Raw genomic sequence first — 55681 nt, forward strand, 5'->3', positions numbered from 1 at the left:
TCCCTATGTCCGAGACAGTCTCATACGGCTTCCAGGAAGTCGACCCCGAGGAGAAGACGCGGCGCGTCGGATCGGTCTTCGCGCGCGTCGCCGCGCGCTACGACCTGATGAACGACCTGATGTCGGGCGGGCTGCATCGGTTGTGGAAAGACGATTTCGTCCGCGCCGTGAACCCGCGCGCCGGCGAGCATATCCTCGACATGGCGGGCGGCACCGGCGACATCGCTTTCCGCATGGCGAAGCGCGGCGCACAGGTGACGGTGGCCGACATCAACCCGGCAATGCTGGACGTGGGCAAGGAGCGCGCAAGGAAACGCGGCATCGAAGGCCTCGAATGGTCGGAACAGAACGCCGAGGTGCTGAGCTTCGATGGCGCCAGCTTCGACGCCTACACGATCGCCTTCGGCATCCGGAATGTCACCGACATCCCGGCCGCACTCCGCGAGGCGTACCGCGTGCTGAAATTCGGCGGGCGCTTCTTCTGCCTCGAATTCTCGCGCTGCGAATGGCCTGTATTCGCCGACGTTTACGATCGCTATTCGATGAATGTGGTCCCCAAGATCGGCAAGGCGGTGGCGCGCGATGAGGAGGCCTATCAGTACCTCGTCGAATCGATCCGCCGTTTCCCGGATATGTCCACATTCAAGTCGATGATCGCCGAGGCCGGCTTCGCGCAGACCACGGCGCGCCCCATTCTCGGCGGCGTCGTCGCCATGCACAGCGGCTGGAAGATTTGACCGCCGGCTTCGTCCATGCCTTTCGGATGCTGCGCTGGGGCCGAACGCTCGCGCGGCACGGTGCGCTGCGCGAGATCGAGATCGCCCCGCAAACGCCGCCGCTGCTGCGCCGGATCGCAAAGCTCGCCCGGTTCGGAACGGGGGCGCCCAAAACGCCGCACTATGCCGACGCTTTTCAGGCGCTCGGCCCCGCCGCGATCAAGCTCGGACAGGCGCTCGCCACGCGCCCCGATCTCGTCGGGCCGGATGCCGCGAAGGACCTGACCCGGCTGCAGGACAACCTGCCACCCGCACCGTTCGCCGCCGTGAAGGCCTCGATCGAGGAAGCGTTCGGCGTTCCGCTCGAATCGCTCTATTCGCGTTTCGACGAAGTGCCCGTCGGCTCCGCGTCGGTGGCGCAGGTGCATCGCGCCGTCACCACCGACGGGCGCGCCGTCGCGGTAAAAGTGCTGAAGCCCGGCATCGAGGCGGATTTCGCGCGCGCGATCGAGACCTACGAATGGGCTGCCGTCCGCGCCGAAACGATCGGCGGCGAGCTCGCCCGCCTGCGCCCGCGCGCCACGATCGCCTACTTCCGCCGCTGGGTGGAGCGCGAGCTGAACCTCCGCATGGAGGCCGCGTCCGCGTCCGAACTCGCCGCCGCGCTCACCCCCGAAACCGGCTTCGTCGTGCCCGAGGTGGACTGGGCGCGCACCAGTCGCCGCGTGCTCACCATCGCGTGGATCGACGGGGTGAAGCTCACCGATCTGGCCGCCGTCGACGCGGCAGGCATCGACCGCAAGCTGCTTTCGCAGACGCTCGTCCGCAGCTTCCTGCGGCAGGCGATCGGCCACGGCTTCTTCCATGCGGACCTGCATCAGGGCAACATGTTCGCGCTGCCCGACGGGCGGCTCGCCGTCGTTGATTTCGGCATCATGGGCCGCATCAACCGGCAGGCGCGGCTCTGGCTCGCCGAGATCCTGCACGGGCTGCTCACGGGCAACTACGCGCGCGTCGCCGAGATTCATTTCGAAGCGCAATACGTGCCGCCGCACCACGACATGGCCGAGTTCGAAACCGCGCTGCGCTCGATCGGAGAGCCGATCCGCGGCCTTCCGGTGAAGGACATTTCGATCGGCAACATGCTCGACGGGCTGTTCGCGGTCACCCGCCAGTTCGACATGGTGACGCAGCCCCACCTTCTGCTGCTCCAGAAGACCATGGTGATGGTGGAGGGCGTGGCGCTGGCGCTCGATCCCGACGTCAACATGTGGGAAATCTCCGGGCCGTTCGTCGGCGACTGGATGCGGGACGAGCTTGGGCCCGAAGCGGTCATCGCCGACCGGCTGGTGGAGGGCGCCCGGGCGCTCGCCGGGCTGCCGGACCTCTTGCGACGGCTGGAGGCGACGGTGCCGAACCCAGGTGCCGCGCCGCCGCTGCCACCGCTCGCGCCGCTGCCGATACGACGGGAAACGTCGCGCACGGCATGGCTGCTGCTCGGCGCCGGCATCGGCGTGGGCCTTGGCTGGCTGGCGATGACGCTTTAGGGTCCGGCGCGTGGGCAAACGCATCCTTCTTATCCTCTCGGGCGGCATCGCCGCCTACAAGGCTCTGGAACTCGTCCGGCTGCTCCGGAAAGACGGTATCGGCGTGCGCGCGGTGCTCACGCAGGCCGCGCAGCAGTTCGTAACGCCGCTCAGCCTCGGCACGCTTACCGAGGACAATGTTTACACCGATCTCTTCGACCTGAAGGACGAGCGCGAGATCGGCCACATCCAGCTTTCGCGTCAGGCCGACCTTGTCGTCGTCGCACCCGCGACGGCCAACATTCTCGCGAAGATGGCGGGCGGCATCGCCGACGACCTCGCGACGACGCTGCTCCTTGCGACCGACAAGCCGGTGCTCGCCGCGCCCGCGATGAACGTCCGCATGTGGCTGCACCCCGCGACGCAGCGCAACATCGCGCAGCTCCGCGCCGACGGCGTCACCATCATGGAGCCGGACGAAGGCGACATGGCCTGCGGTGAGTACGGCCCCGGCCGTTTGCCCGAACCCGAAGCGATCCTGGCGTCGATCCGCGCCATGCTCGCAGCGCCGCTCAGCGAGGCACAGGGCGCCACCGCGCGCTTTGGCCAGAACCCGCCCCCACTCACGGGAAAGCGCATACTCGTCACCGCCGGGCCGACGCACGAACCGATCGACCCTGTGCGCTACATCGCCAACCGCTCATCGGGCAAACAGGGCTTCGCGATCGCAGGCGCGCTCGCAGCACTGGGAGCGGACGTAACGCTCGTGGCCGGCCCCGTGACGCTCGCGACGCCGCCCGGCGTGCGCCGCGTGAACGTGGAAACCGCGCGCGAGATGGCCGCAGCGGTCGAGACAGCGCTTCCCGCCGACGCTGCCGTGATGGTCGCCGCCGTCGCCGACTGGCGCGCGGAAGCGACGGATCAGAAGATCAAGAAGGACAAGGGCGGCCTCGAAGCGCTCCCGCTCGTCGAGAATCCGGACATTCTCGCGGGCCTTTCGAAATCGCCGAAGCGCCCCGGCCTCGTCATCGGCTTCGCAGCCGAGACCGAAGCAGTCGTCGCGCACGCCAAGGCCAAGCTCGCGCGCAAGGGCTGCGACTGGATCGTCGCCAACGACGTTTCCGGCGACGTGATGGGGGGCAGCCGCAACCGCATCCACATCGTGCGCGCGGACGGCGTCGAGGATTGGCCGGACATGGAAAAGGATGCCGTCGCCCGGCGCCTCGCACAAAGGATCGCAGATGAACTCACCGATTGAAATCCGCCTGAAGCGCCTCCCCCACGGCGAAGGCCTGCCCATCCCCGCGCTCGCGACGCGCGGTGCGGCGGGCATGGATGTGGTGGCCGCCGAAGACGTCATCATCCCCCCGGGCGGCCGCCATGCCGTCGCCACCGGTTTCGCCTTCGCGATCCCCGAGGGCTATGAGGTGCAGGTGCGCCCGCGCTCCGGCCTTGCGCTCAAGAACGGCATCACCTGCCTCAACACGCCCGGCACGATCGACGCGGACTATCGCGGCGAGGTGAAGGTGATCCTCGCCAATCTCGGCGGCGAGCCCTTCGCCGTGAAGCGCGGCGAGCGCATCGCGCAGCTTGTCGCGGCGCCGGTGCAGCAGGCGCACTTCGCCGAAGTCGAAGACCTCGACGAGACGGCACGCGGCGCCGGGGGCTTCGGTTCAACGGGCCGGTGAGCCTTACCGACCAACAACTCGAACGCTACGCCCGCCACATCATCCTGAAAGAGATCGGCGGGGCCGGTCAGGCGAAGCTGCTCGCCGCGCGTGTCGCCATCGTCGGCGCGGGCGGACTCGGCAGCCCCTGCATCCAGTATCTCGCGGCTGCGGGCATCGGGCACCTCACGGTCATCGACGACGATGCCGTCGACCTCTCGAACCTCCAGCGCCAGGTCTTGCACGGCACCGACGACTTGGGCCGCGCCAAGACGGAAAGCGCGGCGGACGCCGTCGCCCGCCTCAACCCCGACGCAGCCGTCACGCAGCACCGCGTCCGTCTTGATGCGTCAAACGCAGCGACGCTCCTGGCCGGACACGACGTGATCGCCGACGGCTCCGACAGCTTCGAAACCCGCCGCGCCGTCGCCGATGCCGCACTCGCGCTGCGCATCCCGCTCGTCGCCGCCGCCGTCGGTCCCTTCGAAGGGCAGATCGCCACCTATCGCGGCTGGGAAGCGGACAAGCCCTGCTGGCGCTGCTTCGTCGGCGACGCTGCGGACCGCGAGGGTGCGACCTGCGCCGAGGCGGGCGTGCTCGGGGCACTCACCGGCGTGATGGGCGCGATGCAGGCGCTGGAGGTGATCCGCGAGATCGTGCCCTTTGGCGATTCGCTTGCCGGGCGGGTTTTGCTGTATGATGCGCTTGGCGCCCGGATACGAACCGTGCGGCTGCCGAAGGACCCCCGATGCCCGTCATGCGGAAAAGCGTGAAACAGCAAGGCCTTGCGCTCATCTTTGCCGAGGCGAACCATGCGCGCCTGCATGGCGGGCTCAGCCTTGCACTCGCCGCCGCCGCGCTCGGCCGTCCGGTTCGGCTGTTCTTTCAGGGCGAAGCGGTCTGCGCGCTCCAGATCAAGCGGCACTGGGCGGGCGACAAGTCCTACAAGGCGGGCGGCTTGCCGCTGCTGTCCGATCTTCTCGATCAGGCGGTCGGCCTCGGCCTGCCGATGATGGCGTGCGAATCAGGCATCCACCTTTGCGGCCTTAGCGCGCCGAACCTGATCGCCGGCGTCGAAACCGGGGGCCTCGTCGCCTTCCTCGCCGATGCGCGCGCGGATGACCTGCTGTTCGTGTAAAACCGGGCTAATCTATCGTTTCGCCCTTGTAGACACCCCACAGATCGACCGCGAGCACATAGCCGTTGCGCCCGCCGAGCGAGAGGCGGCACCAGCCTTCGTCGCAGACCTGGATGTCGGCGACCACGCCCGGCTCCGCGCGCCACACCGGCGGGCTCGAAAACTCGGCGCGGGCATAGAGATTCGCAACCTTGCCGCGTACCATCGCCGTGCGCTTGCCCGAAAGCAGGTTCTTGTTCATCCAGCCCGTTTCGCCATCCGGATCGCGGATCTGCCGCCAGATGCCCCATTCGCGGATCACCTCCACGGGAAGCCCCTTGCGCTTGTAGGTCCATGTCACCGGGTAGGCCTCGCCCGGCCCCGCGCGCATGTTGGCTTCGCCAGAAGCAATGGAGACCCAGCGCGGCGTCGGCAGGCCTGAAAGTCCCTTGGTGGCGTCCGAATCCTGCGCCGCAGCGGGCGTTCCCGCAAAACCGGCGGCGAGCAGCAAGGCGATCATGCGTTTCATACCGCTATTGAATCGAAACCGCCCCGCCATGCAAGCACCTCGCTTGCGCTCTCGGCCTTGACGCGGGTGCGAGGCGATCCTAGCCACAGCACATGGAAGAACGCCCCCGCCGCCCGCGCGTCGTCGTCACGCGCCGTCTGCCGCAACCGGTCGAAGCGCGCATGAGCGAACTGTTCGATGTGGTTTTCAATACCGAAGACAAAGCGATGTCGCAGGGTGAGCTCGCCGCTGCGATGGCGGATTGCGACGTCTTCGTCCCCACCGTGACGGATACGATCGATGCGGAACTCCTCGCCGCCGCGCCGCCGCGGCTGAAGCTGATCGCGAACTACGGCACCGGCGTCAATCACATCGATCTTGTCGCAGCGCGCGCCAAGGGCATCATGGTCACAAACACGCCGGGCGTCCTCACCGACGATACCGCCGACCTCGCCATGTCGCTGATCCTGTCGGTGCCGCGTCGCCTCACCGAAGGCAGCCGCCAGCTCTATTCGGGCAAGTGGGACGGCTGGAAGCCGTGCGACGTGCACGGCCACCGCATCACCGGCAAGAAGCTCGGCATCATCGGCATGGGCCGCATCGGCCAGGCGATCGCGACACGCGCGCGCGCCTTCGGGCTTCGCATCCACTACCACAACCGCCGGCCTTTGGCGGACACGGTCGAAGGCATGCTCGGCGCGACCTACTGGGACGATCTCGACGCGATGATCGAGGCGGTGGACATCGTTTCCATAAACTGCCCGCTCACCGACGATACGCGACACCTCTTCAACGCACGGCGCATCGCGCTGCTCGGACCGGACGGCTATCTCGTCAACACCGCGCGCGGCGAAATCATCGACGAGGATGCACTGGCCGACGCGCTGGAAAAGGGCGTGATCGCAGGCGCGGGCCTCGATGTGTTCGAATACGAGCCGCGCATCAACCCGCGACTCATCCCGCTCAATAACGTCACGCTGCTGCCGCACATGGGCTCCGCCACGTTCGAGGGCCGGCAGGCGATGGGCGACAAGGTCGTCACCAACATCCGTGCCTGGGCCGATGGCCACCGCCCGCCCGATCAGGTGCTCGAAGGCTGGCTCTGATCGGGGGAACCCCCGCCCCCACACTGCGTTGATCCTCCGATGGGGCGTTATGTGGGAGACTTGTCATGCGTAAGTCTATGATTGTGCTCGCTTCGGGCGCGCTCCTTGCACTGGGCGCCTGTACCGGCAGCCGAACAGTGGACAGCGGCCTTGTCGGCGCGGGTGTCGGCGCCGCGGCGGGCGCGGTGGTCCCTGGCGTCAGCACGACCGAAGGCGCGGTGGCCGGCGGTGCAGCCGGCGCGATATACGGCGCAGTGACGGACGGCGACGCCAAGCGCGGCAGTAAGAAATACTGCCGCGACCGTTACCCCAGCGATTCACGTGAATACGATCGCTGTCGCCGCGATCGGTAGAACCTCGTGAGCTGTGCGATTCAGCAATCGCGCAGCTCACTCCAAAACTCAGTCGCCGGTCAGGATCCTGTCGACAAGCTGCTTCACCGTCGGAATGAAACCGTTCGAATAAAACGGGTCCGTCGAGAAGTGGTGCGCGCTGTGACCGGCGAACATGAGGTTATCCTCGGGCGGTGAGCCGTGCGCGATATCCTGAAGCGTCTTCTGGATGCAGAAGGAACGCGGATCGGCGAGCCGCCCGGTGCTGTTCTTGTCGAGGTGCTCGGCCCACGCGCTGAAGCGGCATTGCGAAAGGCAGCCCATGCAGTCTGCCTGATCCTTGCGCACGGTCTTCGCCATTTCGGGCGTTTCGAACACCAGCGTATCGTCGGGCGTTTTCAGGGCCTCGGTATAGCCTTGGGCGTGCCAGCCGCGCGCGTGCAGGAGGTCGTCGCGCGTGACGTAATAATGCTTGTTGCCCGGAACACCGACGTCGAGCAGGTGCGTGCGGTGGTCGTGCGGTTCGGTGGAAATGCCGATCTGACGCTCGGAGCGGTGGATGAGCTCTTCGAGGAACGGCGTCCTCACGGCCGACGAATAAAAGCCCGTCGGCGAAAACGCCTGCAGCAGGATGTCGCCTTCATTGAGCGTAGTGAGCTTGCGCTTCCACACGTCCGGGATCGGGCTTTCCTGCGTCAGCAGCGGCCGCGAGCCGAACTGGAAGGCGATCGTGCCGAGTTCCGGGTTGTCGATCCAGTTTTCCCACTCGCGCAGATACCAGACGCCGCCTGCCATCACGATCGGCACATCGTCGGAAATCCCGACCTCGCGCATCGTGTCGCGCAAGTCCTTGACACGCGGATAGGGATCTTGCGGGCGGAGCGGGTCTTCGGCGTTCGAAAGTCCGTTGTGTCCGCCGGCAAGCCACGGGTCTTCATAGACCACGGCGCCAAGCCATTCGGGCGCTTTGCTATAGGCGCGCTTCCAGAGCGCGCGGAAGGCACGCGCCGAGGAGATGATCGGATAATAATAGGTGCTGTGCCGCGCGGCGATCTCGCTCAGCTTGTAGGGCATACCCGCGCCGCAGGTGATACCGTCGACAAGCTCGCTCGCCTCTTCCAATATGCCTTCAAGGATGCGCTGCGCGCCGCCCATTTCCCAGAGGACATTGATGTTGATGCCGCCTTGGCCGCCCGCGATCTCGTGCGCGCGACGGACCTGCTCGACGCCGCCTGCGATGCCGTAGGCGACCAATTCTTCGTGGCGATCCCCGCGTGTGCGGCCGCGATAGATTTGCGGGATGATGTTGCCGAGCGCATCCGTGCTGTCGGCGTTCACCGCCGAGACGGTGCCAAGCCCGCCCGCCGCGGCCCACGCGCCCGACGATGCATGGTTGGTCGCCGAAACGCCCTTGCCGCCCTCAACGAGCGGAAGCAGTTCGCGCCCGCCCATGCGGATGGAATTCAAAAGCTTCATCGTACCTGTTGTCGTTTCTCAGCCCGCTTGCGCCCCTCCGGCGCGTCTCCCCTCACGAGCTATAAACCAACGGGAGCGCGATTGGGGGCCAAAAGTTGCCCAGCCGTCAAATAGACAGGGGGAACCGCCCGAAGACGGTTCCCCCCGGAATGTGTTCGTCAGTCGCGGTCGCCGGCGATGAAGTCCGGCAGACCGCCGCCCTCGCCTTCGCTCGACTCTTCACGACGGGGACGGTCGCCGCCCTCGCCGCGATCCCGGCGCGGGCCACGATCACGGTCACGGCCACCACCGCCGCCGCGTCCACGGTCGCCGCCACGGCCGCCGCGATCTCCACGATCGCCGCGGTCGCTGCGCTCACCGCGCGGGCGTTCCTCACGCGGCGGGCGCGTGTCGGGCAGTTCCTCGCCCGTCTCCTGGTTGACGAGGCGCATCGACAGGCGAACCTTGCCGCGGTCGTCGATGCCGAGCACCTTGACCTTCACCTCCTGGCCTTCGGTGAGCACCTCGGAAACCTTCGCGACGCGCTCTTCCTTGATCTCGGAGATGTGGACGAGGCCGTCCTTGGCGCCCATGAAGTTCACGAACGCGCCGAAATCGACCATCGACACGACCTTGCCGTTGTAGATCTTGCCCACTTCCGGCTCGGCGACGATGCCGATGATCCAGTTCTTGGCGGCTTCGATCTTGGCAATGTCCGAAGACGCGATCTTGATCGTGCCGTCGTCCTCGATGTCCACCTTGGCGCCCGTCTCTGCGACGATCTCGCGGATCACCTTACCGCCGGTGCCGATCACTTCGCGGATTTTGTCCTTCGGGATCGTCATCGTCTCGATGCGCGGCGCGTGCGCCGACATCTCGGTGCGGGTGCCGTCGAGCGCCTTGTTCATCTCATTCAGGATGTGCGCGCGGCCGGCCTTCGCCTGGCTGAGCGCCACCTTCATGATTTCCTCGGTGATGCCCGCGACCTTGATGTCCATCTGCAGCGAGGTGATGCCGAGCTCGGTGCCCGCCACCTTGAAGTCCATGTCGCCGAGGTGATCCTCGTCGCCGAGGATGTCCGAAATCACCGCGAAGTCCTTGCCTTCGAGGATGAGGCCCATGGCGATGCCCGAAACCGGACGCTTCAGCGGCACGCCGGCATCCATCAGGGCCAGCGATCCGCCGCACACCGTCGCCATCGACGACGAGCCGTTCGACTCGGTGATGTCGGCGATGACGCGCATCGTGTAGGGGAACTCTTCCTTCGCCGGCAGCACCGGGCGCAGCGCGCGCCACGCCAGCTTGCCGTGACCGACTTCGCGGCGGCCCGGCGCGCCGAAGCGCCCGACTTCACCGACCGAGTACGGCGGGAAGTTGTAGTGCAGCAGGAAGTTTTCGTGGCTGATGCCGTAGATCGCATCGATCATCTGCTCGTCGTCGGCGGTGCCGAGCGTCGTGGTGACGATCGCCTGCGTCTCGCCGCGCGTGAAGAGCGCGGAGCCGTGCGTGCGCGGCAGAACCTGCACTTCGGCCATGATCGGGCGCACGTCTTCCTTGCCGCGGCCATCGATACGGCGGCCGTCCTTCAGGATCGCGCCGCGAACGATGTCGGCTTCCAGCTTCTTGACGAGCTTGCCGAGCTTCAGCTTCTCAGCCGGCTCTGCGTCAGCGAAGGACTCCTTCGCCTTGGCGCGTGCGGCGTCGAGCGCGGCGACGCGCTCCTGCTTCACGGTCAGCTTGTAGGCGGCTTCGATGTCCTTGCCGACGAGCTTCTTGAGCGTCGCCTTCTTGGCGGCGGAATCGTCGTCGAGCTTCAGCTCCCACGGATCCTTCGCGGCCTTCTCGGCGAGGCGGATGATCGCGTCGATGACCTTCTTGCCGTTCTCGTGAACGAACATCACGGCGCCGAGCATGACTTCCTCGGAAAGCTCATGCGCTTCCGATTCCACCATCAGCACCGCGTCCTGCGTACCGGCGGCGACGAGGTCGAGCTTCGAGCCTTCGAGGTTGCGGCTGGGGTTCAGCACATATTCGCCGTCGACGTAGCCGACGCGGCCACCCGCGATGGGCCCCATGAACGGCACGCCCGAAAGCGTCAGCGCGGCCGACGCCGCGATAAGCGCCAGCACGTCCGGCTCATTCTCGCCGTCATAGCTCAGCACCTGACAGATCACGTTGATCTCGTTGTAGAAGCCTTCCGGGAACAGCGGACGGATCGGGCGGTCGATGAGGCGGCTGGTCAGCGTCTCATGCTCGGTCGGGCGACCTTCGCGCTTGAAGAACCCGCCGGGGATACGGCCCGCAGCCGAGAATTTTTCCTGATAGTGCACGGTCAGCGGGAAGAAATCCTGGCCTTCCTTCACCGACTTCGCAGCCGTCACGGCGCAGAGCACCACGGTTTCACCGAGCGTCGCGAACACCGCGCCGTCGGCCTGACGGGCAATGCGGCCCGTTTCCAGGGTCAGCGTCTTGCCGCCCCACTGCGTTTCAACTTTGTGGATATTGAACATGTGTTTTTCCGTTTCCTTCGCAGCCGGTCAAAAACGGGCCCTATGCCCGCCCGGCCTCCATCATCCGTCGCCGCGCTTGTCGCGGCCGACGGTTTGCGCACGGTGGCAGGCATTTTCGCGCCCGCCGTACCTTCAATACGAAACGGGCGCCGTGCGCGGCGCCCGAGACGAACCTTTTACTTGCGAAGCCCGAGCTTCCCGATGAGGTCGGTATACCGCCCCTCGTCCTTGCGCTTCAGGTAATCCAGCAGCGTGCGCCGCTTGTTCACCAGCATGAGCAGACCGCGCCGCGAGTGGTTGTCCTTGGCGTGAGTCTTGAAGTGCTCGGTGAGGTTGGCGATGCGCTCCGAAAGGATCGAGACCTGAACTTCGGGGCTGCCGGTGTCGCCTTCGGCGCGGGCATGTTCCTTGATCAGCGCTTCCTTGCGCTCGGCTGTAATCGACATCGTGACTCCTTCGTTCTAGAGGTTGAAGCCCCGCTCCACACGGACCGTCCCCGCTTCAACGCGGGCGAGCGCGACGGGCACCTCGCCCAGCATCGCGACCACAAGTCCGTCCGGTTCGGGACGTCCGGCGAGCGTCTGGCCCGATTTGAGCCGGGCCGCTTCGCCGGGGTTGACCGCCAGAGCCGGGATGTCGTCCAGCCCCGCGGTCAGCGGCAACAGTGCCGCTATAAGGCGCTGCTCCATAGCGAGTTCGCCGAGTTTGTCCAGCGATATCGCGCCTTCGAGGCCGAACGGCCCCGCCTTCGTGCGCCGCAGCATGATGACGTGGCCCACCGTGCCGAGTGCCTCCGCGATATCCCGCGCCAGGCTCCGCACATAGGTGCCCTTGGAGCAGGACACGGAGAACGTCGCCGTCTCGCCGTCCGCTTCTACCAGCCGCAGCGCATGTATCGTGACCGCGCGCGGCGGCAGCACAACGACCTCGCCGGCGCGCGCCCGCGCATAGGCCCGCTCGCCATCCACCTTCAGCGCCGAATACGCAGGTGGGCGCTGTTCTATGAGGCCCGTGAAGCGCGGCAGAACCGCCTCGATCGCGGCACGCGCCGGGCGTACGTCCGATGTCGCGACCACCCCGCCTTCAGCGTCATCGGTCTCCGTCGCGACGCCGAAGCGGACCGTGAAGTCGTAGGCCTTGTCGCCGTTGAGCATCCGGCCAGTGAGCTTGGTCGCCTCGCCGAGCGCGATCGGCAGCACGCCGGTTGCGAGCGGATCAAGCGTGCCGCCGTGGCCGATCTTCGGCTTGGGAAAGCCCGCCTGCCGCCACAGCCGCTTTATCGCGGCAACGCCCTGCGCCGAGGTCAGCCCCAGCGGCTTGTCGAGGATGATCCAGCCATTCACGCGGGCGGCTGTAGCGCCCCGCGCCCGACCTGTCAGTCTTCTTTGCGCTCGTCGGCCGTTTCGGCCTTCGCCTTCTTGCCCGGGTCTTCCGCCGTCACGAGGCTCTTCAGCTGACAGGTGCGACCCTCGACAAGGATTTGCCCGAACTTGTCGAGCGTGCCGGTGCCCTTGGTGATGAAGCCGATCTTGGTCGCGAAGCTCAGGCCCGTGCACGGTCCCATCGTCTCGGCATAGTACCAGCGGCCGGTCTGACCCTCGATATAGAGCGCATGGTCGTTTTCAGCGCGGAAGTTTCGGATGCCGGAGGTGTCGGCAAATGGAATGCGCGCCTCTTCGCCAAGCTTTGCGTGCGGCGCGGCCGCGCCCGCCGGAACGGCGGAAAGGAGCGCGGCGACGACGCCCGCTCCGACAGCATGGAAAATGGTCTTCATGCCCTGTCTCCTTCGCCCCGCTTTTCGCACCCGCCGACTGAACGACGACTGAGCGTCGAGGTCAGTTCCCGTTCAGGTGGCGAGACGCTCCAGGAAATGTTTCCGGCAAAGCGCGATATAGCGGTCGTTTCCGCCGATATCGGTCTGCGCACCCTCGCGCACCGGTGTTCCGTCGGCATCGACCCGCAGGTTCATCGTCGCCTTGCGCCCGCATTCGCACACCGACTTCAGCTCCACGAGCTTGTCGGCAATCGCGAGCAGCCGCGCGCTGCCTTCAAACAGTTCGCCGCGGAAATCGGTGCGGAGACCATAGGCGAGCACCGGAATGCCGAGCCGGTCGCACACCGCTGCGAGCTGATCGACCTGCTTGCGGCTGAGGAACTGCGCCTCATCGACCAGCACGCAGCCGATCGGCGCCGCGTCATGTTCGGCCGAAATGATGACGTCGAGATCGGTATCGTCCGAGAAGGGAATCGCCTCGGCCTCGAGCCCGATCCGCGAATTGATGCGCCCCCGCCCGCCGCGATCGTCGACCGCCGCCGTGAACAGCAACGTCCGCATCCCGCGCTCGACGTAGTTGAAGCTCGATTGCAGCAGCGTCGTCGATTTCCCCGCGTTCATCGAGGCGAAGTAGAAATACAGCTTCGCCATCAGCCGAGCGTTTCAACGGCAAGCGGCGACGTATCTCCGACAGCCTTTGCGAAGCGGCGATCGAACGTCTGGAATGCCGTGGCCCCGGCCGATGCGGCAAGATGGAGGAGGTCACCGAGATCGCCTTTCTCCGCGAACCGGCCAAGCGCCCAGCGAACGGCATCGGCTTCCGGCACGACGACGCCCGGCAAATCGATAAGGGTCGACAACGCATCGGCGATGTTCACGCGCGAAAGCCCATAGCGCGAGCTCAGCACCCAGCCTGTTTCGAGAAGTACGGTCAGCGGGATCATGGCCCCGGCCTTCAGCGCACGTTCCGCGGCCTCCGTCTGTGCCGGGGTGTCACGCATCAGCACGCGCACGAGAATATTCGTGTCGACCGCCTTCACCAGTCGCCGCGCGCGCCTCTTTCGGCCCACATCCGGCCGACCGCCTCGTCCATTTCCTCGATACTGATAGGCGGACCTTTATACGGCGGCACGCGAGACCGGAAATCCGCCAGAAGCTCATCAAAGCTCCGTCCCGATTTCTGCTGTACCGGCCGAAGCAGCACGCCGCCGTTCACCGTGATGACGTCGAGTTCCTGCCCTTCGGCGAGGCCGAGCTGGGTCCGCACGTCCTTTGGGATCACCACCTGTCCCTTGGCCGAAAGTCTGGTCCGCGCGTTCATATAGGTAAGATACGTCTTACCGCAGCACGCGTCAATCGTCGCCGAGGTCGCGTGCCACCTTGGGGTCGCGCAGCAGCGCGTCGATACGGCTGGCTTCCTCGTAGCTCTCATCGAGCCGAAACTTCAGCTCGGGCGTGTATTTGGTGGACATCGACCGCGCCACCTCGCCGCGCAGGAACTTCGCATTGCGGCGAAGCGCGGCAAGCACCTCGTCGTCGTCGCCGCCGAGCGCCTTCACGAAGGCGGTGGCGATGCGGAGGTCCGGCGAGACGCGCACTTCGCTCACCGAGACGATGTGCGTTTCGAGCACGGGATCGCGCACCTCACCGCGGCCGAGCACGCCGGCGAGCACATGGCGCACCTGCTCGCCGATCCGCAGCAGCCGGACCGATTTGCCCTCGGGGGTCTGCATCTGGCGCATAGGCGTTCCGCGCGAACGCCCTAAAGCGTCCGCTCGCGCTCCTCGACCTCGAACGTCTCGAGGAAGTCACCGGCCTTGATGTCCGTGGTGTTTTCCAGCGTGACACCGCATTCGAGGCCCGCACGCACTTCGGCGACATCGTCCTTGAAGCGGCGCAGCGAGGCGACGGCGCCATTGTAGATGATGACATCGTCGCGCATGACCCGGGCCTTGAGCGCCTTGCGAATGACACCTTCCAGAACGAGCAGACCGGCGGCCTTGCCGTGCTTGCCGGCCTGGAACACCTCGCGGATTTCGGCGCGGCCGACGACGTGTTCGATCTTCTCGGGGCCGAGTTGGCCGGCCATCGCCGCCTTCACATCGTCCACGAGATCGTAGATCACGTCGTAGTATTTGAGCGCAACGCCGCGCTGCTCGGCGATCTCGCGCGCCTTGGCGTTGGCGCGCACGCCAAAGCCAATGATCGGCGCGCCTGAAGCGCCTGCCAGCGTCACGTCGGATTCGGTGATGCCGCCGACGCCCGAATGCAGCACACGGGCCTTGATGTCGTCGGTGGAGATCTTGTTCACCGCCGCCACGATCGCCTCGACCGAGCCCTGCACGTCGCCCTTGACGATGAGCGGGTATTCAAGCGCCTGCTTTTCCTTGAGCGCCGAGAACATCGTTTCGAGGTTCGCAGGCGCCTGCGTCGTGCGCTTGCGCTGCACAACCGAAGCGCGATACGCCGCGATCTCGCGGGCGCGCGCCTCGTTTTCCACGACCGCGAACACATCGCCCGCCATCGGCGTACCGGAAAGACCGAGCACCTCGACGGGCTTCGACGGGCCGGCTTCCTTCACCTGCACGCCGCGATCGTCGACAAGCGCGCGCACCTTGCCCCACTCGGCGCCGACGACGAAGATGTCGCCGACACGAACGGTGCCGCGGCTGACGAGCACGGTCGCGACCGGACCGCGGCCCTTGTCGAGCTTCGCCTCGATCACCGTGCCTTCGCCCGGACGGTTCGGGTTCGCCTTCAGCTCCAGAAGCTCGGCCTGCAGCAGGATCGCGTCGAGCAGCTTGTCGAGGTTCGTCTTCTTGAGCGCCGAAACCTCCACGTCCTGCACGTCGCCGCCCATGTCCTCGACGACGACTTCGTGCTGCAGCAGTTCCTCGCGGACCTTCTGCGGCTTGGAACCCGGCTTGTCGCACTTGTTGATCGCAACGATCATCGGCACGCCCGCAGCCTTGGTATGGCTGATCGCCTCGATCGACTGCGGCTTCAGGCCATCGTCGCCCGCAACCACCAGCACGACGATGTCGGTGACGTTCGCACCGCGGCCGCGCATTTCGGTGAAGGCTTCGTGACCGGGCGTGTCGAGGAAGGTGACGATGTCGCCGGTGGCGACCTTCACCTGATACGCGCCGATGTGCTGCGTGATGCCGCCGGCCTCGCCGGAAACCACATCAGTACCGCGCAACGCGTCGAGCAGCGAGGTCTTGCCGTGATCGACGTGACCCATGATGGTGACGACCGGCGGACGCGGCAGCAGATCGCCCGTGTTGTCCGCCTCGCCTTCGAGGCCGATTTCGACGTCCGAATCGCTGACGCGCTTGATGTTGTGGCCGAACTCGGTGACGAGCAGTTCCGCCGTATCCTGGTCGATGGTCGTGTTTATCGTCGCCATCGAGCCCATCTTGAACAGCGCCTTCACAAGGTCGGCACCCTTCTCGGCCATGCGGTTCGCGAGTTCCTGCACGGTGATCGCCTCGGGGACGACCACGTCGCGCACCTGCTTCGCCTGGTTGGCACCGCCGATGTGGGCGCGGCGCTCTTTCTCGCGCGCGCGGCGAAGCGCGGCGAGGCTGCGGGCACGGCCGTTCTCATCGCCTTCGAGCGCGCGCGTGACGGTGAGCTTGCCCGAACGGCGATGGTCGTCACCGCGTCCGCGCGCGGGCTTCGGCGTTTCCTTGCGGACGGGCAGCGGCGGGCCACGGCGCACGCCGCGTCCGTTGTCGTCGTCGGAAGCCGCGACTTCGCGCTTTGCCGCCGGTGGGGATACGACCGGGACTGAAACCGCTTCGGGTTCCGGCGCGGGCGCAGGCTCGGGTGCAGCCGGCGCGGCTTCGCGGGCTTCTTCCTCGCGGCGCTTTTCCTCGGCACGGCGGCGTTCGGCCTCGGCGGCCTCGGCACGCGTGGCCTCCTCGCGGCGGCGCTGGTCTTCCAGCATCTGGAGACGCGCTTCCTCGGCCTCGCGCAGCAACTGCGCCTGCCGCTCCTGACGCGACATCAGGTCGTTCGGCGCAGCAACAGGGCGCGGTTTCGGGGCTTCAGCCGCGGGCTTCGGCGGCGCAGCCACAGGCGCGGGCGCCTCGGGCGCCGCTTCCACGACCGGCGTTTCCTCGGGCGCGCCATCGGGCCGTCCGAGCACGCGCCGACGCTTCACCTCCACGACGACGGACTTCGTCCGGCCGTGGCTGAAGCTCTGCTTGACCTTGCCGACGTCGACCGTGCGCTTGATTCCAAGCGGTGCACGCGCGCCCAGCTTCGGTTTGTTATCGTCGCTCATTCGTACCCTTCACAACTCAAGTCCAGCGGGCGGTTCATCGCCCTCAATTTCGATTCCGTCCTGCAGGCCGAGATACGCGCGCCAGCGGCCGACCGCAGACTCGACGCGAAGCGCCGCCTGCCGGTCGCGGACCGCGGCGTGTACCACATTGGCCTGCCCGAGCGCCAAGGACAATTCATCCCGGCCCGCCGGCAAGGCGATTGCTTTGGCCTTTCCGCCCGCCGAATGCAACCGCTGCGCCAGCTTGCGCACCCCGTCGGGCGCCGCGTCGGCGGCGTGCAGCACAAGCCGCGCTTCGCCGCTGTCCACCGCCCCTGCGATGCGGTCGCTGCCGAGCAGTAGATTGCCCGCGCGGAGTTCCAGCCCGAGCCGATCGAGCGCCGCGCGTTTCAGCCCGGCCTCGATGCGATCCGCCATGCCTTCGGGCACGCGCTTCACATCGCCCTTGAAGGCGCGTTGCAGCGCGCCTTTCAGCTTGCCCTTGGCCTCGGCCTCCGCAACGAGCGCACGGTCGGGGCTCACCCACGCGCCGCGGCCCGGCGCGCGCGCGCCGATGTCCGGCAGAACCTCGCCGTCGGGGGAAAGAGCGAGCCGCACCAGTGCGTCCCGCCCCTCGCGCTCACCGCTTATTATGCAGCGACGTTCGGGCTCATGCTTCGGCATCCGCGGGTGCGTCCTCCCCGGATGCGTCTTCGCCCTCGAACCAGTGGGCGCGGGCCGCCATGATGATGCGGTTGCCGTCCGCTTCGCTGAGACCGTACTCCTTGAGCACGCCCTCGCGCTTGGAAACGAGTTCGTCGGTCGCGAGATCGCCGAGATCGTCGAGCGTCTTGATGCCCGCCTTGCCGAGCGTCACGAGCATCTTCTCGGAGAGTCCCTCGATCTCCGCAAGCGCGTCTTCCACGCCGAGCGACCGGCGCTCCTCGCGGGCGGCGGCTTCGCGGCGCTCCAGCCCCTCGGTGGCGCGATTCTGCAGCTCGCCGGCCAGATCCTCGTCGAAACCTTCGATCGCAGCCAGCTCCTCGGTCTCGACGTAAGCGACTTCCTCGAGCTCCGTGAAGCCCTCTGCGACGAGCAGCTGCGCGAGCGTCTCGTCGACGTCGAGTTCGTTCATGAACATCTCGGAGCGCTCGACGAATTCCTTCTGGCGGCGTTCGCTCTCGTCGGCCTCGGTCATGATGTCGATCTGGTGACCGGTGAGCTGGCTCGCAAGGCGCACGTTCTGGCCGCGGCGACCGATGGCGAGCGAAAGCTGGTCGTCGGGAACGACCACCTCGATGCGCTGCTCTTCCTCGTCGATCACGACCTTCGCCACTTCGGCGGGCTGCAGCGCGTTCACGACGAAGGTCGCGATGTCGGGCGACCACGGGATGATGTCGATCTTCTCGCCCTGCAGTTCCTGCACGACCGCCTGCACGCGGCTGCCCTTCATGCCGACGCACGCGCCGACCGGGTCGATCGACGAATCGCGGCTGATGACGCCGATCTTCGCGCGGCTGCCCGGATCCCGCGCGACCGCCTTGATCTCGATGATGCCGTCGTAGATTTCGGGCACTTCCTGCGCGAACAGCTTCTTCATGTATTCGCCCGCCGCGCGGGAGAGGAAAATCTGCGGGCCGCGGTTTTCGCGGCGCACATCCTTGATGAGGCACCGCACGCGGTCGTTGACGCGCAGGATCTCGCGCGGGATCTGCTGGTCGCGGCGGATGACGCCCTCGGCGCGGCCAAGGTCGACGACGACGTGGCCGAACTCGACGCGCTTGACGACGCCCGTCGTCACCTCGTTCACGCGGTCCTTGAATTCCTCGTACTGACGCTCACGCTCGGCATCGCGCACCTTCTGCACGATCACCTGCTTGGCGGCCTGCGCGGCAATGCGCCCGAATTCGATCGGCGGCAGCGGATCGACGACGAAATCGCCGATGGCGCTCTTCTTGTCGCGCTTCTGCGCATCGACGAGGCTGATCTGCTTGAAGTGATCCTCCGGCGCCTCGACCACTTCGAGCACGCGCCACAGGCGCATCTCGCCAGAGACCGGATCGATCTTCGCGCGGATATCGTTCTCCGCGCCATAGCGTGCGCGCGCCGCGCGCTGGATGGCCTCTTCCATCGCCTCGATCACGATCATGCGATCGATGGACTTCTCGCGCGCAACGGCATCGGCAATCGCCAGCAGCTCGGCCTTGTTGGCGGAAATCGCGGTGGCCATCAGTCGTCTTCCTCTTCTTCTTCGTCTATCGCGTCGGCGCCCTCGCTGGAGAGCGGCTTCGTAGCCTTGATGAGATCATCGGTCAGCACCAGCTTCGCGCTGGCGATACTTGCAAACGGCACTGCGGTCTCGCCGAGTCCCTCGACCGCGATGCGCACCATAGCATCATCGAGACCGAGAATGTGCCCCTGAAGTCGCTTCCGCCCCTCCACCGGTTCGGCGAGCTGCATCTTCGCGACATATCCGGCCCAGTCGGCAAAATCCTGAAGCCGGGTCAGCGGCCGGTCGATGCCGGGCGAACTCACTTCGAGATTATATTCGTCCGGAATCGGATCGACCTCGTCGAGCATGTCCGACACGCGGCGGCTGAGCGCCGCGCACTGATCGATGGTGAGCTGCCGTGTCGCGGGATCTTCCGCCATCACCTGCAGCGTCAACCCGCCAGCACCCTTCATCAGCGCGACACGCACGAGGTCGAAGCCCATCGCGGTTGCGATCGGCTCCATCAATGCCTCGAGCGCTTTCGTGTCCGTCAAATCCGGCTTCCTTGCGGATAAGCCCCATCGGCGCCGGCCCCGAACCCTGGAACCGACCTCCGCTTGGACTACCCATGTGGAGAACGCCGCTCATATAGGCACAAAGCCGCCGGCCCGCAAGAGCGGCTCGGTTGGCATTTGTCAGCGAGGGAACATCGGCTTAGCCTGCGCGTTCCCCCCGACTTTTGGAGACATTGCCGCAATGATCCGCACCTTCACCACGCTCGCGCTCGTTTCGGCCGCCGCCCTCGCCGCGTGCGGCGCGAACGGCAGCAGCGCCGGTAACGCCGTCGAAGCCGACGCTCCTGAAGCCGCGTCGAAAGGCGAACCCTTCGCGAAGGCGGAAATGGGCAAGTTCGCCGAGCCTTGGGCGATGGCCTTCCTCCCCGATGGCCGCATCCTCGTCACCGAAAAGAGGGGCGTGCTGAAGCTCGTCCGCCCTGGCGGCGATACGGTTGAAATCGCGGGCGCGCCCAAGGTCGATTACGGCGGGCAGGGCGGCCTCGGCGACGTCGCGCTGCACCCGGATTTCGCAAACACCGGCTACATCTATCTGAGCTACGCCGAAGCCGGAGACGGCAACACGCGCGGCGCGGCCGTGGCGCGCGGCAAGCTGGTGCTGGAGGGTGCGCCCCGGATCGAAGGCCTGCAGGTGATCTGGCGGCAGGAACCCAAGGTCACGGGACGCGGCCACTACGGCCACCGAATCGCCTTCGGTCCCGATGGCATGATGTACGTGTCGAGCGGCGAGCGGCAGAAGTTCGATCCCGCGCAGGATCTGAACGCCAACCTCGGCAAGATCGTCCGCCTCTCCGACACGGGCATGATCCCGTCGGACAATCCGTTTTACGATCAGGGCCGCGTCAAGGCGCAGGTGTGGGCCTACGGCATCCGCAATCCGCTCGGCATCGATTTCGACAGCGAAGGGCGCCTGTGGGAAATGGAAATGGGTCCGGCCGGGGGCGACGAATTGAACCTGATCCGGAAAGGCGTGAACTACGGCTACCCGAAGGTTTCCAACGGCGACCATTATGACGGCACGCCGATCCCCGATCACAAGCCCGGCGACGGCTTCGAACCGCCCAAGGTGTTCTGGAACCCCGTGATCTCGCCCTCAAGCTTGCTCATCTACAAGGGCGACCTGTTCGCCGATTGGAAAGGCGATGCCTTCATCGGCGCGCTTTCCGGCGAGGCACTGATTCGCGTCGACCTTGACGGCGAAACCGCGACCAAGGCGGACGAGTGGCCCATGGACGCCCGCATCCGCGCCGTCGAGCAAGGCCCGGACGGCGCGATCTGGCTGCTCGAGGACGGTAGCAACGGCCGCCTGTTGAAGCTCACGCCCGCGTCTTGAGCCTCAGGAATCGGTCCAGACCGGATCGCGCTTCGCGATGAAGGCGCCGATGCCCTCGCAGGCGTCGGCCGCCATCATGTTTTCCGCCATCACGGTGCCGGCATAAGCGTAAGCTTCGGCGAGCGGCATCTCGCGCTGCGCGTAGAAGGCGCGCTTGCCGATGCCGACCGTCAGCTGCGATCGCCCCGCGATCTGCGCCGCCAGCGCCATCGTCTCGGCCGTGAGCGCTGCATCCTCAACCACGCGGTTGACGAGGCCGATCTCGGCGGCGCGCGGCGCATCGATCAGATCGCCCGTCAGCAGCATTTCCATCGCGTGCTTCGCCGAAAGGTTGCGCGTCAACGCCACCATCGGTGTCGAGCAGAACAGCCCGATCCGCACCCCCGGCGTCGCGAACCGCGCGGCCTTGCCCGCCACGGCAAGGTCGCAGCTCGCAACGAGCTGGCACCCGGCCGCCGTCGCGACGCCCGCGACCTCGGCAATCACCGGGCAGCGGTGGTTCACGATTTCCTGCATCAGCCGTCCGCACGCTTCGAACAGCCGAATGAACGCGCCGCGCCCGCCGTCCTCCGCGGTGCGCGCGGCGTCCATTTCCTTGAGGTCGTGCCCGGCGGAAAACACATGCCCCGCCGCCGCGATCACGATGACCCGCACGTCGCGGTCCACATCCGCCGCGCGGAGGGCCGCGCGAAGCGACTCGATCATGGCAAAGGACAGGCTGTTGCGGCTCTCGGGCGCATTGAGGGTGAGGCGAAGAACGCCGCCGTTCAGCGCAGAAATTACACGGGTATCGTTTGTCATGTCGTGCGTCCCTCGACTTCGCTCGGGATGAAAACCGTCTACACTCCCACGTCCATCATCCCGAGCGAAGTCGAGGGACGCACCACGCCAGCCCTATCGCCGCAAATACCGAAAGTACCAGATCGGCCGCCCCTCGCCCGCCGCCCATTCGCCGTAGCGCGTCGGCGGCCAGTCGTCGGGTCGAGTCTCCCAGTCGGAGGGATGTTCCGCAAGCCATTCAAAGTCCGCGCGGCGCGCCATCTGCATCACCGCCCATCGCATGTAGACGGGATGATCGGTGGCAAGCCGGAACTCGCCGCCCGGCTTCAGCTTGGCGGCGATCAGGTCGAGCGGCCCCGGATTGACGAAACGCCGCTTCGCGTGCCGCGCTTTCGGCCACGGATCGGGGTGAAGCAAATAGACGCGCTCCAGCGCGGCATCCGGCAGACGCTCCAGCACATTCAGCGCGTCGCCGTCGTGCACGCGCACGTTCGTCAGCCCCTCGTCCTCGATATGACCGAGCAGCCCGGTCACGCCGTTCAGGAACGGCTCGCAGCCGATGAAGCCCGTTTCCGGTCGTGCGCTGGCGTGGGCAACGAGGTGCTCGCCCTTGCCGAACCCGATCTCCAGCTCCAGCGGGCACGCCTTGCCGAACAACCGCGCCGCATCCAGCGGGCCCTCTTTGGGCACCGCCACAGTGGGCAGCAATTCCTCGACAAGCCGCTGCGCCCGGTTACGCAGCGCAAACGCCTGTCGCCTTCCGTAAAGTCGGCGGATGGTGGTCGGATCAGACATCAAAACTCGCTGGTCGATTATAGAAGATAGGTCGGAATCCGGGTCAGGCCGAGCCGAAAAGGATGACTTTCGAGAACCGGCGCGCAGCGGACAAGGGTCCGTGAGCACCGGAAGCGCAGAAAGTCGTGCTTTGCAGGCCGGCCTGGCCCGGATTGCGGCCTATCTTGGGCGGCAGGCCTTGCCTTCATACTGATGCCGATGCAACCGGTATTCCTTGCCGTTCCAGCGCTCGACCGGGAAGCAGAAGCCGGGGCCGCCGATCTCGATGTCGGGCCAGCCGCCCGCGCCCTTCGTGGTCAGCAGGTTCGGAATGCCGGGCCCGCCGGTGATCCGTTTCCATCCGCCCGCCGCCTGCTTGCTGACGACCGAATAGCCCATGCCCGTGTTGCCGAAGCAAAAGCTGCTGCCTTCGGAGATGACGGCTTCGGGCTGGCCGTCGCCGTTCAGATCGCGCACCAGGTCGATCGCGCCGGGCGTATAGGCCGCCGTGCCGGGATCGCCGCAGCCTTCCCAGCGATTCCCCTTCTTGGCAAACCCCGCAGCCTTGAACGCCGCCGCCGTATCGGCGGGCGAAAGCTTCATATCCGCCGCCAGCGCCATGGATGCCGAAAACGCCAACGCACATACGCCAAGACAGAGAACACGCATGGCTTCCTCCCTCGCCCTGTTGGAAGCGCGGAGCCTACGCCTTTCAAAGCGAAAGCGGAACGATTCGTCCTAATGCCGGAAGTGCCGCATCCCGGTAAACGCCATCGCGAGGCCCTTTTCGTTCGCCGCCGCGATCACCTCGTCGTCGCGGATCGATCCGCCCGGCTGGATCACCGCCGTCGCGCCCGCGTCCGCCGCTGCGAGGAGCCCGTCCGCGAACGGGAAGAACGCATCGGAGGCCACGGCCGAACCCATCGTCTTGGGCTGCGACCATCCCGCCGTCTCGGCAGCGTCGCGCGCCTTCCAGGCGGCGATGCGGGCCGAATCGAGCCGGCTCATCTGCCCCGCGCCGATACCCGCGGTCGCGCCGTCCTTGGCGTAAACGATGGCGTTCGACTTCACATGCTTCGCGACGCGCCATGCGAACAGCATGTCGGCAAGCTCCTGCGCAGTCGGCTGCCGCGCGGTGACGATCTTCATATCCGCCTCGGTGATCGCGCCATTGTCGCGCGATTGCAGCAGATAGCCGCCTGCGATGGTCTTCAGCGCAAGACCGCCGCGCGCCGGGTCCGGCAGCGCGGTGAGCAGCAGACGCAGGTTCTTCTTCTTCGCGAAGATCGCAAGCGCAGCCTCATCGGCGTCGGGCGCCACGACAACCTCGGTGAAGATACCCGTGATCGCCTCCGCCGCCGCCGCATCGAGCGGACGATTCACCGCGATGATGCCGCCGAACGCCGAGATCGGATCGCACGCAAGCGCTGCGCCGTAGGCCTCGGCAAGGCTCGCGCCCGTCGCCACGCCGCAGGGGTTCGCGTGCTTGATGATCGCGACCGCCGGACCGGCGTCCTTGAACTCGGCGATGAGTTCGAGCGCGCCGTCGGCGTCGTTCAGGTTGTTGTAGCTGAGTTCCTTGCCCTGCACCTGCCGGGCCTGTCCGATGCCCTTGGTGTGCGGCCCGCGCGGCGCATAGAACGCCGCCTTCTGGTGCGGGTTCTCGCCGTAGCGCAGCTCGCCGCCGCGCGTCATCGCGACCGTCAACGTGTCGGGGAACAGAACGCCCTGATCGCCGAATGCGAACCAGGAGGAAATCGCACTGTCGTAGGCCGCCGTCGCCGCGAACGCCTTGGCGGAGAGACGCTTGCGAAGCGCAAGATCAGTCGCCCCGTCATTGGCGTCGAGCGCCGCGATGAACTCGCCGTAATCGGCGGGGTCGGTGAGGATCGCGACAAAGCCGTGGTTCTTTGCCGCCGAGCGCACCATCGAAGGCCCGCCGATATCGATATTCTCGATGATCTCCTCTCGGCCCGCGCCCTTCGCCACCGTCGCCTCGAACGGGTAGAGGTTCACCACCACCACATCGATCGGCGTAATGTCGTGGTCGCGCATCGCGGCGGCGTGCTCGGGATGGTCGCGCAGCGCCAACAACCCGCCGTGCACCTTCGGGTGCAGCGTCTTCACGCGCCCGTCCATCATCTCGGGGAAGCCGGTGTGTTCCGACACGTCCTTCACGTCGAGTCCCGCGTCGCGCAGCGCCTTCGCCGTGCCGCCGGTGGAGAGCAGCTCCACGCCCCGCGCGGCGAGCGCCTTGGCGAGGTCGACCACGCCCGTCTTGTCCGAAACCGAAATCAGTGCCCGGGTGACCTTCACCGGCATCTCGCTCATCGTCATGTCCTGCCTGTTATTTGCTTGCGCGCTTGAACGACCAGTTGATCGTCGCGCCGCCGTCTTCCGTTTCGCCGCTGACGACGATTTGCGCCACGCTGCGATGTTTGCCGCTTTCGTCGACGAAGATGCTCTCGTCAACCGTCAGGCGGCCGCCGCGCACCTTCATCTGCCACACGCGCCCCGCCGCGAGCTTCACGAGCGCGCCCTTGCCGTCCGCGGTCGGTGTCGCCTCGACGCCGGGTGCGAGGTGGAAGCGCACGTCGAACGGCAGCGCCTTGCGGCGGCCGAGCAGCCGCGTGACCCGCACGGGTTCAAGCGCATCCTCGCCGCGGACGTCGCGTCCGTCGGCAGAGAGGAAGATGCGGCGGCGATGCAGAACTCCGAAGCGTTTCGCATAGCCGTCGTGCGTCGCGTCGAGCCAGCAGCCCTCCTCGCTTTCATGGCGCGTGACCACAACCTCGCCCACGCCCTTGCCGAGCCCGCCGGCGCCAAGTAGCCGCGTTGAATTCGTGTCGTTCACGATCAGCGTCGAATGCGCCGCCGTCGTGCGCAGCAGCCCGGCAAGCGCGTCCGGCAGCGCCGTCGCCGCGCCGTCCCCGCCGCCGCAATTGATGATCATGCGCGCGTCGCCATCCGACATTTCGAAGGCGAGCGTTCCTGCGTGCGCGCCGCTACCCGCATCCTTGGCGGGCGGCGGACCGGCATCGACGACGATCACGGTCTTGCCCGCGTCCATGCGCTGAAAACCCGACGCCGCACCGTTCCGCGTCGGCCGCACGTTGCCGCCCACGAGCGCGAGCGCCTTCGCGATCCGTTCGGGGGCGCAGATGTTACCACCATGAATCGCGGCAAGCCGCCCGTCGCCAAGCAGGAGCCCTTTCGCACCCGAGGCCAGCGTCTCGATCGCCTCGGCGACAACTTCGGATACTTCGGTCTTGCGCGCTTCATAAAAGGCCCGGAGCGTCAGCAGCCGCTCCAAGAGCGCCAGCGCATCCGAAGGCCGGCGGCTGGCAACGCCGCCGCCCGGAAGCAGCACGTCTTCGAGCGCCTTCCGCAGCGCGTTCTCGGCGCGCACGGTCCGCGCCGCCCCCTCGGGCAGGATCAGCCCCGCCGCGAGCAGGCCCGCGGCCGCCTCCACGCGCGGCATCCCCTCCGGTATCTTTTCGCACGCCCGGTCCACGTGCCGCGCGGCACGCGCGAGATGGTTGAGCACGAGGCTGCGATAGATGGGCTCACTGCGTGAAAGGATGTAGGGCGCATAGAGCGGCCAGAACATCAGCCGCCGCCCGGCAAGATCGGCACGCCACGCCAGCTCGTCATACTCGCGGTAGCTCGCAAGCCACGCCTCGACGACGAGTTCGGCGACGATCGCGCCCTTCTTCCGGTCGCTCGCCGCCGCGAGATCACGCAGCCATTCGAAGCCATGCACCCACTCGCGCCACGCGAGCGGCGCGCGCGTCGTCGCGAAATTGAGCGTGCGAATGGCTTCCGTATGCCCGCCGAAGCTCAGCTTGCCCGCCGCGATCTCGCGCCCCGCCGCGACATCGCCCACGATCGGGTCCGCCGTCACGGCGAGCAGTTTCAGCGGCGGCCGCCCGCGCAGCTTGCGGTTGTGGAGCGGCGTCGCATAGCCGATGCGGGCGAGCTTTTCGGAAAGCCGCGCGCCGAGCGTCCGCGCGGCGCCGCGTCCACGCGTCAGGCGCTGGCCATCATCCCTGCCGCCTGCATCGCTCACGCCGGGCCGCCTCCCCTGAGGCGCGCGATGTTTGCCCCGTAGGCATCGGGCCCGCCCCGGAACGTCGCCGTGCCCGCGACAAGCACGTCCGCACCCGCCGCAATCGCACGCGGCGCGGTCGCCATGTCGATGCCGCCGTCGACCTCCAGGTCGATCGTCTTGCCGGTGGCGTCGATCAGCTTCCGGATCGCCTCGATCTTGCGAAGCTGGCTGTCGATGAACGACTGCCCGCCGAAGCCGGGGTTCACGCTCATCACGAGCACGAGGTCGAGGTCTTCGATCACATAATCGAGCACCGAAAGCGGCGTCGCCGGATTGAGCACGACGCCCGCCTTCTTGCCGAGCGCGCGGATCGTTTGGACGGTGCGGTGCAGGTGCGGCCCCGATTCGGGATGCACCGAAAGAATATCCGCGCCCGCCGCCGCAAAGGCTTCGAGGTAAAGGTCGACCGGCGCGATCATCAGATGCACGTCGAAAGGTTTCGCCGTGTGCGGCCGCAGCGCCTTCACCACAGCGGGCCCGATCGTGATGTTGGGCACGAAATGCCCGTCCATCACGTCGACATGAATATAGTCCGCGCCTGCCGCATCGATGCGCCGCACTTCGGCGCCGAGGTCGGCAAAATCAGCGGAGAGGATGGAGGGCGCGATACGGACGGATTGCTGCATGTGACCGGCTTTAACATCCCGTGCCGGGAGGTCAAATTCGCGGCTCAAACCCGTGCGATGCGCGCCATGAAAAACCCGTCGAGGCCTCCGTCTGCGGCAAGCTGGCCGGGCAGCGTGCGCACGAAACCCTCGGAATTCGGCGCGATTCCAGCAGGGAGTTCATCCCCTGCCACCGGAACCACGCGCGCCCACGGCGTTCGCGACAGGAACGCCTGAACCTGCGACTCGCCTTCATCGCGTTCCAGCGAGCAGACGCAGTAGAGCATCCGTCCGCCGGGCTTCAGCGTGTCGAACGCATGATCCATCAGCGCCGCCTGCATCCGCGCGAGTTCGCCGATCTGGCGCGCCGATTTCAGGTGCAGGACGTCCGGGTGCCGACGGAAGATGCCGGTACCCGAACAGGGCGCATCAAGCAGCACAGCGTCGAGCGGCGCAGGCGGTTTCCACTTCAAAGCGTCGGCCGCAACCACGTCCGCCGACAGACCCGTCCGCTCAAGATTCTCGCGCACCCGCGCAATGCGATTTTCGGAAATGTCGAGCGCGATCACCTGCGCGCCCGCGCTCGCCAGTTGCAGCGTCTTGCCGCCGGGCGCGGCACAAATGTCAGCGACCGTCTCTCCCGCCTTTGCGCCCAGCAGCCGCGCCGGCAGCGACGCCGCCAGATCCTGCACCCACCAAGCGCCCTCTTCGAATCCGGGCAGCTCTTCGATGCGCCCATGCCGCGCCAGCCGGACATGGCCAGGCACCAGCGACGTACCGCCCAGCCGATCCACCCACGCCGCCGTCTCGGCCGCATCGCGCAGCGTCAGGTCGAGCGGCGGCTCTGTTCCAAGACCCACGGCGGCGGCTGCGACCACATCCTCGCCCCACGACGCGCCCCAGCGCACCGTCCACATGTCGGGCAGGCTTGGCGGAGACGGCAGCGCGGCACCCTGCTTCAGCAACGTCGAAAGCACGCCGTGCGCGAGCCTGCGCGGCCCGCCTTCGAGCAGCGGCAACGCCGTCGCGATCACCGCGTGCGGCGGCGTTTCAAGCAGGATCGTCTGCACGAGCGCCATGCGCAGCACCATCCGCGCGCGCGCATCATCGGGCAGCGGCTTCTTGGTCGCGCTGTCGATCAACGCATCGAGATCGGGAAGATGCCGCAGCACGCCCGAAACGATGGCGCGCGCGAGGCCGCGATCGGCGGGTGCATCAAGCTTGCGGAATGCACGGTCGATGCTGCGGTCAAGCGGCTCGCCGCGCCACAGCACGGCTTGCAGGAGCGCGAGCGCCGCGGCGCGCGCGGGTACACCGGAAATCTGCTCCATGCTCAGCGACGACGCTTGAGCGGATCGAGCGCGCTCACACGGCCGCGCGCGGCGGCTTCGTTGATGCTTTGCGGGCGCGTGCCCTGCCCCATGTCCTGCGCGATGCGGCTGAGCGCCGCGACGCGGTTTTCAGGGTTCGGGTGCGTCGAAAAAAGATTGTCCATGCCGCCGCCCATCAGCGGCTCAACGATATAGAGCTGCGCTGCGGCCGGATTCTTCTGCGCATAGGGATTGGGGATGCGTGCGGCACCTGCCGCGAGCTTCTGCAGCGCCGATGCAAGCTTCATCGGCTTGCCGCTGATTTCGGCGCCCGCGCGGTCCGCGCCGTATTCGCGCGTGCGGCTGATCGCCATCTGCACCAGCATCGCTGCGAGAGGCGCCACGATCACCGCCGCGATGATCGCGAGCGGGTTGCGATTGTTGCCGCCCGCGAACAACGCGAAATTGCCGAGCATCGAGATTGCGCCGGCCAGCGTCGCCGTCACCGTCATCAGCAGCGTGTCGCGGTTCTTCACGTGGCCGAGTTCGTGCGCCATCACCGCCTCGATCTCGTCGCGGTCGAGGATACGCAGCAGGCCCGTGGTTGCCGCCACCGCCGCGTTCTCCGGGTTGCGGCCCGTCGCGAACGCGTTCGGCGCATCGGTATCGATGATGAACACCTTCGGCATCGGCAGCCCCGCACGCAGCGCGAGGTTTTTCACCAGGCCGACGAATTCCGGCGCGCTCCGTTCATCCACCTCGCGCGCATTGTGCATCCGCAGCACCATCTTGTCCGCGTTCCAGATCGCGAACAGGTTCATGCCGCCGGAAATCAGAAGCGCGATCAATGCGCCGCCGCTGCCGCCGAGCATGTAGCCCAGCCCCATGAACAGCGCCGTCAGCGCCGCCAGCAGCATCACCGTCTTCATCTGACCCATGTCACGCGAGGCTCCTTCAGTCCTCGCGTCACATTATCGGGATGCGCCCGCCCCGCTTCAAGACTTTCCGCTGCCGAGGAAACTTCCGATGCGCTTGAAATAGCTGACCGGGAACAACCGCGTCATCAGGTCGATGAAACGCGCGTCGCCGCCGATCAGAACACGGTGCTGTCCGCGTTCCATGCCGCGGATGATCGTCTCGGCCGCGTCAGCGGGCGTCGTGCGCGCCGACTTTTCAAATTCGTCGCCCGAATCGAGCGCGTTGGTGCGCCCGTCCATGCCCTTGATGAACTTGGCGTTGCGGGCGACGTTGGTCTTGATCCCGCCTGGGTGCACGCGGATCACATTGATTTGCGGGTCGGTTTGCCCAAGTTCCAGATACAGCGCCTCGGTAAGCCCGCGCGCCGCGTATTTGGAAGCGTTGTAGGCGGACTGGGTGGGATAGCCCATCATGCCGAACACCGAAGAGATGTTCACCAGCCACGCATTGGACGATTTGCGCAGGTGGGGAATGGCATGGCGGCAGCCGTTCACCACCGCATCGAAATTCACCGCCATCACCCGGTCGAAATCCGCCTTCGGCGTGTCGGTGAACGGGGCCACCACCGAAAGCCCCGCGTTGTTGATAATACCGTCGAGCCCGCCGTATTCGGCAGCCGCCGCGTCGATCCAGCCTTTCAGCGCGACCTCGTCGGTCACGTCGAAAGCCGCGGCGGTATTGGGGTAGTTGCCGAGCATTCGAGTGGTTTCAGCAAGACCGGCCGCATCCTTGTCGCAAAGCGCCAGCTTAGCGCCGCGCTTCGCGAGCGCGAGCGCCAGCGCGCGGCCGATGCCGCTACCCGCACCGGTCACCGCGATCGCACGGCCTTCCAGGCTTTTCATGTCTTCCGCCTCCCCCTATGTGGCACGCATCGTGCCGTGCCCGCCGCCGGGCGCACAGCTATGAATATGTGGGAGAGGGCGATGGAAGAGCAGAAGCCCGCGAAAACGGCGAAACCGAAAGCGCCGCCGAAGGAAAAGGAAGAGGGCGGCCCCGCCGGCCCCGATCCCGTGCGCTACGGCGACTGGGAAAGAAAAGGCATCGCCGTCGATTTCTGACGGCGATGCCTGTTTAGAAACGCCGCAGCCGGGGGTGGCTGCGGCGTTGGGGGGGGGACGTTATGCGGTCTTGCGGCGGCGGCGCGCGGCGAGCGCACCGACGACACCCAGGCCGAACAGGCCGAGCATTCCCGGCTCGGGCAGCCAGATCATGCGCAGGTCGCCGCGCAGCATCGCGTTGATCTCGTCGAGATAGTAAGAGACGCGCGTATCGCCCGACAGTTCGCCGAAGCTGGAGTTCGTGCAGGCGCTCGATACGGGCGTGACGCCCACGTCGACGCCGGGCGCATTCGAATCGGGATCGATGAAGCCCGGGCCGCACCCGCCGTCGAACACGCCGCCGGTGATGCCGAACGAGGTGATACCCGCAAGAAGCCCCGCAATGAACGTCGGTCCGCCCGAGTCGCCCGGAGAGCTGTTCACCTCGGTGCGCACGCCGTCGATGACAACGCCCGTATCATGCGCAAAGCAGAGCTCGAGGCCGCCGCAAAACGCGCGATCGACCGTGCCGAACACGTCGTTCTCGTCGAGCCCGCTATCGAAGTCGAATAACAGAACGCCGTCGCCCACATCGGAGAAGATGTCGCTGCCGAGGCCTTCGTAGATGTTGTTGCCGGCGCGCTTGTCGAAATCGTCGGTCGCGGGCGTGATGCCGCGCGTGCCCGCCGTGCCTTCGCCCGTCGAGCCGAAGCCCACCTTGGTGTGGATCTGACCGAGTTCATCGTTCTCCGTGTAGACGCCGTAGATCTCTTCGCCGTTCGACGCCGATTTCTTCAGCTTGATGAAAGCGATGTCGTTGCTCGGAAAATCGAAGCCCGGATGCACCCAGTAGCTGAAGGCTTCGTATTCGGCATCGAAGGTCGTACCGGCAAGGCCATTGCCTGCGCCGGTGCGGAAACGGATGCGGTTGAGATCGGAATCGTCAACGCAGTGCGCCGCCGTGACGACGACATCCGCGGCGATGAAGGTGCCGGTACACACGGTAATGAACCCGGCCGCATCGAGCGAGTCGGTGTTCATGATGAGTCCGCCGACGCCTGAATACGCGCTTGCCCCCACTTTGAACTGCGGATCGTTGACTTGGCCTGCGCTCGAAACCACCAGCTTCGGCTGCAACAGCGCCTTGTTGTCGGCCATCGAAACCTTGGTGATTCCGCCGGCGAGCGCCGACGACGAAGCAACCAGCCCCAGCGCAATTGCAGAGGCTCCGACGAGTATGGATTTTTGCATTTTCCCACCCTGATACCAGAGACGCAAACCCCTCCCAGCAGGGGTACGCACGGCGTGCCGCGTGGCGACACGCAGATGGGGGCACCCCAAGCAAGAGCCGCGCCACCCTGGCAAAGGCGTGCGAAAACATATGGTTAATATTACGTCGCAGAAATCTTGTTATTCATATGTAAAATTTGCCGACAGGCAGCGACTCAAATGTCCTCGCTGCGCAGCGGACGGGAGAGCAGTTCGGCAATCACCATGTCCACCGATGCGCTGCCATCGAGCAGGCTGCACACCGCGCGCGTGATCGGCATGTCGACGCCAAGTTCGTCCGCCGCCGCCTGCAGCACCGGCGCTGTGAACGCACCTTCGGCCACCGTCAGCCGGTCGCTGAGCAGTTCCGACGCCGTTTTGCCCTCGCCGAGCCCGTGGCCGAGCGAGAAGTTGCGGGACTGTGTCGAGGAGCAGGTGAGCACCAGGTCGCCGAGCCCGGAAAGCCCGCGCATCGTTTCGGATCGCGCGCCCTTGGCGATGCCGAAGCGCAGCATTTCGGCGAAGCCCCGGCTGATGAGCGCGGCGCGCGCATTCTCGCCCAGCCTCCGCCCGACGACGACGCCGCACGCGATCGCGAGCACATTCTTGATCGCCCCGCCCACCTCCGCACCGATTACGTCATCCGTCCAATAGGGGCGGAAGCGCGGCGCCGCGATGCGCGCGATCAGCCGCTCGGCGAGCACGCGGTCGGCGCACGCGAAGGTGATCGCCGTCGGCAGCCCCATCGCCACTTCGCGCGCAAATGTGGGACCCGAAAGCACGGCGAGCGGCGCCTCCGGCAGCACCTCCGCCGCTACCTCGCCGACAAGCTTGCGCGTCGCCGCCTCGATGCCCTTCGCGCAAAGCACGATCGGCGTGTCGCGGCCGGGCACGCCGCCAAGCACGCTCCGCACATGCTGGGCGGGCGCCACGACGAGCAGCACGCCGCAATCGCCGAGCGCATCAAGATCACCCGTTGCGGTGATCGTTTCGGAAAGCCGCACGCCCGGCAGGAACAGCCGGTTCTCGCGCGCGCTGTTGATATCCTCGACCACCTCGGGTTCGCGCGCCCACAGCACGACATCGCCGCCCGCCGCTGCGACTTCCGCAAGCGCCGTGCCCCACGCGCCGCCGCCGATCACGCCAACCTTCATGCCTTCACTCCTGCCCCGCGCACCGGCTCCGCAGCCGGGTCGAGCGGCCAGCGCGCGCGCGCCGGCACGTCGAGCGTGTCCGTGTATCCAGCGCGCAGCCGTTCGATCCCTGCCCACGCGATCATCGCCGCATTGTCCGTGCAGAGCGCGAGCGGCGGCGCGGTGAAACCGATGCCACTGTCGTCGGCGAGCCTCTGCAGCGCCGCCCGGATCGCACCATTCGCCGCGACCCCGCCCGCCACCACGAGCCGCGTCGCCTCGGGCATGCGATCCATCGCGATCCGCGTTCGGTCGACGAGGCAGTCGACGACCGCCTGCTGAAAGCTCGCCGCAAGATCGGGCACCGATCCGCCGGCTGCGCGCAGCACCGCGCTTTTCAGCCCCGCGAACGAGAAATTGGAATCCCCGCTCCCCACGAGCGGACGCGGCAGCGGCACCGCTTTCGGGTTGCCGTCCCGCGCCGCGCGCTCCACCGCAGGGCCGCCTGGAAAGCCGAGACCCAGGATCTTCGCCACCTTGTCGAACGCCTCGCCCGCCGCGTCGTCGATCGTCGTCGCGAGCCGCCGGTAGCGCCCGACACCCTCCACGCCGAGCAGCTGACAGTGCCCGCCGGAGGTCAGCAGCAGCAAGTAAGGAAACTCGAGGCCAGGGTCCGCCAGCCGCGCCGAAAGCGCATGGCCTTCCAGATGGTTGACCGCGACGAGCGGCTTGCCGCTCGCCAGCGCCAGCGCCTTGCCGGTCACAAGCCCGACCATCACCCCGCCGATCAGCCCCGGCCCCGCCGTCGCCGCGACGGCATCAAGATCGCCGAAACCGAGCCCCGCCTCGGCCATCACCGCCTCGACGAGGGGTGCCAGCCGGTCGACATGCGCGCGCGCCGCGATCTCGGGGACGACGCCGCCATAGGGCCGGTGCGCCTCCTCCTGCCCCGCGATGCGCTGGGCAAGAATGGTGCGGTTTCCGTCGACGAGCGCCGCCGCCGTTTCGTCGCAACTCGATTCAAGACCCAGAACGATCATATTGTCTCCGCGGTCGTAACTAGATACGCCGCCCCCCATGCACAAGGCTGAGCCTCTGAAACTCGGAACGCGCGGATCGCCGCTCGCGCTCGTCCAGGCGCGCACCGCCGCTGCCGCACTCGTCGCCGCGCACGGCTGGAGCAACGACCGAGTCGAGATCGTCCCGATCAAGACCACCGGCGACAAGGTGCAGGACCGCCCCCTCGCCGAGATCGGCGGCAAGGCGCTGTGGACGAAGGAGCTGGACCGTGCGCTCCTCGACGGAGACATTGATTTCGCCGTCCACTCCGCGAAGGACATGGAGAGCATCCGCCCCGATGCGATCGCGCTCGCCGCCGCGCTGCCCCGCGCCGACGTGCGCGAGCGGATCATCGGCGTCTCCGGCCTCGACGCGCTCACGTCCGGGATGCGCGTCGGCACCACCTCGCCGCGCCGCGCCGCGCAGCTCCTCGCACGCGTGCCCGGCCTCGGCCTCGTGCCGTTCCGCGGGAATGTCGCGACGCGCCTCGCCCGCATCGAAGCAGGAGAGGCCGACGCGACGCTGCTCGCAAGCGCCGGTCTCGGCCGGCTCGGGATGCACGATGTCGGCACGCCCATCCCTGTTGAAGATATGCTCCCGGCGCCGGGGCAGGCAATCATCGCGATCGAGGCACGCGCAAACGACGCCGATGTGCGCGGTCTCCTCGCCGCGATCAGTGATGCCGACGCGATGACGGCGCTCATTGCCGAACGCGCCTTCGCCGCGGCACTCGGCGGCAGTTGCCACAGCCCGGTCGCCGCGCTCGCGGAGCGAGACGGCGCAGGTTTTCGCCTTCGCGCGGAAATCCTCGGCCCGGACGGCCAGGAACGCATTGCAGGAGAAACGCGCTTTACCGAAACCGACGCGGCATCCGCCGCCGAAACCCTCGCCAAAACCATAATAAATCGGGCGTCACCCGCCCTTCGGAGTCTCTTTGTCGCATGACTCGTGTTTTGATTACCCGTCCGCAGCCCGGCGCTGCGGAAACTGCTGATCGTCTCCGCGCGCTCGGTCATGAGCCGCTCGTCGTTCCCCTGTTCGTCGTGGCAGCCAAGGAATGGGCGCCGCCGCCCACAACAGAGGCGATCATGCTGACGAGCGCTGCCGCGGCGCGCGAAGGCGGCCCGGCGATGGCGCCATTTCTGGGCCTGCCGTGTTTCTGCGTCGGCGCCCGCACCGCTGCCGCCGCGCGCAACGCCGGTTTCACCGACGTTCGCGCGCCCGATGTGCGCGATGGCGGCGAACTGCTCGCGGCCATCGCAGCGGCGGGCATCCGAAGCGTGCTCCACCTCAGCGGCGTTGAAATCGCAAGCTACGCGCCGCCCGCGGGCCTGCAGCTTGATCGGCGCGTCGTCTATGGTGCCAGTTTCCACGGCTGGACCGACGAGGAACGCGCCACGGCGCAGAGCGCAGACGTTGCGCTCGTCTACTCGCCGCGCGGCGGAGAAGCCGTCGGTGCGGCGCTCGGCGCGCACCGCAAGGCCATGCGTCTATCCGCGATCAGCCGCAACGCCGCCACGGCCGCGGGCGAGGGCTGGGCCGCGCGTGCGGTCGCAGCGTCTCCCGATGAGGACGCGCTGTTTGCGGCGGCCGGGCTGTTGTGCGAGAAGCAGGCTGGTGAGGCACCGCTGACGAGGACCGGATGATCGACGACGAAACCCGCGAAGCGCCGCGCCCGCGAAGCGCCGTTCCCTGGGTGCTCGTGGCGGGGCTTGTGCTGTTCGCCGCTGGGTTGCTGTTGAGCCCGTGGTTCGAAACGAACGTGCGCACGCGTCTGCCCGGCGCATTGCAGCGCCCCGATGTCGAATCGCTCGCGGCGCGCGTGGAGCACGAGGCCGGCGCGATCACCGCGCTCGAAGCGCGCGTCGCCGCCCTTGAAACCCGCCCGGCAACGCCCGTGCCGCTCGGCGATGCAGCGGATACACCTCCCGCGCTGAACGATCCGGTGCCGCTCGCGCTCGGCACCGGCCCCAGCTCGGAGCGTCTCGCCCGGCTGGAAGCGCGCATCGAGGCGCTCGATCGCGGCCAGGCGCAGGCATCGACACGGCTCGACAACGTCTCCGCCGAGCTTGCAGGCCTCAACGTCAAGATCGAGCAGGTCGGCGGCAGCGCCGCGCGCTCGATAGAAGCGGCTGCCGAAAGCGCCGAAAAGGCGCGCGGCGTGCTGCTGGTCACGGCAGCGCGGCGTGCCGCGGAACAGGGCCAGAGCCTCGCGGTGCTCGCCCCGGCGCTGCGCCGTCATTTCGCCGCCGCCGATGCCGACGCCGTCGAACGCTTGCTCACCGCGTCTCCAAGCGCGCCAACGCTCGCCGTGCTGCGCCAGCGGTTCGCACAGATTCGCCCGCAGCTCGCCGAAAGCGCCGCGCCCGAAAAGGCGGATACGCTTTGGGAGCAGTTCAAGTCCGGCCTCGCCAGTCTCGTGCAGGTCCGCGAGAAGGGAGCCGCCGCGGCCCGCACCGCCAACGAAGCGCGGCTTGCGGATATGGCGACGCGGCTTTCGCAGGGCGATGTCGCGGGCGCGCTCCTTGCGATGCAGCGGCTTCCGGCACGCACGCAGCAGCTCGCCCGCCAGTGGCGCATCTCGGCGGAAGCCTACGCGAACAGCTACGGCGCGCTTCAGCAGCTCGAAGCCTCCGTGCTTCTGGAAGATACCGATCTGCCGCTCACTGTACCTGCGGACAAGAAGCAAAAGCCGACGCAATCGCTGTAGCGGCAAGCCGTTCGCATTCTTGTGCGCAATTCAATCCAAGCTAAGACAGGCGGATGATGGAAGCCCTTATCGAACTGTTCCTGCAGCCGGCCACATGGGCGGCGCTGGTCACGCTGATCGCGATGGAAGTCGTGCTCGGCATCGACAACCTGATCTTCATCTCGATCCTCACCAACAAGCTCCCCGAAGCGTCGCGAGAGAAGGCCCGCCGCATCGGCATCGGCCTTGCGCTCCTGATGCGCCTCGGCCTGCTGGCGACGGTCGCCTTCATCGTCACGCTGGTGAAACCCGTGATCGAGCTGTTCGGGCAGGGCTTCTCGTGGCGCGACATCATTCTCATCGCGGGCGGCCTCTTCCTCGTATGGAAGGCCACCAAGGAAATTCACCACAGCGTTGATCCCGCACCCAACGACGACGTCTTCGATACGAGCAAGGCTGTGATGACGTTCGGCTCGGCGATCACGCAGATCATCCTGCTTGATCTCGTGTTCTCGATCGATTCGATCATCACGGCCGTCGGCATGACCGATCACGTGCCGATCATGGTCGTCGCGGTCATCGTCGCGGTCCTTTGTATGCTGCTCGCCGCAACGCCGCTCGCCAACTTCATCGACAAGAACCCCACCGTCGTCATGCTCGCGCTCGGCTTCCTGCTGATGATCGGCACCACGCTCATTGCCGAAGGTTTCGGCGCGCACGTGCCCAAGGGCTATATTTACGCGGCGATGGCCTTCTCGGTCCTCGTCGAGATTTTGAACATGCTGTCGCGCCGCGCGAAGCAGCGCCGCCAAGGGAAAAACGATTGACCGCATATCTTCACAGGGGCGACCTGCCCGCAGACGTCCTCGCACCCGGCGCCATCGCCGTCGACTGCGAGGCGATGGGCCTTAATCAGCTGCGCGACCGGCTCTGCGTCGTGCAGCTTTCGGACGGCGGGGGCGACGAGCACCTCGTGCAATTCCCGCTCGGCGAGTACGACGCGCCGAACCTGAAAGCGGTGCTCACCGATCCGTCGCGGCTCAAGATCCTGCATTTCGCGCGCTTCGACGTCGCGCTCATCCAGCAGTATCTCGGCATCGTGATGGCGCCCGTGTGGTGCACGAAGATCGCGTCGAAGCTCATCCGCACCTACACCGATCGCCACGGCCTCAAGGATCTCGCGCGCGAGGTGATCGGGCAGGACATCTCCAAGCAGCAGCAATCGTCGGACTGGGGCGCCGATACGCTCAGCGAAGCGCAGATCGAATACGCCGCGTCCGACGTGCGCTATCTGCACCGTATCAAGGCGATCCTCGAGGAACGGCTGGAGCGCGAAGGGCGCACCGCGCTTGCGCAGGCCTGCTTCGATTTCCTGCCGACGCGCGCCGCGCTCGACCTTGCCGGCTGGGCCGACAAGGACATCTTCAGCCACGAAAGCTGAGCGGCGGAAGATGACACAGGCCGCCGACGAACTCGCAAGCGATCGCCGCCGCTGGGCGATGCCGGGCAGCGCGTGGGATCGGCAGGTCGTCATCCTGAAGCGCCTGCTGCCCGCGACAGCGGCGGTGATCCTGCTCGCCTGCCTCATCTGGCCGCTCACCGCGCAGCAGGAATTCAGCTTCATCTTGTCGCGCGACGCGGTTGAAAAGGCGGGCGAACGCCTGCGCATGGAAGCGCCCATGTATCGCGGCGAAGACAGCAAGGGCCGCCCGTTCAGCATCCTTGCGGACGAGGCCGTGCAGCGCACCTCGAATGAACCGGTCGTCGAACTGAAACGCATCGAAGCGCGCCTCGATATGGAAGAAGGCGTCGCCACCGTCACCGCGCCGAGCGGCCGCTACGATCTCGAAGCGGAAAAGCTGAATGTCCTCGGACCGGTCGTTTTCCACCGCCCCGATGGATACGTGCTGCAAACGGGTGACGTCGCGGTCAGCCTGCCGACGCGCAAGGTGACAAGCGCCGGACGCGTCAGCGGTCGTATGCCGCTCGGCTCGTTTTCGGCCTCCCGTCTCGATGCCGACATGGAAACGCGCGTTGTCACCTTGTCAGGCGGCGTGAAAATGCGGATTACGCAGCGATGATCCGCTCCGCCCTCCTCCTCGCCGCAGCCGCCGCGCTCGCACTTCCCCTTGCCGCCTCGGCGCAGAGCGGCTTCGGCAGCTCGGCACTGAAGGGCCACGACACGCGCGCGCCCATCGATATCGATGCCGCGCGCATCGAGGTGCGCGATCGTGATTCGCAGGCGATCTTTTCGGGCGCGGTTCGCGTCGTGCAAGGCAACATGACGCTGAGCGCCGCGACGATGCGCGTGTTCTACGAAAGCGCCGCGGGCGGAAACCTTGCGATCACCCGGCTCGATGCCGAAGGCAGCGTCCAGCTCGTGAGCCCGAGCGAGCGCGTCAGCGCGCGCCTCGGCATCTACGATGTCGAAACCCGCCAGATCACCTTCGTCGGCGGCGTCGTGCTCAATCGCGGCGATAGCGTGCTGCGCGGCGAGCGGCTGGTCATCGACCTTGAAAACGGCCGCTCCACGCTCGACGGCTCGGCAAGCGCGACGGATGGCGGCCCGCGCGTCACCGGCCGCTTCGTGGTGCCCCCGCGCGGTTCGCAGTAACCGCACACACGACCCTTTTTATGCTGTCTGGTTCCGTTCGGCTTGCATTGCCGAAAGCGACCATGCACAAATTGCGCCAAGTGGTCACCGGGCGGCCGGTTCCTGCATTTGTCGTTAAGTATTCGTGAGGTAGAAAACCCGCCATGAGCGAAGTCATGACGATGGAGGACGAAACTCCCGCGGTCGATACCGAACGCGGTCTCGCCGTCGTGTCCATCGGCAAGCGCTACGACAAGCGCGTCGTGCTGCGCGATGTGTCGCTCGGCGTGCGCCGTGGCGAGGTCGTCGGGCTCCTGGGACCGAACGGCGCGGGCAAGACCACCTGCTTCTATTCGATCATGGGTCTCGTGATGCCCGATTCGGGGCGCATCCTCCTCGACGGCATCGACATCACCGGCCTCCCCATGTACCGCCGCGCCGCGCTCGGCGTCGGCTATCTGCCGCAGGAAACATCGATTTTCCGCGGCATGACCGTGGAAGACAATATCCGCGCGGTGCTCGAAGTCGCGGAGCCGGACCCGGCCGCGCGCGAGGCGCGGCTCGATCAGCTGCTCGGCGAATTCTCGATCGCGCGCCTCCGGAAGGCGCCCGCCATGTCGCTGTCGGGCGGTGAGCGCCGCCGCTGCGAAATCGCCCGCGCTCTCGCCGCGAATCCCTCGATCATGCTCCTCGACGAGCCGTTCGCGGGCATCGACCCCATCTCGATCGCCGACATCCGCAATCTTGTCGGCCACCTGAAGGACCGCAACATCGGCGTCCTCATCACGGACCACAATGTTCGCGAAACGCTGGAGATCGTGGACCGCGCCTGCATCATCTACGACGGCCGCGTGCTCTTCGAAGGCACGCCCGAGGCGCTTGTCGCCGACGAGACGGTGCGCAAGGTCTACCTCGGCGAAAGCTTCAGCCTTTAGCGTATGGCGATCGGTCCGCGTCTTGATCTGAGGCATTCGCAGCAGCTGGTGATGACTCCCCAGCTGCAGCAGGCGATCAAGCTGCTGGCGCTGTCGAACCTCGAGCTCGAAAGCTACATCAACGGCGAACTCGAACGGAACCCGCTGCTCGAAGCGGCCGGCGAGGCTCCCGCCGAACCCTCCGATGCACCCGAAATTGCTTCCGACGACTGGTCGGTGCCCGAGCCGGTGGGCTCGGACCAGCTCATCGCGGCAGGCGCGGGCGATGCCGATGCGCCGCTCGACGTCGATCACGCCGCCGAAACCTTCCACCACGACTGCGCGAGCGACATGCCCGCCCCCGGCACCGGCGGCCTCGACGGGAGCCTCAGCGTCGCCGGTCCCACGGTCGCGGGCGCGGGCGGCGGCGAGGACAGCGAAGGCTTCGACGCCACGCTCGCGGCCGAACTCTCGCTCCACGACACGCTCCTCTCCCAGCTCGCGGGGATGGACGATGTGCAGCAGATCATCGCCCGCCACATCATCGATCTCATCGACGAGAGCGGCTATTTCACCGGTGACCTCAATGAAATCGGCGCACGCCTTCAGGTGCCCACCGCCGATGTCGAAGCGGTGCTGAAGATCATCCAGACCTTCGAGCCGACCGGCGTCGGCGCGCGTTCGCTCGGCGAGTGCCTCGCGCTGCAGGCGATGGAGGCGGACCGCTACGATCCCGCGATGGCGATGCTGCTGTCCAATCTCGACCTTCTCGCGCGCGGTGAGATGGCGACGCTGCGCCGCATCTGCGGCGTCGATGCCGAAGACCTCTCGGACATGATCTGCGAACTCCGGGCCTACAATCCGAAGCCCGGCCTCGCTTACGGCGGCGAGCCGCCGCAGCCGATCATGCCGGACATCTTCGTCGCGCGCACCGTATCGGGCGGCTGGGCAGTCGAGATCAACGCCGCGACGCTCCCCCGCCTCCTCGTCAACCGCAGCTATTATGCCGAGCTTTCGGGCACGGGCGGCAAGGCCGCGAAGAGCTTCCTGTCGGACTGCCTGCAATCCGCGAACTGGCTCATCAAGGCGCTCGATCAGCGCCAGCGCACCATCATCAAGGTGGCGACCGAACTCGTCCGCCAGCAGGAGGCGTTCTTCCTCCACGGCGTCCAGCACCTGAAACCCTTGAACCTCCGCGCGATCGCCGACGCCATCGGGATGCACGAATCGACCGTCAGCCGCGTCACCTCGAACAAGTACCTCTCGTGCGAGCGCGGCCTCTTCGAGCTGAAATACTTCTTCACCTCGGCGATTCAGGCGTCGGACGGCGGCGACGCCGTTTCCGCCGAATCGGTGAAAACCAAGATCCGCGAACTCATCGACGGCGAACGCGGCGGCAAGATCCTCTCCGACGACAAGCTCGTCGAGCTACTCAACGAAGCCGGTTTCGACATCGCCCGCCGCACCGTCGCGAAATACCGCGAAGGCATGGGCATCGGCTCCTCGGTCGAACGCCGCCGCGCCGCCGCGATCCAGAGCGCGGCTGCGTAGGGACGCACAACCCCCCTGCCTCAATCCCGCAGCAGCTCGTTGATCCCCGTCTTGCTGCGCGTCTGCGCGTCCACGCGCTTCACGATCACCGCGCAATAAAGCCCTGGCCCGCCGTCCGTGCCCGGCAGCGTGCCCGGCACGACCACCGAATATGCCGGCACCCGCCCGCGCATCACTTCGCCCGTCGCGCGGTCGACGATCTTGGTGGAGGCGCCGAGATAGACGCCCATTGAGAGCACCGCGCCCTCTTCCACCACCACGCCCTCGGCGACTTCGCTGCGCGCGCCGATGAAGCAATTGTCCTCGATGATCACCGGCCCGGCCTGCAGCGGCTCCAGCACGCCGCCGATGCCGACGCCGCCCGAAATGTGCACGCCCTTGCCGATCTGCGCGCAGCTGCCAACCGTCGCCCACGTATCGACCATCGTGCCCTCGCCCACATAAGCGCCGATGTTGACGAAGCTCGGCATCAGCACCGCGCCCTTGGCGATATAGGCGCCGCGTCGCGCGACAGCGCCGGGCACCACGCGGAAGCCTGCCGCGCGAAACCGGTTCTCGCCCCATCCGGCGAACTTCGAAGGCACCTTGTCAAACGCCGGCGCCCCGCCCGCGCCGCCTTCGACAATGGCATTGTCGTTGAGGCGGAACGACAGCAGCACCGCCTTTTTCAGCCACTGGTTGACGCGCCACGCGCCATCCGCCTTCTCGGCAACGCGATACGTGCCCGCGTCCAGCCCTTCGATCGCGGCCTCTACCGCCTCGCGCACCGCGCCGGTGGTGGAAAGGCCGAGCCCTTCGCGTTCTTCCCAGGCCTGATCGATGATGGCGGCGAGATCGGTCATGCTTCTACCCCTGTCGTAATGAAATGAAGCCAGTCGCCGACGTCGGCGATCCGGTGGTCGATGCTGTCGTGGTCGGCCTGATAGCTGCCGCTTTCGGCGCCGTTGTCGGCCCACACCGTGGTCATGCCCATCGCCTTCGCGGGCACGAGGTTGCGCGCCATGTCCTCCACGAACAAGGCGCGTTCGGGCCGGATGCCGTGCGCCGCGCAGAAGCCGTGATAGGCGTTCGGATCGGGCTTCGGGCGATAATCCATGGCATGAATGTCATACACCGCCTCGAACACGCTGCCGAGGCCGAGCCGGTCGAGCACCTTCTCCGCATAGACCGTGTCGGCGTTGGTGAACACGAGCTTGCGGCCCGGCAGCTTGTCGAACGCCGCCGCCATGCGGCCGTCCGCCTCCAGCACGCCCATGTCGATATCGTGCACGAAGCTCAGGAAGTCCGCTGGCGCCACGCCGTGCCCATCCATCAGGCCGCGCAGCGTCGTGCCGTGATCGTGGAAGAACCGCTTCTGCACCCGCCGCGCTTCCACCGCGTCGCAGCCGATCAGTCGCATGATGTATGCGCCCATGCGCTCGTCGATCTGCGCGAACAGGTTCGCGCGCGGCGGATAGAGCGTGTTGTCGAGATCGAAGATCCACGTCTCGATGTGGCCGAAGGCGTCCATGCCGGGGTCATGGCGACGAGCGGCGGATTTCGCAAGCATTTGGTAATGCCTTTGCGCGACGATTCTGCCATCAGGGGTGCGACAGGAACAACAGGGGTGCTGGCGGATATGCGCCGACGCGTCAGGACGCAGTATCGCGGGTTTACCGCTGTTTCGACTCTATGCCTCGCCGCACTGCTCGCGGCATGCGGCGGCGGCGGTGGTGGTTCGGGCCCGGTGTCACCCGGCACGGTGACGCCGCCTCCAACGCCGACGCCGACGCCCACACCGACGCCGAGCCCGGTCTATGATACGCCCGAATACAGCCGCTCCAATGCCACCGCATCGGCGGGCGCGATCGCGGCATACGAAGACGGCGCGACCGGCGCAGGCGTGAAGATCGCCGTCATCGACAGCGGCGTCGATATCCAGAGCGCCGAATTCGCGGGCCGCATCGATTCGGCGAGCCGCGACATCGCAGGCGCGCGCGGCGTCGACGATACCGACGGCCACGGCACCTCGGTCTCCGCCGTCGCGCTCGCAGCGAAAAACGACAGCGGCATCCACGGCCTCGCCTTCGACGCCACATTGATCGCGCTCAGAACCGACACGCCCGGCACCTGCACCTCAAGCGACGGCTGCTCGCATTCGGACAACAACATCGCCATCGCGATCGATACGGCGGTCGCGGCAGGCGCTCGCGTCGTCAACATGTCGCTCGGCGGCGAACCGCCCAATTCGCGCCTGCGCACCGCGATTGCGAACGCGACCGCAGCGGGCGTCATCGTCGTCATCTCGGCGGGCAACGACAGCCTCGCGAATCCGGATCCCTTCGCCCAGATCGCAAGCGATCCGGCCGCGCGCGGCCGCGTCATCATCGCAGGTTCGGTGAACGATACCGATGCGCTTTCAAGCTTCAGCAACCGCGCGGGCAGTTTCGCAGCGCACTACATCGCCACACTCGGCGAAGGCGTCCGCAGCTTCGATCATACCGGCACACACTATTGGTTCAGCGGCACGTCCTATGCCGCCCCCGGCATCGCCGGCGCCGTCGCCTTGCTCGCCGACGCCTTCCCCACGCTGAGCGCGGACGAGATCATAGACATTCTGTTTCGTACTGCGCGCGACGCAGGCACTGCAGGTGACGACACGATCTTCGGCCAGGGCATTCTCGATCTCGTCCGCGCCTTCTCGCCGATCGGCGCCACCTCGCTTCCGGGGAGTAGCGTGCCCGTCACCAGCGACGCGGGTTCGCTCGCGGTGCTCGGCGGCGCGCTCGGCGACGGCGGTGATCTCACCGGCGCACTTTCCGATATCGTCGTTCTCGACAGCTACGGGCGTGCCTACGTCGCCGATCTCGGCGCGGGCGTCTCGCGCATCGCCCCCGCGCCGCGCCTCGCCGCCGCGCTCCAGACCAACACCGAGGAGGCGCGCGATGCCTTCGGCGTCGCCGGCTACAGCCTGTCGTGGAACGCCGCCGTCAGCACGCGGCCCTGGCTCGGCCTTGCCCAGTCCGGCGGCATCGATGCCCGCGCGGACGTAGCCGCACGCGTCACGCGCGGTTTCGTCACCGGCAGCGTCATCCCCGGCACGGGTGTCGGCTTCGCGGCCGGCTACGGCGCGGACGATCTGCTTGCAAACATGGCGGGCACACGCGCGCCGGGTTCGCGCTTCATTGCGAGCGGCGATGCGCTGCGCGACGACGGCGTTTCCATCGCGGGCACGCGCGCCGCGGCGGTGAGCCAGCGCATCGGCAGCTGGACCTTCGGCATGGCCGCAGGCACGGGCGAAACCCGGTCGCTGCGCCCCGGCAGTGCGTGGGATCGCCGCCGCGACGCGGACGCCGTGCGGCTGTTCGCCGCCAGCGCCTCGCGCCGCCTCGGCGCATCAGACATCAGCGTCACGTGGAGCCGCCTCGACGAAAGCGGCAGCATCCTCGGCGCCGAAGGCTCGGCAGCGCTCGGGCTGACGCGTGCTTCCAGCAATTTCCTCGGCCTCGACTGGGCGATGGATGCCGGGCACGGCTGGCGCGTCGCGGCGCAGGCACGCGGCGGGCTCACCCATCTCGATGTCGCCGCAGGCGGCCTCGTTTCGGGCGCGAATGCACTCCGCACCCTCGCCTTCGCGTTCGACGTGACGAAATCGGGCGTGGTCGCGCGCGGCGATGCGGTCTCGGTGCGAATCGCCCAGCCGCTGCGCGTCGAAGGCGGCGCGCTCCGCGCCGATATCCCGACGAGCTACGACTACGAAACCGAAACCGCAGGCTACACCCGCCGCACCTTCACGCTCGCGCCCTCGGGCCGCGAGATCAGCGTGGAAGCCGCGTGGTCGGTCCCCTTCGCCGGGTTCGGCCACCTCGACACGAACCTCTTCTGGCGCCGCGACCCCGGCCACATCGCCGCGCTCGACGACGACATGGGTGCAGCGCTCCGCCTCAGAGCGCGGTTCTAGCCTCATCGAGGTGGCGCACGGCGTCGTGTGCAAGCCGCACGACCTCGTCGTCGAACTCGGCTACGGTCGAAAGCGGCTTGCCGCACTCGGTGCAGACGATCCAGTCGCGTTCCGCAGGACGCTCCGAGACCGCAAAGTCCGTACCGCCGCAGTTCTCGCATTTCAGGCTAACCCTGATTCCTCCAGTCATGGCCAATCTCCCCGGTTATGCTTTTGTTGCAAAGCTATCGGGCTCGCGCGCGAAGTCGAGTCGTCTTGTGCGTAGGGACACCCCCGAAAAGACAGAGGGCCGGCATTCTCAAGCGTGAGAATGCCGGCCCTCCGCGCGTTTTGGGCGTGTTTCCGACAGGGGGGATCGGAAACGGCGCCCCGCGCTCTCAACACAGCAGATCGGACTGGGACGTGCCGATCAGCTGTCGCCGCGCTCCGCGCGACGTTCCGCGCGCTTCGCCTCGTGCGCCGCACGGCGCTCGTCGGGGCTCAGCGTACCATCCTTGTTGGCGTCGGCGGCGTCGAAGCGCGCAAGCGGCTTCGCCTTCGCCTCGGCGAGCGTGATGCGCCCATCCTTGTTCGCGTCGGCGGTTTCGAACCATTTCTCGCCCAGGCCGCCCCAGCCCATGCCGCCATGATGCATCATGCGATGGCCCTTGCGGCCGTCCTTGTCACCGTCCTTGAACTTCATGCGCAACTCGCGGCGTTCCTTGCCGTCGGCCTGGGCGGTTTCGCGGCGTTCGGCCCACTTGGCCTTCATCCCGGCGTGGTGTGAATCCCACTCGGTGCGGCTGATCTGGCCGTTCTTGTCGGCATCCATCGCAGTGAACATGTGCGCGCGCGCTTCGGCCATCTTCTTTTCGGCCTCGGCCCTGCGCGCCTCGATCCCGGCCTTCAGTTCCGCCTCACTCACCGCGCCGTCCTTGTCGGCATCGGCCTCGGCGAAGCGCTCGGCGATCTTCTTTTCAAGGTCCGCGCGGGTCTGCGGTGCGCTCCAGTGCGACGCCTTTTCCGGCGGTGACGGCGGCGAGGGCTGGGCGATCGCGGGCAGCGCCATCAGCGCGGCTGCCGATGCGCCGATCATAAGGAATGTCTTCACGTTCGTACTCCGTTTCAGCATCTGATTACCTGCCTATACGCAGCCCGTGCTGACTCTCCCTTGAATATGCCGTTCATCAATGCGAAGGGCGCGCGTACTTCGGTTTTTCGCGAAAGGTCTGGTTGGATGTCTGATATCAAGCGCGTGGTTCTGGCCTTCTCGGGCGGTCTCGACACGAGCGTGATCCTGAAATGGCTTCAGCAGACCTATGCCTGCGAGGTCGTCACCTTCACCGCCGATCTCGGCCAGGGCGAAGAGCTCGGGCCGGCGCGCGCCAAGGCGGAGCTGATGGGCGTCAAGCCTGAGCACATTTTCATCGACGATCTCAAGGAAGAGTTCGTGAAGGACTATGTGTTCCCGATGATGCGCGCGAACGCGCTCTACGAGGGTCTTTACCTGCTAGGCACGTCGATCGCCCGGCCGCTGATCGCGAAGCGCCAGATCGAGATCGCCAAAATGGTCGGCGCCGACGCCGTCTCCCACGGCGCCACCGGCAAGGGCAACGATCAGGTCCGCTTCGAGCTGGGCTATTACGGCCTCAACCCCGACATCAAGGTGATCGCACCGTGGCGCGAGTGGGATCTCACCAGCCGCACCCGCCTCATCGAGTTCGCCGAGGCGCACCAGATCCCCGTCTCCAAGGACAAGCGCGGCGAAGCGCCGTTCTCGACCGACGCGAACCTCCTCCACACATCGTCCGAAGGCAAGGTTCTGGAAGACCCGTGGGAGGAAGTCCCCGACTACGTCTTCTCGCGCACCGTGAACCCGGAAGACGCGCCCGACACGCCCGAATACATCACCGTCGAGTTCGACGCAGGCGACGCGGTCGCGGTCAACGGCGAGCCTTTGTCCCCCGCCAACCTCCTCGCCAAGCTCAATGACTACGGCCGCACGCATGGCATCGGTCGTCTCGACCTCGTCGAGAACCGCTTCGTCGGCATGAAGTCGCGCGGCATGTACGAAACCCCCGGCGGCACCATCCTCCACACCGCCCACCGCGCCATCGAGCAGCTCACCCTCGACCGCGGCGCCGCCCACCTCAAGGACGAACTCGGCCCGCGCTATGCCGAGCTCGTCTACAACGGCTTCTGGTTCAGCCCCGAGCGCGAGATGCTCCAGGCCGCCATCGATCACAGCCAGCAAAAGGTCAGCGGCACCGTCCGGCTCAAGCTCTACAAGGGCTCGGCATGGGTCGTCGGCCGCAAGTCGCCGAACTCGCTCTATTCCGAAAAGGTCGTCACCTTCGAAGACGACGCCGGCGCCTACGACCAGCGCGACGCCGAAGGCTTCATCAAGCTGAACGCGCTGCGCCTGCGGCTTCTGGGGCGGCGGGGCTGAACGGTTCTGCCGCGCACGATGTGGCCATTCGATATTGCGCAGCCAGAAGTCCTAGAATGCCCAACGGCAGGATGGGCCACCCTTGCATGTTAAAGATGAACACGATTACCGGTGTCAAAAATGCAATTGTGATCGCGAGGCGTTCTAAAAGGCTGAGCCATCGCTGGTAGCGAGCGAGGGTCACAATCGCAGCCAATGACACCACTGTCATGTCGTAGTTAAATGCATAGGGCAAAATCAGGAATGTGGCTGTGGCAACGATAAGCCCCAGATCTTGGTTACTTATGCGTCGCCATGCGGATATCAGAACAACAGCTATTGCGGTCACCGCGATAGTGATTTGCAGTATACCTGCGACGGCTTCTCCGCAGATCAATCGAAAGCTGACCCAAACCGTGGGCATCATCCTTGGATAAAGATACTTGATCGGGTCTATATCCGTAATCAAATCGTTCTGGTATCCGAGCGTATCAGTAATCCATTGCCTCCAAAGCTCAAAACCAAACAGCGATCCGCTAGTAGCTACGAGCAGCAAGGTGATAACCGTAGCTGATCCGAAGGCGCGCCACTCGCCGCGAACAACAAGTACAAGGGGAATAAGAACTCCAAGATGAGGCTTGATTGTCATCAGGCCAAAAAGCACTCCAGCACGAAGCGGGTGCTGACTCAGCCAGGCAAATCCCGCGAGCAGCATAGCCCCGATTACAAAGCCATAATGTCCCGCCCAAATGTTGATCATGGAGGCCGGCAGGATGATGACGGACCAAAGCGGCACGGTGGTGCCGGAAACGTAAGACTTTGCCGCTGCAACGAACGCACCGCCACTTACAATTATCCAAGTCAGCAATGCCGGCACGTACCCCATAAGCGCAAAAGGAAATATGAACAGAAGAACATGCGGAGGATAGGAAAAATTATGAATGCCAATTCTGGGGTCGATAATCTTCCTTTGAAATTCTGCATACGACACTAGGTCGTATAAGTCTTCTAGATTTCCATTAAATAATATATTTGCGCCGGTCCAAACATTTACAAAATCACGACCTATTAATGAATTGCTTGCCGTAACAATAATACCGTCAGCACCCATAATATCTGATGCTAGATAAATTCCCCCTCCAAAAGCGCCAAATAATATCAAGAAAATCAAAAAATAATTGTTTTTATCATTTCCTTCTGTATTATTTTCTTTATATTTTCTTCTGAATACAAATAACTTGTAAAATGAGAAATTAAACCCCATTGCAAATATCGTTGCACCCGCGAAAGCAGAAATTATAGGTACACCAGCGTAGGTAAGCGTAGAGAACACGACCGCATTGATTGCGAGGCCGCCTAGCGAGGCGAGGACGTAGCGGCGAAACTCAAGAAGAGTTGGGGCGGTCGTTATCCGAAAACTCCAACGTCGATTACCAAGCCATGTCGTAACAATTGCCAAAGCCAAGGATGGAAATTGTGCCAGATAAGGTGTGAGACCAATCTGGGTCAGCAGTTCCAAACAGACTGTTGCAACGACAAAGGCCACGGCGCCGACGACAAGGAACATCGAAGTTTCGCGAGCGATACTTTTCACGGCGTGGGCAGCCCGCGCTGCATCAGGAGGAACATGCGCTTCAACTCAACGCGCGAGCGCGATACCGAGTCCAGTATGAGTCCGCAGATCGCCGACATCACGGCGATGATCATCAGTGCGGCGGCGAGGACTGCCGTGGGGATGCGCGGCACAAGGCCCGTTTGAAGGTATTCAGCAACGACCGGCAGGCCAAACACCAGCGACGCGAGCGTAAGCAGCGTGGCCAGCCCCCCGAAAAAGAATGCGGGCCGTGTTTCCTTCAGCAGCAGAAAGAATACTGACAAGATACGAAACCCGTCGCGGAAGGTGCGAAGTTTGCTCTCGGAGCCTTCCGGACGCACGCCGTAATCAGTCTCGATCTCCGCGACCGGCAGCATTAGTTGGCTTGCGTGAACCGACATTTCGGTTTCGATCTCGAAACCGCGGCTCACCGCCGGAAACGACTTCGCGAAACGGCGGCTGAACACTCGGTAGCCGGAGAAGATGTCGCTGAAATCGTCGCCGAACATCCACTGAAACACGCCGTTGAACAGGCGGTTGCCGAGTGCGTGTCCGGATCGTCCTGCGTCCTGCCGCACACCGCGCCGTGTTCCTACGACCATGTCGAGCCTGCGCTCGACGAGCGCCTGCACGAGTGTCGGCGCATCTGCCGCCGCGTACGTGCCGTCGCCGTCCGCCATCACATAGATGTCAGCGTCGACCTCGGCGAACATGCGGCGCACCACATGCCCCTTGCCCTGCCGCATTTCGCGAATAACGATCGCGCCCGCATTCTCGGCCACGCGCGCCGTGTTATCCGAGGAGTTGTTGTCGAACACGTAGATGACCGCACCGGGAAGCGCCTCCGCAAAGCCCGCGATCACGTCCGCAATCGTCGCGGCCTCGTTGTAGCACGGCAGCACGACGGCAGTCGAAAGCCCGACGCGCGGATGCGCGGTGTCAAATTGGGAGGCGGAGGGCAGGGAAACCATTGTCGTTCCTCGGCAGACGGAGTGATCTGATGCCGCCGAACCTAAAGCGGCGATGGCTTCCAACTGGTTAATATCGCGGCCCTTCGAAGCCGACTGTTAACCATGCTCGTCGTAGATCAGCGCGCATGAATACGGATCGGACCCGCGGCTTCCTCGTGCCGCTGCTCATCATCTGGCTGCTCGCCGCGCTCGCGCTCACGATCGTGAACCGCGCGGATATCGCCGCGCTCGACCTTCCCGATACCGACGACGCGCAGCGGCTGATGCAGGTGCGCGACTGGCTCGGCGGTCAGGCGTGGGGCGATGTCGACCAGCACCGTATGAACCCGCCCGCGGGCGCGAACATGCACTGGTCGCGCCTCGTCGACCTGCCGATCGGCGCGATCATCGTCGTCACCGAGCCCGTTTTCGGCCGCGCCGTCGCCGAGCGTATCGCCGGCACCGCCGTGCCGCTCCTTGCGCTTCTCGTCACGATGGGCGCCGCCGCGCTCGCCGCATTCCGTCTCGCCGGGCGGCAGGCGGCCATCCTCGCGGCGGTGTTCATCGCTGCAAGCGGCCAGATCTTGTCACTGTTCAAGCCGCTCAGAATCGATCACCACAACTGGCAGATCGCCTTCATGCTCTGCGCCGTCGCCGCGCTCGCCGATCCGCGCCGCCGCTTCTCGTCGGGTATCCTTGCCGGTCTCGCCACCGTCGCAGCGCTCGTCATCGGACTTGAGATGCTCCCGCACCTCGTCGTCGCCGGCGCCATCCTGGTTCTCGGCTGGTGCCGTGACCCGGCACTCGGGCGAGTGCTCGCGGGCTACGGCGTCGCACTTGCCGTGGGCGCAGCGCTTGCCTTTCCGGCGTTCGTGCCACCCGCGCGCTGGTGGTCCGCCGCGTGCGACGCCTTCTCGCCCGTCTATGCCGCGCCGCTCGTGTTCGGCGGCGCGCTTGCCGCGATCCTGCCGCAGATCGATGTGCTCACGTCACCGCTGAGGCGCGCTATCGCGGCGGCGATCGGCTTCGCGAGCGTCGGCGTCGCCGTGCTCGTCGCCTTTCCGCACTGCGCGGGCGGCCCGATGGCGATGCTCGACCCCGCGTTCCTGCCGGTCCTCGCCCGCATCAGCGAGGCGCGTTCGATCGTCAGCTACCTCGGCACCGAGCCCGAAACCGCGATCGTGTTCGGCCTCTACCCCTTCATCGGCATCGCCTGCGCGTTCGTGATGCTGCGCCGCGCGGACGCCGACAGCCGCTTCGGCTGGGCCCTCGTCTTCGGCCTCCTCGCCACCACGACATGGCTGATGTTCCTGCAGCTCCGCGCTGCGACCGGGCCGAACGCGCTCGCCGCGATCGCCGCAGCCGCCGTCGCAGCGATGCTGCTGCCCCGCGCCCGCGCGATCCCGTCGACACTGCCGCGCCTCGGCGCAACCATGCTCGTGCTCGTCGGCCTCACCAGCGCGCTTCCCATGTTCGCCGCGCTCGCGACGAAGCGTATCGGCGGCTCCGGCAATGCCGCCCCCGCGACCGCACCTCTCCCCTCGTGCACCGCATCCGCGACACTCGCGCCGCTGAACGACGTGCCCAAGGGCATCATCGCCGACGTGTTCGACATGGGGCCTGCGATCCTCGTCCACACGCCGCACAGCGTCATCGCCGGCCCCTACCACCGCAATGCGGCCTCTATCGCCGATTCCGTCCGCCTGTGGCGTGCAGGAGACGATGAAGCGAAGGCCATCGCCGCCCGCTACAGCGCGACCTATATGCTCGGCTGTGTCGGCACGAACGACCTCGCGGCCGCGAAAAAGGAAGCCCCCGAGGGGTTGTGGGCGCGGCTTGAGGGCGGAGAGGTTCCCGCGTGGCTCGAACCCGTGCCGATGCCCAAGGGTTCGCCCCTGCGGCTCTATCGGGTCAAAGGCTGAAGCTCGCCCGGATTCCGTCGATCACATACTGCGCAGCGAGCGCGGCGAGGATGACACCGAGCAGCCGCGTGATCATCGCCTCGATCTTCTCGCCGAGCAACCGCATCAGCGGCCCGGCGGTCAGAAGCGCGAGCAGCGTCAGCGCCAGCACGATGCCGAGTGCGGCAAGCACCACGCTGCGCTCCACCCAGCCGTTCGCCTGCGAGGTGAGCAGCATCACGCTCGCGATCGAGCCCGGCCCGGCGAGCATCGGGATCGCCATCGGGAACACCGAGACGTCCTCGATCTCCTTTGACGCCACCTCCTGCGCGCGCGAATTGCGCCGTTCGGTGCGCTTTTCGAACACCATTTCGGACGCGATCAGGAACAGGAGGATGCCGCCAGCGATGCGGAACGCATCAAGGCTGATGCCGAGCGCCGCGAGCATCCCCTTGCCGAGGAAGGCGAAGAAAAGCAGCACCGCCGCCGCCACGAGTACCGAGCGGATCGCCATCGAGCGCCGCTGCTGCGCGGAGGCGCCCGCCGTCAGCGAAGAATAGATCGGCGCACACCCCGGCGGATCGATCACCACGAACAGCGTGGCGAGCGCCGAGATGAACAGCTCCGTCACGACAGGCCTTCGGGTGCGGGTAGCCCGGCGCGGCGATGCGCGGCGACGAGCGTGTTGCGCAGAAGCACGGCGATCGTCATCGGCCCGACACCGCCCGGCACCGGCGTCACCGCGCTCGCGGTCTCCATGGCCTCGGCGTAGGCAACGTCGCCGACGAGCCGCGTCTTGCCCTCGCCGCGTTCCGGCGCCGCGATGCGATTGATGCCGACATCAATCACGACCGCGCCCGGCTTTAGCCAGTCGCCGCGTACCATTTCGGGGCGGCCGACGGCAGCAATCACGATATCCGCCTCGCGCACCACCGAAGGCAGCTCAGCCGTGCGGCTGTGCGCAATGGTGACGGTTGCGTTCGCCGCGAGCAGAAGCTGCGCCATCGGCTTGCCGACGATGTTCGATCGGCCGATCACGACTGCGCGCTTCCCCGAAAGGTCGCGGCCGATCCGGTCTTCGAGCAGCATCATGCAACCGAGCGGCGTGCACGGCACGAGCCCGGGAAGCCCGGTCGCGAGCCGCCCCGCGTTCACGATGTGAAACCCGTCCACATCCTTTTCGGGGTCGATCGCCTCGATCACCGCGCTCTCGCGCATGTGCTTGGGGAGCGGCATCTGCACCAGGATGCCGTCGACGTTCTCGTCCGCGTTCAGCGTTTCGACGAGCGCGATCAGATCGGCCTCGGGCGTGTCGGCGGCCAGCCGATGCTCGAAGCTCACCATGCCGGCCTCGACTGTCGCCTTGTGCTTGGAGCCGACATAGACCTGGCTCGCCGGGTCCTCGCCGACGAGCACGACCGCGAGGCCCGGTCTGCGCCCGGTCGCCGCGAGAAACGGCGCAACCGCGGCGGACACACGTCCGCGGAGGCCATCGGCAAATGCCTTGCCGTCGATACGCTCAGCCGTCATTTGAAAACTTTCAGCCCGCCATGATGTCGAAAACCAGCGCCGGAACCAGCCGCTGGATGAGGATGAGGCCGAGTATCAGCACCATCGGCGAAAGGTCGATACCGCCGAGATCGGGGAGCACGCGCCGGATCGGCCGCATCATCGGCTCCGTCAGCCGGTCGAGCCCGGTCAGCAGGCTGCGGACGAATTGATTACTGGTGTTGATGACGTTGAACGCCACCAGCCAGCTGATGATGACCTGCGCGATGATGATCCAGATCACGAGCTGGATGACCATCGTGAAGATACCGAGCAGAGCTGCGACCGTATTCATGCGAGTCCATTCCTTGGCACACCGTGCAGGCCTGTCTCCTAACCGCGCACCGAAACGGTGTCCACCGCGTCCTCCGCGCCGAGCCCGTTCTCGATCGCATCGATCGCGGCGAGCAACCCCGCTTTGTCGCAGCGCGCCGCGATATCCGCCTCGATCGCGAGCACGCCGGGCGCGATCTCGCCGTACAGGCGCTCGCCCTCCGCCGTCAGCGTCAGGCGCGAGGTGCGGCCGTCGCGGTCGTCGGCCTCGCGGCGCATGAGCCCGCGCGCGATGAGTGCGGAAACGGCGCGGCTCACCGTCGCTTTCTCCATCGGCGTCATCCGCACCACGTCCTGCGCGCTCCGCCCCGGCTTCTCCGCGACCGCCGCGAGCACGCGCCACTGCGGCGAGGACAGCCCGCAGCCTTCATAGACGCGCGCGAGCCGCTGGCTCAGCCGGTCGGAGAGCACCGCGACGCGGTAGGGCAGGAACGTGTCGAGACGGATCGGAGGCATATCGTTCCACTTGCAACAAGTTTCATATGAAACTAATATCACGGAATAACGACTCGAAGCAAATGAGGGAGAGAGCGTCAATGGCCGACCTTTTCGAAAACCCGGCAGGGCTCGACGGATTCGAATTCCTGGAGTTCTCCGCGCAGGATCCCGCGCTCATTGATCGCGTGTTCCGCCAGCTCGGTTTCACCCCCATCGCGAAGCACCGCTCGAAGGATGTGACGCTGTACCGGCAGGGCCACGTCAACTTCCTGTTGAACGCCGAGCCGCGCTCGCCCGCCGCCTTCTTCGCCGAGGAACATGAAGCCGGCGCCTGCGCGATGGGCTTCCGCGTGAAGGATGCCGCGAAGGCTTACGCGCACGCCGTCGCGAACGGCGCCGAACCCATGCCGACCTCCACGGGCTGGATGGAGCTTCGCCTCCCCGCCATCAAGGGCATCGGCGGCAGCCTCATCTATCTTATCGATCGCTACGGCGACGATGCCGACATCTACGATATCGATTTCCGCTATTTCGAAGGCGTCGACCGCCATCCCAAGGGCGCGGGGCTGGAGATCATCGATCACCTGACGCACAACGTCTATCGCGGCCGCATGAAGTTCTGGGCGGAGTTCTACGAGAAGCTCTTCAACTTCCGCGAGATCCGCT

At 66.3% G+C, this 55681-nt stretch carries 59 protein-coding genes (1 of these 59 cut by a window edge); 23 read left to right on the top strand and 36 right to left on the bottom strand.

From position 1 onward, the window contains the following. Window positions 1-5: 5 nt before the first annotated feature. Genes ubiE through H2052_RS09195 form a run of 6 tightly spaced genes read left to right on the top strand, consistent with a single transcriptional unit; the run spans window position 6 to window position 5047 of the window. Window positions 6-737, top strand: a complete 732-nt coding sequence (ubiE, locus tag H2052_RS09170; RefSeq protein ID WP_293780896.1) for a bifunctional demethylmenaquinone methyltransferase/2-methoxy-6-polyprenyl-1,4-benzoquinol methylase UbiE — start codon at window positions 6-8, stop codon at window positions 735-737. Then, complete coding sequence (gene ubiB, locus H2052_RS09175; protein ID WP_293780549.1) at window positions 734-2263, top strand: 2-polyprenylphenol 6-hydroxylase; 1530 nt, start codon at window positions 734-736, stop codon at window positions 2261-2263. Before ubiE ends, ubiB begins: the two co-directional genes overlap by 4 nt. Before the next feature lie 10 nt (window positions 2264-2273). Beyond that, complete coding sequence (coaBC, locus tag H2052_RS09180; RefSeq protein WP_293780552.1) at window positions 2274-3500, top strand: bifunctional phosphopantothenoylcysteine decarboxylase/phosphopantothenate--cysteine ligase CoaBC; 1227 nt, start codon at window positions 2274-2276, stop codon at window positions 3498-3500. Next, window positions 3484-3930 carry a dUTP diphosphatase gene (gene dut / locus H2052_RS09185; protein ID WP_293780555.1) on the top strand — a complete coding sequence of 149 codons (447 nt, stop codon included), beginning with the start codon at window positions 3484-3486 and terminating at the stop codon, window positions 3928-3930. Before coaBC ends, dut begins: the two co-directional genes overlap by 17 nt. Further along, window positions 3927-4682 carry a molybdopterin-synthase adenylyltransferase MoeB gene (gene moeB / locus H2052_RS09190; protein WP_293780558.1) on the top strand — a complete coding sequence of 252 codons (756 nt, stop codon included), beginning with the start codon at window positions 3927-3929 and terminating at the stop codon, window positions 4680-4682. The genes dut and moeB overlap by 4 nt, the downstream gene beginning before the upstream one ends. After that, the gene (locus tag H2052_RS09195; RefSeq protein ID WP_293780561.1) at window positions 4679-5047 is read left to right on the top strand and encodes a DsrE family protein; all 369 of its coding nucleotides are present in this window, start codon (window positions 4679-4681) and stop codon (window positions 5045-5047) included. The genes moeB and H2052_RS09195 overlap by 4 nt, the downstream gene beginning before the upstream one ends. A gap of 7 nt (window positions 5048-5054) precedes the next feature. Here H2052_RS09195 and H2052_RS09200 read toward each other — a convergent pair whose 3' ends face one another. Continuing rightward, the gene (locus tag H2052_RS09200) at window positions 5055-5555 is read right to left on the bottom strand and encodes an SH3 domain-containing protein (RefSeq protein WP_293780564.1); all 501 of its coding nucleotides are present in this window, start codon (window positions 5553-5555) and stop codon (window positions 5055-5057) included. A gap of 92 nt (window positions 5556-5647) precedes the next feature. On the opposite strand from H2052_RS09200, the gene H2052_RS09205 reads away from it, so the two are divergent. Further along, the gene (locus H2052_RS09205; RefSeq protein WP_293780567.1) at window positions 5648-6640 is read left to right on the top strand and encodes a D-glycerate dehydrogenase; all 993 of its coding nucleotides are present in this window, start codon (window positions 5648-5650) and stop codon (window positions 6638-6640) included. 65 nt (window positions 6641-6705) lie between these two features. Then, window positions 6706-6993, top strand: a complete 288-nt coding sequence (locus H2052_RS09210) for a hypothetical protein (RefSeq protein WP_293780570.1) — start codon at window positions 6706-6708, stop codon at window positions 6991-6993. Between the two features lie 48 nt (window positions 6994-7041). Here the strand turns inward: H2052_RS09210 and H2052_RS09215 are convergent, their stop codons facing one another. The 13 genes from H2052_RS09215 to rimP form a co-directional block, all read right to left on the bottom strand. Continuing rightward, the gene (locus H2052_RS09215; protein WP_293780573.1) at window positions 7042-8448 is read right to left on the bottom strand and encodes a nitronate monooxygenase; all 1407 of its coding nucleotides are present in this window, start codon (window positions 8446-8448) and stop codon (window positions 7042-7044) included. Between the two features lie 158 nt (window positions 8449-8606). After that, window positions 8607-10937 (bottom strand): polyribonucleotide nucleotidyltransferase, encoded by a 2331-nt coding sequence (gene pnp, locus H2052_RS09220; RefSeq protein WP_293780576.1) that lies wholly within the window; start codon window positions 10935-10937, stop codon window positions 8607-8609. Between the two features lie 176 nt (window positions 10938-11113). Continuing rightward, on the bottom strand, window positions 11114-11383 hold the full coding sequence (gene rpsO, locus H2052_RS09225) for a 30S ribosomal protein S15 (RefSeq protein ID WP_293780579.1): 270 nt from the start codon (window positions 11381-11383) through the stop codon (window positions 11114-11116). A gap of 15 nt (window positions 11384-11398) precedes the next feature. Next, window positions 11399-12280 carry a tRNA pseudouridine(55) synthase TruB gene (gene truB / locus H2052_RS09230; protein ID WP_293780582.1) on the bottom strand — a complete coding sequence of 294 codons (882 nt, stop codon included), beginning with the start codon at window positions 12278-12280 and terminating at the stop codon, window positions 11399-11401. Window positions 12281-12312: 32 nt separating this feature from the next. Next, entirely contained in the window at window positions 12313-12711 is a 399-nt protein-coding gene (locus H2052_RS09235; RefSeq protein WP_293780585.1) for a DUF6491 family protein, read from the bottom strand. Window positions 12712-12783: 72 nt separating this feature from the next. Further along, the gene (locus tag H2052_RS09240; RefSeq protein WP_293780588.1) at window positions 12784-13362 is read right to left on the bottom strand and encodes a thymidine kinase; all 579 of its coding nucleotides are present in this window, start codon (window positions 13360-13362) and stop codon (window positions 12784-12786) included. Continuing rightward, window positions 13362-13751, bottom strand: a complete 390-nt coding sequence (locus H2052_RS09245) for a type II toxin-antitoxin system VapC family toxin (RefSeq protein ID WP_293780591.1) — start codon at window positions 13749-13751, stop codon at window positions 13362-13364. Before H2052_RS09245 ends, H2052_RS09240 begins: the two co-directional genes overlap by 1 nt. Beyond that, window positions 13748-14032, bottom strand: a complete 285-nt coding sequence (locus H2052_RS09250) for an AbrB/MazE/SpoVT family DNA-binding domain-containing protein (protein WP_293780594.1) — start codon at window positions 14030-14032, stop codon at window positions 13748-13750. Before H2052_RS09250 ends, H2052_RS09245 begins: the two co-directional genes overlap by 4 nt. A 31-nt stretch (window positions 14033-14063) precedes the next feature. Continuing rightward, the gene (rbfA, locus tag H2052_RS09255; protein ID WP_293780597.1) at window positions 14064-14453 is read right to left on the bottom strand and encodes a 30S ribosome-binding factor RbfA; all 390 of its coding nucleotides are present in this window, start codon (window positions 14451-14453) and stop codon (window positions 14064-14066) included. 20 nt (window positions 14454-14473) lie between these two features. Then, the gene (gene infB, locus H2052_RS09260) at window positions 14474-17002 is read right to left on the bottom strand and encodes a translation initiation factor IF-2 (protein ID WP_293780600.1); all 2529 of its coding nucleotides are present in this window, start codon (window positions 17000-17002) and stop codon (window positions 14474-14476) included. A gap of 9 nt (window positions 17003-17011) precedes the next feature. Further along, window positions 17012-17665 carry a DUF448 domain-containing protein gene (locus tag H2052_RS09265; protein ID WP_293780603.1) on the bottom strand — a complete coding sequence of 218 codons (654 nt, stop codon included), beginning with the start codon at window positions 17663-17665 and terminating at the stop codon, window positions 17012-17014. Beyond that, complete coding sequence (nusA, locus tag H2052_RS09270) at window positions 17652-19211, bottom strand: transcription termination factor NusA (protein WP_293780606.1); 1560 nt, start codon at window positions 19209-19211, stop codon at window positions 17652-17654. Before nusA ends, H2052_RS09265 begins: the two co-directional genes overlap by 14 nt. Next, window positions 19211-19747 carry a ribosome maturation protein RimP gene (gene rimP / locus H2052_RS09275; protein ID WP_293780609.1) on the bottom strand — a complete coding sequence of 179 codons (537 nt, stop codon included), beginning with the start codon at window positions 19745-19747 and terminating at the stop codon, window positions 19211-19213. Before rimP ends, nusA begins: the two co-directional genes overlap by 1 nt. Before the next feature lie 202 nt (window positions 19748-19949). Here rimP and H2052_RS09280 point away from each other — a divergent pair, with 202 nt between their 5' ends. Further along, a complete protein-coding gene (locus tag H2052_RS09280) occupies window positions 19950-21101 on the top strand; it encodes a PQQ-dependent sugar dehydrogenase (RefSeq protein WP_293780612.1) in 1152 nt (383 codons plus the stop codon). A 3-nt stretch (window positions 21102-21104) separates the two neighbouring features. Here the strand turns inward: H2052_RS09280 and H2052_RS09285 are convergent, their stop codons facing one another. The 9 genes from H2052_RS09285 to H2052_RS09325 form a co-directional block, all read right to left on the bottom strand. Then, window positions 21105-21902, bottom strand: a complete 798-nt coding sequence (locus tag H2052_RS09285) for an enoyl-CoA hydratase (RefSeq protein ID WP_293780615.1) — start codon at window positions 21900-21902, stop codon at window positions 21105-21107. Between the two features lie 93 nt (window positions 21903-21995). Next, the gene (trmB, locus tag H2052_RS09290) at window positions 21996-22676 is read right to left on the bottom strand and encodes a tRNA (guanosine(46)-N7)-methyltransferase TrmB (RefSeq protein WP_293780618.1); all 681 of its coding nucleotides are present in this window, start codon (window positions 22674-22676) and stop codon (window positions 21996-21998) included. Window positions 22677-22835: 159 nt separating this feature from the next. Beyond that, complete coding sequence (locus tag H2052_RS09295; RefSeq protein WP_293780621.1) at window positions 22836-23324, bottom strand: hypothetical protein; 489 nt, start codon at window positions 23322-23324, stop codon at window positions 22836-22838. Between the two features lie 69 nt (window positions 23325-23393). Further along, on the bottom strand, window positions 23394-24986 hold the full coding sequence (purH, locus tag H2052_RS09300; protein WP_293780624.1) for a bifunctional phosphoribosylaminoimidazolecarboxamide formyltransferase/IMP cyclohydrolase: 1593 nt from the start codon (window positions 24984-24986) through the stop codon (window positions 23394-23396). Window positions 24987-25002: 16 nt separating this feature from the next. Next, window positions 25003-26724, bottom strand: a complete 1722-nt coding sequence (locus H2052_RS09305) for a heparinase II/III family protein (RefSeq protein WP_293780627.1) — start codon at window positions 26722-26724, stop codon at window positions 25003-25005. Then, window positions 26721-27392, bottom strand: coding sequence for a ribulose-phosphate 3-epimerase (gene rpe, locus H2052_RS09310; protein WP_293780630.1), 672 nt, complete (start codon window positions 27390-27392; stop codon window positions 26721-26723). The genes H2052_RS09305 and rpe overlap by 4 nt, the downstream gene beginning before the upstream one ends. 44 nt (window positions 27393-27436) lie before the next feature. Beyond that, window positions 27437-28702, bottom strand: a complete 1266-nt coding sequence (locus tag H2052_RS09315) for a transcription antitermination factor NusB (RefSeq protein ID WP_293780633.1) — start codon at window positions 28700-28702, stop codon at window positions 27437-27439. 2 nt (window positions 28703-28704) lie between these two features. Then, window positions 28705-29619 carry a zinc metalloprotease HtpX gene (gene htpX, locus H2052_RS09320; RefSeq protein WP_293780636.1) on the bottom strand — a complete coding sequence of 305 codons (915 nt, stop codon included), beginning with the start codon at window positions 29617-29619 and terminating at the stop codon, window positions 28705-28707. Between the two features lie 57 nt (window positions 29620-29676). Continuing rightward, a complete protein-coding gene (locus tag H2052_RS09325) occupies window positions 29677-30501 on the bottom strand; it encodes an SDR family oxidoreductase (RefSeq protein ID WP_293780639.1) in 825 nt (274 codons plus the stop codon). A gap of 81 nt (window positions 30502-30582) precedes the next feature. On the opposite strand from H2052_RS09325, the gene H2052_RS09330 reads away from it, so the two are divergent. After that, window positions 30583-30717 carry a DUF1674 domain-containing protein gene (locus H2052_RS09330; RefSeq protein WP_293780642.1) on the top strand — a complete coding sequence of 45 codons (135 nt, stop codon included), beginning with the start codon at window positions 30583-30585 and terminating at the stop codon, window positions 30715-30717. Between the two features lie 60 nt (window positions 30718-30777). Here the strand turns inward: H2052_RS09330 and H2052_RS09335 are convergent, their stop codons facing one another. The 3 genes from H2052_RS09335 to tsaD form a co-directional block, all read right to left on the bottom strand. Next, window positions 30778-31947: a trypsin-like serine protease gene (locus H2052_RS09335; protein ID WP_293780645.1), complete on the bottom strand. Its 1170-nt coding sequence runs from the start codon at window positions 31945-31947 to the stop codon at window positions 30778-30780. Window positions 31948-32141: 194 nt separating this feature from the next. Further along, the gene (locus tag H2052_RS09340; protein WP_293780648.1) at window positions 32142-33119 is read right to left on the bottom strand and encodes an NAD(P)H-dependent glycerol-3-phosphate dehydrogenase; all 978 of its coding nucleotides are present in this window, start codon (window positions 33117-33119) and stop codon (window positions 32142-32144) included. Continuing rightward, a complete protein-coding gene (gene tsaD / locus H2052_RS09345; RefSeq protein ID WP_293780651.1) occupies window positions 33116-34138 on the bottom strand; it encodes a tRNA (adenosine(37)-N6)-threonylcarbamoyltransferase complex transferase subunit TsaD in 1023 nt (340 codons plus the stop codon). The genes H2052_RS09340 and tsaD overlap by 4 nt, the downstream gene beginning before the upstream one ends. A 37-nt stretch (window positions 34139-34175) precedes the next feature. On the opposite strand from tsaD, the gene hemC reads away from it, so the two are divergent. From hemC to rpoN, 9 genes are all read left to right on the top strand, one after another. Next, on the top strand, window positions 34176-35102 hold the full coding sequence (gene hemC, locus H2052_RS09350) for a hydroxymethylbilane synthase (protein ID WP_293780654.1): 927 nt from the start codon (window positions 34176-34178) through the stop codon (window positions 35100-35102). Then, on the top strand, window positions 35099-35803 hold the full coding sequence (locus tag H2052_RS09355; protein ID WP_293780657.1) for a uroporphyrinogen-III synthase: 705 nt from the start codon (window positions 35099-35101) through the stop codon (window positions 35801-35803). The genes hemC and H2052_RS09355 overlap by 4 nt, the downstream gene beginning before the upstream one ends. Then, window positions 35800-36867 (top strand): hypothetical protein, encoded by a 1068-nt coding sequence (locus H2052_RS09360; RefSeq protein WP_293780660.1) that lies wholly within the window; start codon window positions 35800-35802, stop codon window positions 36865-36867. Before H2052_RS09355 ends, H2052_RS09360 begins: the two co-directional genes overlap by 4 nt. A gap of 56 nt (window positions 36868-36923) precedes the next feature. Then, on the top strand, window positions 36924-37673 hold the full coding sequence (locus H2052_RS09365) for a TerC family protein (protein WP_293780899.1): 750 nt from the start codon (window positions 36924-36926) through the stop codon (window positions 37671-37673). Beyond that, window positions 37670-38287: a ribonuclease D gene (locus H2052_RS09370; RefSeq protein WP_293780662.1), complete on the top strand. Its 618-nt coding sequence runs from the start codon at window positions 37670-37672 to the stop codon at window positions 38285-38287. The genes H2052_RS09365 and H2052_RS09370 overlap by 4 nt, the downstream gene beginning before the upstream one ends. Before the next feature lie 10 nt (window positions 38288-38297). Beyond that, window positions 38298-38927: an LPS export ABC transporter periplasmic protein LptC gene (lptC, locus tag H2052_RS09375; protein ID WP_293780664.1), complete on the top strand. Its 630-nt coding sequence runs from the start codon at window positions 38298-38300 to the stop codon at window positions 38925-38927. After that, window positions 38924-39460: an LptA/OstA family protein gene (locus tag H2052_RS09380; protein WP_293780666.1), complete on the top strand. Its 537-nt coding sequence runs from the start codon at window positions 38924-38926 to the stop codon at window positions 39458-39460. The genes lptC and H2052_RS09380 overlap by 4 nt, the downstream gene beginning before the upstream one ends. Window positions 39461-39603: 143 nt before the next feature. Beyond that, window positions 39604-40374 carry an LPS export ABC transporter ATP-binding protein gene (lptB, locus tag H2052_RS09385; protein ID WP_293780668.1) on the top strand — a complete coding sequence of 257 codons (771 nt, stop codon included), beginning with the start codon at window positions 39604-39606 and terminating at the stop codon, window positions 40372-40374. 3 nt (window positions 40375-40377) lie between these two features. Beyond that, a complete protein-coding gene (gene rpoN, locus H2052_RS09390) occupies window positions 40378-41904 on the top strand; it encodes an RNA polymerase factor sigma-54 (protein WP_293780670.1) in 1527 nt (508 codons plus the stop codon). Window positions 41905-41924: 20 nt separating this feature from the next. Here the strand turns inward: rpoN and dapD are convergent, their stop codons facing one another. Together dapD and H2052_RS09400 are read right to left on the bottom strand one after the other, a co-directional pair. Beyond that, the gene (gene dapD, locus H2052_RS09395; RefSeq protein ID WP_293780672.1) at window positions 41925-42746 is read right to left on the bottom strand and encodes a 2,3,4,5-tetrahydropyridine-2,6-dicarboxylate N-succinyltransferase; all 822 of its coding nucleotides are present in this window, start codon (window positions 42744-42746) and stop codon (window positions 41925-41927) included. Next, complete coding sequence (locus H2052_RS09400; RefSeq protein ID WP_293780902.1) at window positions 42743-43414, bottom strand: pyrimidine 5'-nucleotidase; 672 nt, start codon at window positions 43412-43414, stop codon at window positions 42743-42745. Before H2052_RS09400 ends, dapD begins: the two co-directional genes overlap by 4 nt. Window positions 43415-43522: 108 nt before the next feature. On the opposite strand from H2052_RS09400, the gene H2052_RS09405 reads away from it, so the two are divergent. Continuing rightward, window positions 43523-45844: a S8 family peptidase gene (locus H2052_RS09405; RefSeq protein WP_293780674.1), complete on the top strand. Its 2322-nt coding sequence runs from the start codon at window positions 43523-43525 to the stop codon at window positions 45842-45844. On the opposite strand, the gene H2052_RS09410 is transcribed toward H2052_RS09405, so the two are convergent. Further along, window positions 45828-46034, bottom strand: coding sequence for a hypothetical protein (locus tag H2052_RS09410; RefSeq protein WP_293780677.1), 207 nt, complete (start codon window positions 46032-46034; stop codon window positions 45828-45830). The genes H2052_RS09405 and H2052_RS09410 overlap by 17 nt on opposite strands. Before the next feature lie 219 nt (window positions 46035-46253). After that, the gene (locus tag H2052_RS09415; protein ID WP_293780680.1) at window positions 46254-46934 is read right to left on the bottom strand and encodes an EF-hand domain-containing protein; all 681 of its coding nucleotides are present in this window, start codon (window positions 46932-46934) and stop codon (window positions 46254-46256) included. Window positions 46935-47060: 126 nt separating this feature from the next. Here H2052_RS09415 and H2052_RS09420 point away from each other — a divergent pair, with 126 nt between their 5' ends. After that, a complete protein-coding gene (locus H2052_RS09420) occupies window positions 47061-48272 on the top strand; it encodes an argininosuccinate synthase (protein WP_293780683.1) in 1212 nt (403 codons plus the stop codon). Here the strand turns inward: H2052_RS09420 and H2052_RS09425 are convergent. Then, the gene (locus H2052_RS09425) at window positions 48226-49818 is read right to left on the bottom strand and encodes a glycosyltransferase 87 family protein (protein ID WP_293780686.1); all 1593 of its coding nucleotides are present in this window, start codon (window positions 49816-49818) and stop codon (window positions 48226-48228) included. The genes H2052_RS09420 and H2052_RS09425 overlap by 47 nt on opposite strands. Before the next feature lie 23 nt (window positions 49819-49841). Further along, window positions 49842-50816: a glycosyltransferase gene (locus H2052_RS09430; protein ID WP_293780689.1), complete on the bottom strand. Its 975-nt coding sequence runs from the start codon at window positions 50814-50816 to the stop codon at window positions 49842-49844. 125 nt (window positions 50817-50941) lie between these two features. Here H2052_RS09430 and H2052_RS09435 point away from each other — a divergent pair, with 125 nt between their 5' ends. After that, a complete protein-coding gene (locus H2052_RS09435; RefSeq protein WP_293780692.1) occupies window positions 50942-52717 on the top strand; it encodes a hypothetical protein in 1776 nt (591 codons plus the stop codon). Here H2052_RS09435 and H2052_RS09440 read toward each other — a convergent pair. Genes H2052_RS09440 through H2052_RS09455 form a run of 4 tightly spaced genes read right to left on the bottom strand, consistent with a single transcriptional unit; the run spans window position 52707 to window position 55033 of the window. Further along, complete coding sequence (locus tag H2052_RS09440; protein WP_293780695.1) at window positions 52707-53327, bottom strand: MarC family protein; 621 nt, start codon at window positions 53325-53327, stop codon at window positions 52707-52709. The two genes, H2052_RS09435 and H2052_RS09440, sit on opposite strands and share 11 nt — an antisense overlap. Further along, window positions 53324-54226, bottom strand: coding sequence for a bifunctional methylenetetrahydrofolate dehydrogenase/methenyltetrahydrofolate cyclohydrolase FolD (gene folD, locus H2052_RS09445; protein WP_293780698.1), 903 nt, complete (start codon window positions 54224-54226; stop codon window positions 53324-53326). Before folD ends, H2052_RS09440 begins: the two co-directional genes overlap by 4 nt. Window positions 54227-54236: 10 nt before the next feature. Next, entirely contained in the window at window positions 54237-54539 is a 303-nt protein-coding gene (locus tag H2052_RS09450; protein WP_293780701.1) for a YggT family protein, read from the bottom strand. 38 nt (window positions 54540-54577) lie between these two features. Beyond that, window positions 54578-55033: a MarR family transcriptional regulator gene (locus tag H2052_RS09455; protein WP_293780704.1), complete on the bottom strand. Its 456-nt coding sequence runs from the start codon at window positions 55031-55033 to the stop codon at window positions 54578-54580. Window positions 55034-55113: 80 nt separating this feature from the next. Between H2052_RS09455 and hppD the strand changes: the two genes are divergently transcribed. Next, on the top strand, window positions 55114-55681 hold the 5' portion of the coding sequence (gene hppD, locus H2052_RS09460) for a 4-hydroxyphenylpyruvate dioxygenase (RefSeq protein ID WP_293780707.1). 515 nt of this gene lie beyond the right edge of the window; only the first 568 of its 1083 coding nucleotides appear in the window; it begins with the start codon at window positions 55114-55116; its stop codon lies off the right edge, out of view.

Origin of the sequence: Sphingosinicella sp., from assembly GCF_013911755.1 — a bacterium.
Taxonomy (GTDB): domain Bacteria; phylum Pseudomonadota; class Alphaproteobacteria; order Sphingomonadales; family Sphingomonadaceae; genus Sphingosinicella.

Coding starts and splice junctions, on each gene's coding strand:
- ubiE (WP_293780896.1), top strand. CDS start 6: ATGTCCGAGACAGTCTCATACGGCTTCCAGGAAGTCGACCCCGAGGAG.
- dut (WP_293780555.1), top strand. CDS start 3,484: ATGAACTCACCGATTGAAATCCGCCTGAAGCGCCTCCCCCACGGCGAA.
- H2052_RS09200 (WP_293780564.1), bottom strand. CDS start 5,555: ATGAAACGCATGATCGCCTTGCTGCTCGCCGCCGGTTTTGCGGGAACG.
- H2052_RS09205 (WP_293780567.1), top strand. CDS start 5,648: ATGGAAGAACGCCCCCGCCGCCCGCGCGTCGTCGTCACGCGCCGTCTG.
- H2052_RS09210 (WP_293780570.1), top strand. CDS start 6,706: ATGCGTAAGTCTATGATTGTGCTCGCTTCGGGCGCGCTCCTTGCACTG.
- H2052_RS09215 (WP_293780573.1), bottom strand. CDS start 8,448: ATGAAGCTTTTGAATTCCATCCGCATGGGCGGGCGCGAACTGCTTCCG.
- pnp (WP_293780576.1), bottom strand. CDS start 10,937: ATGTTCAATATCCACAAAGTTGAAACGCAGTGGGGCGGCAAGACGCTG.
- rpsO (WP_293780579.1), bottom strand. CDS start 11,383: ATGTCGATTACAGCCGAGCGCAAGGAAGCGCTGATCAAGGAACATGCC.
- H2052_RS09235 (WP_293780585.1), bottom strand. CDS start 12,711: ATGAAGACCATTTTCCATGCTGTCGGAGCGGGCGTCGTCGCCGCGCTC.
- H2052_RS09240 (WP_293780588.1), bottom strand. CDS start 13,362: ATGGCGAAGCTGTATTTCTACTTCGCCTCGATGAACGCGGGGAAATCG.
- H2052_RS09250 (WP_293780594.1), bottom strand. CDS start 14,032: ATGAACGCGCGGACCAGACTTTCGGCCAAGGGACAGGTGGTGATCCCA.
- rbfA (WP_293780597.1), bottom strand. CDS start 14,453: ATGCGCCAGATGCAGACCCCCGAGGGCAAATCGGTCCGGCTGCTGCGG.
- infB (WP_293780600.1), bottom strand. CDS start 17,002: ATGAGCGACGATAACAAACCGAAGCTGGGCGCGCGTGCACCGCTTGGA.
- H2052_RS09265 (WP_293780603.1), bottom strand. CDS start 17,665: ATGCCGAAGCATGAGCCCGAACGTCGCTGCATAATAAGCGGTGAGCGC.
- nusA (WP_293780606.1), bottom strand. CDS start 19,211: ATGGCCACCGCGATTTCCGCCAACAAGGCCGAGCTGCTGGCGATTGCC.
- H2052_RS09280 (WP_293780612.1), top strand. CDS start 19,950: ATGATCCGCACCTTCACCACGCTCGCGCTCGTTTCGGCCGCCGCCCTC.
- H2052_RS09285 (WP_293780615.1), bottom strand. CDS start 21,902: ATGACAAACGATACCCGTGTAATTTCTGCGCTGAACGGCGGCGTTCTT.
- trmB (WP_293780618.1), bottom strand. CDS start 22,676: ATGTCTGATCCGACCACCATCCGCCGACTTTACGGAAGGCGACAGGCG.
- H2052_RS09295 (WP_293780621.1), bottom strand. CDS start 23,324: ATGCGTGTTCTCTGTCTTGGCGTATGTGCGTTGGCGTTTTCGGCATCC.
- purH (WP_293780624.1), bottom strand. CDS start 24,986: ATGAGCGAGATGCCGGTGAAGGTCACCCGGGCACTGATTTCGGTTTCG.
- rpe (WP_293780630.1), bottom strand. CDS start 27,392: ATGCAGCAATCCGTCCGTATCGCGCCCTCCATCCTCTCCGCTGATTTT.
- H2052_RS09315 (WP_293780633.1), bottom strand. CDS start 28,702: ATGGAGCAGATTTCCGGTGTACCCGCGCGCGCCGCGGCGCTCGCGCTC.
- htpX (WP_293780636.1), bottom strand. CDS start 29,619: ATGGGTCAGATGAAGACGGTGATGCTGCTGGCGGCGCTGACGGCGCTG.
- H2052_RS09325 (WP_293780639.1), bottom strand. CDS start 30,501: ATGAAAAGCCTGGAAGGCCGTGCGATCGCGGTGACCGGTGCGGGTAGC.
- H2052_RS09330 (WP_293780642.1), top strand. CDS start 30,583: ATGGAAGAGCAGAAGCCCGCGAAAACGGCGAAACCGAAAGCGCCGCCG.
- H2052_RS09335 (WP_293780645.1), bottom strand. CDS start 31,947: ATGCAAAAATCCATACTCGTCGGAGCCTCTGCAATTGCGCTGGGGCTG.
- H2052_RS09340 (WP_293780648.1), bottom strand. CDS start 33,119: ATGAAGGTTGGCGTGATCGGCGGCGGCGCGTGGGGCACGGCGCTTGCG.
- tsaD (WP_293780651.1), bottom strand. CDS start 34,138: ATGATCGTTCTGGGTCTTGAATCGAGTTGCGACGAAACGGCGGCGGCG.
- hemC (WP_293780654.1), top strand. CDS start 34,176: ATGCACAAGGCTGAGCCTCTGAAACTCGGAACGCGCGGATCGCCGCTC.
- H2052_RS09355 (WP_293780657.1), top strand. CDS start 35,099: ATGACTCGTGTTTTGATTACCCGTCCGCAGCCCGGCGCTGCGGAAACT.
- H2052_RS09360 (WP_293780660.1), top strand. CDS start 35,800: ATGATCGACGACGAAACCCGCGAAGCGCCGCGCCCGCGAAGCGCCGTT.
- H2052_RS09365 (WP_293780899.1), top strand. CDS start 36,924: ATGGAAGCCCTTATCGAACTGTTCCTGCAGCCGGCCACATGGGCGGCG.
- lptC (WP_293780664.1), top strand. CDS start 38,298: ATGACACAGGCCGCCGACGAACTCGCAAGCGATCGCCGCCGCTGGGCG.
- H2052_RS09380 (WP_293780666.1), top strand. CDS start 38,924: ATGATCCGCTCCGCCCTCCTCCTCGCCGCAGCCGCCGCGCTCGCACTT.
- lptB (WP_293780668.1), top strand. CDS start 39,604: ATGAGCGAAGTCATGACGATGGAGGACGAAACTCCCGCGGTCGATACC.
- rpoN (WP_293780670.1), top strand. CDS start 40,378: ATGGCGATCGGTCCGCGTCTTGATCTGAGGCATTCGCAGCAGCTGGTG.
- dapD (WP_293780672.1), bottom strand. CDS start 42,746: ATGACCGATCTCGCCGCCATCATCGATCAGGCCTGGGAAGAACGCGAA.
- H2052_RS09400 (WP_293780902.1), bottom strand. CDS start 43,414: ATGGACGCCTTCGGCCACATCGAGACGTGGATCTTCGATCTCGACAAC.
- H2052_RS09405 (WP_293780674.1), top strand. CDS start 43,523: ATGCGCCGACGCGTCAGGACGCAGTATCGCGGGTTTACCGCTGTTTCG.
- H2052_RS09410 (WP_293780677.1), bottom strand. CDS start 46,034: ATGACTGGAGGAATCAGGGTTAGCCTGAAATGCGAGAACTGCGGCGGT.
- H2052_RS09420 (WP_293780683.1), top strand. CDS start 47,061: ATGTCTGATATCAAGCGCGTGGTTCTGGCCTTCTCGGGCGGTCTCGAC.
- H2052_RS09425 (WP_293780686.1), bottom strand. CDS start 49,818: ATGTTCCTTGTCGTCGGCGCCGTGGCCTTTGTCGTTGCAACAGTCTGT.
- H2052_RS09430 (WP_293780689.1), bottom strand. CDS start 50,816: ATGGTTTCCCTGCCCTCCGCCTCCCAATTTGACACCGCGCATCCGCGC.
- H2052_RS09435 (WP_293780692.1), top strand. CDS start 50,942: ATGAATACGGATCGGACCCGCGGCTTCCTCGTGCCGCTGCTCATCATC.
- folD (WP_293780698.1), bottom strand. CDS start 54,226: ATGACGGCTGAGCGTATCGACGGCAAGGCATTTGCCGATGGCCTCCGC.
- H2052_RS09450 (WP_293780701.1), bottom strand. CDS start 54,539: ATGAATACGGTCGCAGCTCTGCTCGGTATCTTCACGATGGTCATCCAG.
- H2052_RS09455 (WP_293780704.1), bottom strand. CDS start 55,033: ATGCCTCCGATCCGTCTCGACACGTTCCTGCCCTACCGCGTCGCGGTG.